This is a genomic window from Microbacterium sp., from assembly GCF_031179285.1.
GTDB lineage: Bacteria > Actinomycetota > Actinomycetes > Actinomycetales > Microbacteriaceae > Microbacterium.
Genome location: NZ_JAPSHY010000025.1, coordinates 1 through 44,762 on the forward strand (window position 1 = coordinate 1; position 44,762 = coordinate 44,762).

Here is a 44,762-nt window from a genome sequence, read left to right on the forward strand (position 1 = left end):
GCTAGTCTCGTTCTTCGGTCGGCAACGATCATCCAACACCTGCGCGGGTGGCGGAATGGTAGACGCGCTACGTTGAGGTCGTAGTGCCCGTAAGGGCGTGGGGGTTCAAGTCCCCCTCCGCGCACAGAGTGAAGAAGGCCCTCGAGAGGGGGCCTTCTTCATATCCACGGGTGATCGGAGCCGCGATGTCCGGAACGAGACGCACACTCCTCGGGCCGCTCGCGGCCTGCGCCCTGCTTCTGGTGGGATGTTCCGCCGCTCGGAACGATCGCGCCACGCCGGCGGCGCAGGATGTGATCGCATCCGGGCTTGCGGCCCCCTGGTCGATCGTCTTCGCGGGAGAAGTCCCGATCGTCAGCGAACGCGACACCGGCGACATCCGTGAGATCCTCGCCGACGGCACCTCTCGTGTGATCGGAACCGTGGACGGCGTCGTGGCTCGAGGTGAGGGAGGGCTCCTCGGGCTGGTGATGGACGACGAGGCGCACCTCTTCGCGTACTCAACCGCCGGCGACGGCAATCGCATTCAGCGATTCGAGCTGATCGGGGATGCCGGGGAGCTCGCTCTCGGACGCGCGCAGACCATCATCGACGGTCTCCCGGCCGCCGGTAACCACAACGGCGGTCGGATCGCCTTCGGGCCTGACGGCATGTTGTACGTGACGGTCGGGGATGCCGGCTCTCCGGAGTCAGCACAGGACATCGACTCGCTCGGCGGGAAGATCCTCCGGCTGACGCCGGACGGCGGCGTTCCGGCCGACAACCCGTTCGCGGGGTCTCCTGTGTACAGCCTCGGTCACCGCAACCCGCAGGGCATCGCCTGGTCGACAGACGGCACGATGTATGCCTCCGAGTTCGGGCAGAACACCTGGGACGAGCTCAACATCATCGTCGCGGGCGGCAACTACGGCTGGCCCGAGGCCGAGGGTATCGCCGACGCTTCGGGGTACCTCGACCCGGTGCAGCAGTGGGCGCCGTCGGACGCGAGCCCGAGCGGCATCGCCGTGCACGACGACGCGGTGTACATCGCGAATCTCCGCGGCGAACGCCTGCGGGTCGTTCCGATCTCCTCGCCGACGACCTCGACGGAACACCTCACCGCGGTGCACGGTCGAGTGCGTGATGTCGTGGTCGCGCCGGATGGCACGCTGTGGGTGCTGACGAACAACACCGACGGGCGCGGCGAGCCGGCCGAGGGCGACGACCGAATCATCCGGGTCGGCTGAAGGCGCGTCCGGATCAGACCGCGCCGACGCCGAACACCAGCCCGAGGACATACGTGATCGCCGCGGCACCGAGCCCGATGGTCAGTTGACGCAGTGCGCGTTTGAGCGGCGGGCCGCCTGACAGGATCCCGACCATCGCTCCAGTCGACAGTAGCGCCACCCCGACGAGCACCAGCGCGACGATCACGGCTGTCGCGCCGTCCAGTCCGAACAACCATGGCAGCACGGGAACGATCGCACCCGACGCGAACAGCAGGAAGCTCGAGATCGCAGCGGTCCAGTCACTGCCGACCACGTCGCGGTCGCTGACGGCGGCGTGTGTTCGCACGGGGCCAGTCACCGAACCGCGCACCCCGGCTTGAGCTGCGGTGACGATCCGTCGGGCGCGGGCGAGCGCTTCATCCTGACCCATCCCTCTGGCGCGGTAGACGAGTGCGAGCTCGTTCTCATCGATGTCGAGGTCCGCCGCCGCGTCCGCCGCGTCCTCGTTCGCCTCGGTCGCCGCGAGCAGCTCCCGTTGCGAACGCACCGACACGAACTCTCCCGCGCCCATCGACAAGGCGCCGGCGAGCAGTCCGGCGATGCCGCTGAACAGCACGAAGCCGGAGCTCACTCCGGTGGCGCCGATCCCGAGCACGAGGGCGAGGTTGCTCACCAGGCCGTCGTTCGCGCCGAAGACGGCCGCACGGAACGACCCGGAGAGCCGACGGCGACCACGGGCCGCGAGCCCTCGTACGACCTCGTGGTGGATCTTCTCGTCGGCCCGCATGGCCGGTGTCGCGAACTGCTCGGCGTCGTACGGAGAACGCGCCTCGGCGCTCTGCGCGAGGGCCAGCACGAAGATCGATCCGAACCGACCGGCCATCCACCCGAGAAGGCGGGAGCGGATGCCGGCGCGGGGCAGCCGCTTCGGTTCGCCGCCCAGCAGGTCGAGCCAGTGCTGCTCGTGACGTCGCTCGGCGTCGGCCAGGCTCAGCAGGATCTCGCGCTCCTCCCCCGTCCGTCTGGCGGCGAGCTTGTGGTACACCGATCCTTCGGCGCGCTCCTCCACGAGGTACCGTGCCCAGCGTCGACGATCAGCGGGTGTGGACTCTGCTTCGGCAGGCGCGGTCATGGGGATCCTCCAGATGTGACGGAGCCGGCGGTGCGGGCAACCGTTCCACGCTAGCCGCGCCCTCGTGAGTCAAAGGCACCGCGTCATGGATTGCCAGCATTTCGGGAATCCGAACCGGCGGTGATCCGGCGGGTCAGGTCAAAGCGGGTGGCACCCAGGGGCGAGACCCTCGCTACGACCGAACGCGCTTGCGCAGCACGTCGATGCGCGACTGGAGCTGCGTGACGGTGGCCTGCGCGACGGCGGGTCCGCCGCAGATGCGCCGGAGCTCGGCGTGCACAGCCCCGTGCGGCTCGCCCTTCTGCCGCGCATAGAGGCCCACCAAGCTGTTCAGCAGCTGACGCTGCTCTTTGAGCGTGCGGTGAAGGGGCGCGGGGAGCGTCGTCGTCTCGGTGGGGTCCGCCTTCGCCTCCCGCTCCTGTCGCAGGCGCGACTGGCGCGTCTGGCGCTGCATCAGCAGCTCATGCACGTGTTCCGGTTCGAGCAGACCGGGGAACCCGATGAACTCCTCCTCCTCGGGCGTTCCCGGCTCGGCCAGCTGACCGAACTCCTTGCCCTCGAACACCACGCGGTCGAAATGGGCAACCGAGGAGAGAGCCTGATAGCTGAACTCCTGCGTCAGCGCATCGGAGGCTTCGTCTTCACGGTTGGCGCTGTCGAGCAGGGAGTCATCGAGACCCTCGTCGTCCTGGGACTGCCGGTCGAGGGCGTGGTCTCGCTGCTTGTCCATCTCGTTCGCGAGTCCCATGAGCACCGGGACCTGAGGAAGGAAGACGCTGGCAGCCTCGCCACGACGACGGGCTCGCACGAACCGGCCGATCGCCTGCGCGAAGAACAGCGGCGTGGAGGAGGACGTGGCGTAGACGCCCACGGCGAGACGCGGAACGTCGACCCCCTCCGACACCATCCTCACCGCCACCATCCACCGATCCTGGCTGGCACTGAATTTCTCGATGCGCTCGGACGCGGTGGCATCGTCGGAGAGCACGACGGTGGGCTGCTGCCCCGTGAGGCGGTGGAGGATCTTCGCGTAGGCGCGAGCGACCGTCTGGTCCGTCGCCAGCACGAGCCCACCGGCATCCGGCACGTGGTGCCGGATCTCCGTGAGACGACGGTCGGCGGCCGAGAGCACCGCCGGCATCCATTCGCCTTCCGGGTCCAGTGCCGTGCGCCACGCCTGGGACGTGACGTCCTTCGTGTTGTCCTGTCCGAGGTGGGTCTCGAGTTCGTCACCCGATGTCGTGCGCCACCGCATCTTCCCGGCGTACATGTGGAAGAGGACGGGACGCACCACGCCGTCGGCGAGGGCCCGGCCGTAGCCGTAGTTGTAATCGGTGCGCGAGACGCGGGCGCCGGATTCGTCGGGGTGGTACTCGACGAAGGGAATCGGCGCTGTGTCGCTGCGGAACGGGGTGCCCGACAGCAGCAGCCGTCGCTTCGCCGGCCCGTACGCATCGCGGATCGCATCGCCCCAGCTGAGCGCATCGCCGCCGTGATGCACCTCATCGAGGATGACGAGGGTCTTCGCGTCCTCGGTCAGATGCCGATGCACCGACGACTTCGCGGCGACCTGCGCGTAGGTCACCACCGCTCCGTGATAGTGGCGAGCCGGCGCCCAGTGGCTGTTGCGGAAGCGCGGGTCGAGTCGGATATGGACACGTGCCGCAGCATCCGCCCACTGGGTCTTCAGGTGCTCGGTCGGCGCGACGACGATGACACGGTTGACCTCGCCCATGCGCATCAGCTCGACAGCGAGGGTCAGGGCGAAGGTCGTCTTGCCGGCGCCGGGTGTCGCCGCCACGAGGAAGTCGCGCTGATCCGCCTGGAAGTAGGCGTCCAGGGCCTCCCGCTGCCAGGCACGCAGCTTGTCGGCTGTCCCCCACGGGGCGCGCTGCGGGAAGGACGGAGAGAGCATCGACTCAACGATAATCGGTGTCGGCGACATCCGACGCGTGGCGTCGCTGCCCCGTGCACCAGCGAGTAGGCTCTGTCACTGCGCCGTGGCCACCGCCGCGCGCCGTTCGCGAAGGAGAGCTGGATGACCGAGCAGGATTCGACTCGGACCCCCCACGCAATCGACGCCACGACCCACCCCTGGCGTCGCTTCGTGGCGATCGGCGATTCGTTCACCGAAGGAATCGGCGACCCCGATCCGGCCGTGCCGGGCGGACACCGCGGGTGGGCTGATCGGGTGGCGGAGGTGCTCGCCCGGCAGGTCGACGACTTCGCCTATGCCAACCTCGCGGTACGAGGCAAGCTCATCGCACAGATCGTCGCCGACCAGATCGAACCGGCCATCGAGCTGCACCCCGACCTCATCTCGATCTGCGCCGGCGGCAACGACGTGATCCGCCCCGGAACCGACCCGGACGCGATCGCGCTGCAGCTGGAGGACGCCGTGTCACGTCTCGCTTCCACCGGCGCGGCCATCGTGCTGTTCACGGGAATCGACACCGGCTTCACCCCGGTGTTTCGTCCGTTCCGCGGCAAGGTCGCCATCTACAACGAGAACATCCGAGCGATCGCCGATCGACACGACTGCATCGTCGCCGACCAGTGGGCGCTGAAGGTCGTGCAGGACATGCGCTTCTTCGATGACGATCGGCTGCACTTCAACTCGCTCGGGCATCACGAGGTGGCTCGGATGGTGCTGCGTGCACTGAACGTGCCGAATGACCTCACTTCGATGTCACCCGAACCGCTTCCGGTGCGCACGTGGCGTGAGGCGCGCGCCGAGGATCTCGGGTGGGCGCGCGAGCATCTCGTGCCGTGGGTGCTTCGACGTCTGCGGCATCAGTCATCCGGCGACAACGTCGCCGCCAAGCGCCCCGCCCCCGCGCCGATCGTCTGGTCCGCCGACGCCGACTGACCTCGCCATGACCTGATCTCTCAGGTCTTCAGAGCCCACAGCGCGACAGCCGCGGCAGACGCGATATTGAGCGAGTCGACTCCGCCGACCATCGGGATGGTGACCACGGTGTCTGCCGCTTCCAACGCGTGTCGAGACAGACCGTCGCCCTCCGAACCGAGCACGAGCGCCACGCGCTCCGGCCGGCTGGCTGCGTAATCGGCGAGGTCCTTAGCGTCGTCTGCGAGTGCGAGTGCGGCGATGTCGAACCCGGACGACCGCAGGTCATCGATCGCGTCGCCCCACTCCCCGATCCGCGTCCAGGGCACCTGGAACACGGTGCCCATGCTGACTCGTACGCTTCGTCGATACAGCGGATCCGCGCACCCCGGCGACACCAGCACGGCGTCGGCGCCGAGACCTGCCGCCGCGCGGAACGCGGCGCCGACGTTGGTGTGGTCACCGACGTCCTCCAGGACGAGGATGAGCCGAGCCCCGCCGATGAGCTCGGCCACCGGCGGCAGCCGAGGCCGGTGCATCGACGCGAGAGCGCCGCGATGCACGGCGAAACCGGTGACGCGCTCGGCCACCTCGTCCGGGACGACGTACACCGGCACCGTGGCGCTGCCGAGGATCTCACGGATGCCGTCGACCCACCGACGCTGAACCATGACGGAGCGCGGCCGGTGACCGGCGGCGCAAGCGCGTTCGATCACCTTCGCGGATTCGGCGATGTAGAGCCCTCCCGCGGGTTCTGTGACACGGCGCAACGCGACATCGGTGAGCGAGCGGTAGTCGTCGAGCCGGGGATCGTCGGCCTCATCGACGTGCACGAGTTCCATGGCCTCCACTGTGCCATCCCGCGACATCCGCTTCGCACCGGGCCGGGTGGGTCGCGCGGCGTCCGCACCGCGCCGTGTGGCCGTCGAGGCGTCGTAGACTCGCTCGGGGAGGTCCCGTGACCACGATGACAGACGAAGAGCTTCACGCTCGCATCGTCGAATCCGCGAGCATTCTTCGCGGGCATCGGATCGCGTTGCTCACGGGAGCCGGTGTCTCCACCGACTCCGGGATTCCGGCGTACCGTGGCGAGGGCGTGCGCACCCGCAGCGACCCGATGACGATCCAGACCTACCTCGGCGATGAGGCGGCGCGGCGCCGGTACTGGGTGGGCGGACACCTCGGCTGGCGTGCATTCGCGAGCGCGTCACCCAACCGCGGGCATCTCTCACTCGCTGAGATGGAGGCCGCCGGTGTCGTCACCGGCGTGATCACGCAGAACGTCGACGGGCTCCACCTTCGTGCCGGAAGCTCGCACGTCATCGAGGTGCACGGCACGATGCGCCGCGTATTCTGCCTGCACTGCGGGCAGGTGTTCGACCGCCGGGATGTCGCGGTGCAGATCGAGGAGGCGAACCCCTGGATCGCTGTGCCGGAGAACGTCGCGCTCGCGCCGGACGGCGACGTCCTCCCCGAGAGCACCGAGGGTTTCATCATTCCGACCTGCACGGTGTGCGACGGCATGCTCAAACCGGACGTCGTCTTCTTCGGCGAATATGTGCCGCAGGACCGCTTCCGAGCCGCCGAATCGCTGCTTCGCGCCAGCAGCGCCTTGATCGTCGCCGGATCCTCTCTGGTGGTGAACTCCGGGGTGCGCATCGTCGAGCGCGCTCGCCGACGCGGCATCCCTCTCATCATCGTCAACCGCGAGCCGACTCGCGCGGATGCCTGGGCGGATGTCACGATCGCCGGCGGCACGAGCGACGTGCTCCCCGCCCTTCAGGAACTGCTGGCATGACACTTCTCACCCTCGTTCGTCACGGGCAGACCGACTGGAACCTCGCGCGCCGCATCCAGGGCACCACCGACATCCCCCTGAACGACACCGGCCGGGCCGATGCACGGCGCGCCGCCGAGGAGTTGTCCTGCACCACCCATCACGCGATCTACTCGAGCCCGCTGCTGCGCGCCCGGGAGACCGCCCAGATCATCGCGGACGAGCTCGGACTGGTGCCGTCGGCCGTCGTTCCCGACCTTCGAGAGCGCGAGTTCGGCGACGGCGAAGGCATGCTCGTCGCCGACTACATGGCGGCATACGGCGACTGGCATGCCGAGGTTCCCGGTGCCGAATCCCTCGACGAGGTCTGCGTGCGCGCGATGGCGGCGCTGCACGCGATCGCCCGCGATGTGCGTCGGCGCTCGGCGCCGGCCGCGGAGTCCGTGATCGTCGTGACCCACGGCGGGGTCATCCGCTCGCTCATCGATCACGCCTCCGGTGGGACGCTTCCTCTGGTCGGTACGCCTCTCGCCAACGGCTCCGTGCATCGGTTCGAGGCGTCGCCCGGAACCCTGCGCCTGCTCGAGGCCGCCGCTGTCCCTCTGCCCTGAGCTCAGCTCAGCTCAGCTCAGCAGCATCGCCCGCCCCGGCTGCTCGAGGATGTCGGCGACGTCCTTGAGGAAACGCGCACCCTCCGCACCGTCCACCAGCCGATGGTCGAACGACAGGCTCAGCGTCATCATCTGGCGAAGGGCGATCTCGCCGCGGTACTCCCACGGCTGACGGCGAACAGCACCGACAGCCAGGATGCCCGACTGACCCGGCGGAAGGATCGGCGTGCCGGCATCGACACCGAAGACGCCGATGTTCGAGATCGAGAACGTGCCGCCGGCGAGTTCGGCGGGCGACGTCTTCCCGGATCGAGCGGTCTCGGCGAGGTCGCGAAGCGCGTCGGCGAGCTGAGGCAGGGTGAGTCGCTGCGCATCGCGGATGTTCGGCACGATCAGCCCGCGATCCGTCGCCGCGGCGATGCCCAGATCGACGAATCGATGCTGCACGATTTCTCCCGCGGCCTCGTCCCATCGTGAGTTCAGTCCGGGGGTGCGCCCGAGGGCGAGGCACACCGCCTTCGCGACGACCGCAAGCGGTCCGATGCGATGCGCGCTGAGGGCGCGGTCCTCGCGCAGCGAGGCGAGCAGTTCCATCGTCGAGGTCACATCGACCGTGTGGAACACGGTGACGTGGGGCGCGGTGAAGGCGCTGTGCACCATGGCCGCCGCGGTGTGCTTGCGGACCCCGCGGATCGGGATACGGATTTCGCGCTTCTCCGGTGCGAGCGCCGCCGCCGTCAGCGGTGCGGCAGGTGAAGTGACCGCATCCCTGTGCTCGGCCTCGGCGGGTGCCCCGATCGAGCCGACCCTGGCCGCGTAGGCGTCGACATCGGCTCGGGTGATGACCCGGTCGCCGACCTCGGCCGCGACGAGCACCAGGTCGATTCCGAGTCGCTTGGCGTGGGCCCGCACCGGGGGCGTGGACCGCGGCCGCTCGAGCGCGGTCTTCACGGTTGGGGCGGGCGCGGCGTCGTGAGGTGCCGCTTCGAGCACAGCCGTGTCCGACGCGGCGGCGGCGACCGTAGTCGTCCGTCTCGCTCGTCTGGCAGGTCGCGAGGATGATGAGGGGGCGGCTCCGTATCCGACGAGGTTCGGCTGCGCCTTCTCCTCCCCCTGCGCTGACATCGCCGGAGGCGGCTCCTCGCCTGCCACATCGAAGTCGATCAGCGGCGCACCGACGGCGATCGTCTGGCCGGCCTCGGCGTGCAGCACCGAGACGGTTCCCTCGTACGGGGACGGCAGCTCCACGACCGCTTTCGCCGTCTCGACTTCCGCGAGGGTCTGGTTCAGAGCGACCGCGTCACCGGGGCCGACCAGCCACTGCACCACCTCGGCCTCGGTCAGCCCCTCGCCGAGGTCGGGCAACCGGAACTGCGCGTTCATGCTTCCGCTCCTGTCAGACTGTGCGGCCGATCGAGCACGCGGTCGACGGCATCGAGAAGGCGATCGAGATCCGGCAGGTGGAACTTCTCCAGCTTCGCGGGCGGATAGGGGATGTCGTGGCCGGTCACTCGGAGGGGCGCGGACTCGAGGTACTCGAAGCAGCGCTCCGTGATGCTCGCGATCACCTCGGCGGCGACTCCCGCCTCTCGAGAAGCCTCGTGCGCCACGACGACACGGCCCGTCTTTCGGACGGACGCTGCGACGGAGTCATAGTCGACCGGTGAGAGCGAGCGCAGATCGATCACCTCGATGGATGTGCCCTCATCCGATGCGGCCTCGGCCGCCTGTAGCGCTGTGGTCACCATGGCGCCGTATGTGATGAGCGTCGCATCCGTGCCCTCGCGCAGCACCCGCGCGAGGCCCATCGGGGGCGCGTCCGCGAGCGAAGCCTCCAGGTCCACCTCGCCCTTGTGGTGATACAGCCGCTTCGGTTCGAAGAAGATCACCGGATCATCCGAGGCGATGGCCTGGCGGAGCGTCCGGTACGCATCCTCCGGGTTCGAGACCGCGACGACCCGCAGTCCTGCGGTGTGAACGAAATACGCTTCCGGTGACTCGGAGTGATGCTCGGCGGCGCCGATCCCGCCGGCCCATGGAATCCGGATCGTGATCGGCATCTTCACGCGTCCCTGCGAACGGTAGTGGAGTTTGGCCACCTGGGCGACGATCTGATCGAAGGCCGGATAGACGAAGCCGTCGAACTGGATCTCGACCACCGGCCGGTATCCGCGGAACGCGAGCCCCACGGCGGTGCCGACGATGCCGGACTCGGCCAGCGGCGTGTCGATGACTCGGGAGGCCCCGAACTCGTCGAGCAGACCGTCGGTGATGCGGAACACTCCCCCGAGTTTGCCGATGTCCTCGCCGAGGAGCACGACGCGGTCGTCGTCGCGCATCGCCTGACGCAGGCCCGCGCCGAGAGCTTTGCCCAGGGTGAGCTCGGTCATCGTCACGCCTCCCCGTCGAAGGAGGAGATGTAGGCGGCGTACTCGCCGCGCTGACGTTCGAGACCGGTGTGCGGTTCCGCGTACACGCCGTCGAACACGGCGAGGGCGGGGCGGGTGACCATCCCGAGGCAGGCCGCGCGCATCTGCCCGGCGACCTCGTCGGCTGCCATCTGTGTCTCTGCGATCTGCTCGTCGCTGAGGTTCCCTGACGCGCGAAGGTGCGCCTCGAGACGGGCGATCGGATCACGCCCGCGCCAGGCTTCCAGCTCGGCGCTGTCTCGATACCGCGTCGGATCATCCGCCGTGGTGTGGGGACCCATACGATAGGTGACCGCCTCGATGTACGCCGGCCCCTTGCCCGCTCGGGCGTGGGCGAGCGCCCATCGCATCGCCGCCATGCACGCCAGTACGTCATTGCCGTCGACGCGGAGACTCGGGATGCCGAAGCCGGGAGCGCGTCCGGCGATGGGATAGTGCGATTGCACTGACACAGGCTCGGAGATCGCCCAGTGATTGTTCTGGCACACGAACACGACGGGTGCCTGATACGAGGAGGCGAAGATCATCGCCTCGTTCACATCTCCCTGGCTGGTGGCACCGTCACCGAAATAGGTCACCGCGACCTCGTCGGTGCCCTCGTGACGGATACCGAGGGCATAGCCCACCGCGTGCAGGGTCTGCGCGCCGATGATGATCTGAAGCGGAGCGACGCGCAGTGCCGCCGGGTCATGACCCGCGCCCTCTTCGCCGCGCCACATGCGCACGTAGTCCGCGGGAGCTGCGCCGCGCGCGTAGATCACACCGGTCTCGCGGTAGCTGGGGAACACATAGTCCTGCGGCGCGAGCGCGCGAGCGGTGCCGATCTGCGCCGCCTCCTGCCCCTGACACGGGGCCCAGAGACCGAGCTGGCCCTGGCGTTGCAGCGCCACGCCCTCCGAGTCGATGCGGCGCAGGATCACCATATCCCTGTGCAGTGCGCGCAGCTGATCGGCGTCCACGTCCTGGACGTGGGGGTCCAGCTGAGGGTTCGAGATGCGGGTACCGTCCGGCGACAGGATGCGCTCGGTGAGTTCGAGGTCTTGCTCGGTGTCGGCGATAGGCGTGATCTGCGGTGACATCATCGTCCTCCAAGTCTCAGCAGCCCTCGTGAGGCGCTGAACGCTGCCGCCGGCGTCGTCACCGGCTTGCTCCGAGGGTACGTCTGTTCATCACCTCGCTCAAGCAATCAAAGCAGCCTTGAGCATGTTGCTCAGTTTCGTCGCCGTACCGCCTGCTAGTGTTTGGCACTATGCCTGGACTTGACCGCATAGATCTCGAGCTCCTCGCCGCACTCGCCGACGACCCGCGCATCACCATCGTCGCCCTCGCCGAAAGCCTCGGCCTTTCGCGCAACACCATCCAGGCGCGGATGACGCGTCTGGAGCAGACGGGGGTTTTCCTGTCGTATGAGCGCTCGTTCTCCACCGACGTCATCGGCTTTCCCCTGCAGGCTTTCGTGAGCATCGGCGTACGCCAGACGGAGCTCCCGCGGATCATCAGCGAACTCGCCCGCATCCCGGAGATCGTTCAGGCGCACGGACTGAGCGGATCGGTCGATCTGCTCGCGAGGGTCGCCTGCCGCGACGCGCGTCACCTGTTCGACACGGACGCGCGCATCCTCTCGATCGAGGGTGTCGAGCGCACCGAGACGTCGCTCGCGATGGGCGAGGTGATCCCGTTCCGCGTCGCCGGGCTCATCGGTCTCGCTCGACGGGAACCCTGAGAAAGCGTCGGATCGCGCCGGCGGCTTCGGCCGGCGTCTCATAGTGGATCAGGTGCCCGACGCGGGCGATCTCGACCAGCGTGGCGTCATCGAAGAGTGTCACCAGTTCCCGCTGCGCTTCGATGGGTGTGATGTCGTCCCGGTCAGCGGCGACGAGCAGGGTGGGCGCCGTGATGGCGGGGGCGAACTCCCGCACGTCGTGCGAGACGCTCGCCACGAAGGCGTCGTGCAGAACGTCGCGATCGGAGAAGCGCGAGAAATAGGCGTCGTGCTGGCCATGGATGAAGCGACGCAGCGCAGGATCCCGCGTCTTCGCCATCGTGATGCTCATGATCCGCACGATGAGACGATTGCGAAGCAGAGCGGTACCTACGCGCTCCGGCAATCGGGCGCCGAGCGCGTAGTAGAGCACGGCGAGTCGGGTCATCACGCCCTTCGGGCCCGCAAGCGCCGGAGCGCCGATCGGATTCAGCAGGATCAGGTGGGAGGTGGCCAGCCCACCGGCAACGGCGGCGGAGGTCACGATCGATCCGAAAGAGTGCCCCAGGATCGTCGCACCCGGGGCGACAGCTGCTGCGAAGTCGGTGAGCCAGGCGGCATACTCGTCCAGATCGTGGCGACGGCCGGGGGTGGGCGCGGTTTCTCCGAAGCCCGGGAGGTCGGGAGCGATCACCCGCACCTCCGGAAGGAAGGCGAGAACCGGTTCGAGTCCGTGATGATCCCCGCGGAAGCCATGGACGGCGATGACCGTCGTCTCCGCCTCAGCGGGACCGTACACCCAGTAGGCGGTCGTTCCTCCGCGAACGGCCACCTCACGTCTCTGCACAGGAAGTCTGCTGAGACGCTCGTCGTAGGGCGAGGGGACGGTCATGCTCCGAGTCTACGGAGTGCTGCCGCAACGGAGCCCACGGTGTCGGCACCCGGTCCTACGGTGGCGTCATGCCCCTCGCTCCCACCCCGCCCACGTGGCTCACCCGCGTCGGCGTCTTCGATCTCGAAACCACCGGAGTCGACGTCACCGCCGACCGTATCGTGACCGCGCACGTCGGCGTCCTCGACGGAAGCGGGCGTGAGATCGCGGCGCGGTCGTGGCTCGCCGACCCCGGCATCCCGATACCTGACGCTGCCGCTTCGATCCATGGGGTGACGACCCAGCACGCTCGGAGCGATGGTCGGCCCGCCGCTGCCGTGGTGGCCGAGATCACGGCTGCGCTGCGCGCGCTGCTCGCTCTGGGGGTGCCCATCGTCGCGTACAACGCTTCCTACGACTTCTCCCTGCTGACGCACGAAGCCGTCCGCCACGGAGTCACTCCGCTGATCGATCCCTCCCCCGTGATCGACCCCTTTGTGATCGACAGGGCATTCGATCGCTATCGTCCGGGCAAACGGACGCTCGGGGTGGTGGCCGCTCACTACGCCGTGCCCCTCGACGATGCGCACGAGGCGTCGGCGGATGCTGTCGCCGCCGGCCGCGTCGCGCAGCAGCTCGCGCGGCATTTCGACATGCCGGGTTCTGCACGCGAACTCCACGCGCGGCAGATCGCGTGGGCGCGGTCACAGGCCGAGAGCCTCACCGAGTACTTCGTACGAATCGGAAGGATCGAACGGCAGGAGACCGTCGACGGCCGATGGCCCGTGCGGTTGCCCGCTCACGGCGCAAGGTCGCCCGGACAAGACGGATCTGCTGGTATCGAAAGCCGACGCCCTTGACACTGTGGATCGCGTTCGGGTAACAATCTCCTCGCTACGGTGGACGCTGCCCATATCAGTGTCAGGAACGTCGGATATTCTCCTCGAATGCCCGATCACGGGTGAGAGAGGAGCTCGAGAGTGCGTTTTCGGTCACGCGACCTCGCGCGCGTCGAGACGACCTGGCGGGAGTTCGTTCCTTCGGCCGTGCTCCACAGCGTCGACCCGCAACGGTTCCGGTTCGATTGGCACTCCGAGCAGATGGAGGCCGCAAGCCTGGTGCGCTACGAACTCGCCGCAGAGGTGCGTTCGACCGCCGAGCCGCACGATCAGCTGCTCGCCTGCCGCGTCGACGGCGCGGACGCGCGCGTCTGGACCGACAAGGGCGATGTCGATGCGCGGTTGCCGTGGCTTTCAGACGGAACGCGGGTGCACGCCCGTTGGGATCGAAGTGCCACAGTGCGTGCCCTGATCTTCGATCGGCGCGAAGCAGAGCGGATGGCACGCCAGATCACCGGCGACGACGGGCTGCTCCTGCGCGCGGCCGAGCCGAGCGACGCTCCGGCGATCGGTCAGCGCTGGGAGCGGATGTTCGATTACCTCGAGACCGCACTGGCGGACCTCGGGCCCGCCGATGCCATCCTGCGCGCCGAATTGGAGCGGCACGCGCTCGTCGTCACCCTCTCCGCGTTCGCTACCACGTTCCGCGACCGTGTCGGCTCGCCCGCCCGCAACGCCGCCGCTCCGGCAACGGTGCGACGGGCGCTTGTCTTCATCGAGGAGAACGCCCACCGCCCCATCACCGTCGACGATGTCGCTGCCGCCGTACACATCTCGACCCGCGGGCTGCAGTACGCGTTCCGCCGGTCGCTGGATCTCACTCCTGTGGAGTACCTCCGGGGAGCTCGGCTGGAAGGAGCCCATCGTGATCTCCGCGCCGGGGACCCGGCACCGATCGCGACGATCGCTCGACGATGGGGATTCGCCCATCCGTCCCGGTTCGCGGCAGCCTATCGAGCGGCATACGGCATCACCCCCGCGCAAGCATCAGGGCGACGAGGACGATGACACTACGCGCACAGAATAGTGGCGCTCACGGCGCGTCCCGTCCCTGACGTCGGGCGGCCACTTCCGCGGGCCGTAGATTCCAATCAGGCGCAGCGAATCGCGTGGTTCGGCCCCCTTCGCCACCGCTTTCAGCCTGAGGAGAACCGTGCAGAAATCTCGACATCAACCCGCGTTCGCATTCGCGCCCGACCGAAGGAGCAGCTGAACGGTGGGACGGCTGTACTACGGGGCCGACGAGGCACCCCCCATCCAGATCGATGATCGGGCACTCGCCCATCTCAAGATCGTGATCGCCACCAAGCTTCGCCGCAATGAGAGCTTCACGCTCTCGTGGCGGCATCCAGAAGGGGACGCTCCCGGACGCTCGACCATCTGGTTGCACCCTTCGATCCCCCTGCGATTCGTGTTCCAGGAGCCCGAGCCGCCCGAACTGAGCCGGCAGTGGATCGAAGACTTGGCCCATTCCGCGAACTCCAGCGGCGGGATCATGCTCGTCGAGGAGCATCTGGAGGCATCTGTCCCCGTGTGACAACGGACGCACAACAGAGCGAGCTGCGACCCGAGGGCGCAGCTCGCTCTGTGTATCAGATGACGAGTGTCAGATGACGTCGTCGTTCGTCGAGCTGACCGTCCGCCGCGACAACGGCTCTCCGGTGGCCGGGTCCACGCTCGTGCGCGTCACGGCCTCGGTGCGGCGGCGGCGGGCGAGCAGCACGATCCCGATGAGGAACACGACGACGCCTGCCCCCATGAGGATGTAACCCACCATGTCGAGGTTGACGAACTCGACTTCCACGTTGACGGCGAACACAAGGATCGCCCCGATCACGAAAAGTACGACTCCAGTGCCGATGCTCATGGTGTCCCTCCCGATTCGCGCAGCACGGGCGCTGCGATGCCTCAGATTCCCCTAGGTCGAACGAACCGGCAAGGGGGTTGACACGCTCCGCAGCCGCTCCCGCGGGCATCCGAGCGACGAAATGTGGGGCGGGCGGGACTTGAACCCGCGATCGTTGGGTTATGAGCCCACTGCCTTGACCAGCTTGGCCACCGCCCCGGAGCCTCCAGCCTAGCGGCGAGGAGCAGCGTTCGCCGAGATCAGATCGATGTGGCAGCGGCGTGGGCCTGCGCGTGCCGGAGGTAGATGCCGGCGTTGGCGAGGAGTCCTGCCCGCTCCTGCTCGGTGAGCGGCCTTCGCACCTTCGCCGGGACACCTGCGACGAGCGACCCATCAGGAACGATCGTCCCGCCGATCACCACTGCGCCGCCCGCCACGAGGCAACCCCCGCCGATGACCGCTCCGCTGAGGATCACCGCCCCCATCCCGATCAGAGAGCCGGCGCCGATCGTGCAGCCGTGGATCACGGCATTGTGACCGACGGAGACATCCTCACCGATGGCGACGGGGTGATCGGCGTCGACGTGAACCGAGACGTTGTCCTGCACGTTGCTGCGCTCGCCGATCCTGATCGACGCGGAATCACCCCGCAGCACGGCGTTATACCAGACGCTCGCTCCGTCGGCGAGATCGACGTCGCCGACGATCCTCGCTCCGTCCGCGACGAAGACCCCGTCGGCGATGTGCGGGACACGGCCTCGCAGGGCGATGACGGATGCTCCGGACGCGATGCTCATAACGCGAGACTACCGTCGCACTCCCGGAATTCCGCGTGATTCCGGGGCGGTTAGCCCAGGCTCAGCTTGCTTGCGGAATGCGGGAGGCTGAGTAGCGTTGTCTTCATCAGGTATGAAGAGGCCCGTCCGGAGGAGCACAAGATGAGCAAGGTCCAGATCGTTCCCACCACCGCCAGCGACCCCACCGTGGCAGCTGCCGCCGCCCAGTTCCTCTCGCCGGTCGTGCTGGGACTCGAGGCTCTCACCGTCAACGGGAAGCAGGCGCACTGGCACGTGCGCGGCGCGAACTTCGTCGGCGTCCACGAGTTGCTCGACACGATCGTCGCCCACGCCGGCGACTTCGCCGACACGGCTGCGGAGCGCATCGTCGCCCTCGGCCTTCCGATCGATGCGCGACTGAGCACCGTTGCCGAGAAGGCGGGCGCCACGGCCGTGCCTGCTGGATTCACGCAGTCCGACGAGCTCGTTCGTGCCGTCATCGCCGACATCGACGCCATCCTCGTCGACGTCAAGGCCGCCATCGACGGTCTGGACGAGGTCGACCTCACCAGCCAGGATGTCGCGATCGAGATCATGCGGGGCCTGGAGAAGGATCGCTGGTTCCTCGTGTCGCACATCGCCGCGTAACAGCTGCCGAACACGAATGGAGGGCACGGGGTTCATCCCCGTGCCCTCCATCGTTCCCAGGTCATCTGCAGTGCGTGATCCGTCCGCCGAGCACTGTCGCCAGGATCGGCATCTCCCGCAGCTGCGCCCCGCTCGAGGCTGCCGGAGACCGCCCGCACAGCACGAGGTCCGCCGGTTCGCCCGGTCGGATCGATGACCGAACGCTCGCGCGCAGGGCGTCGTCCACGCTCAGGCGCTCTTCCGGATGCCATGCCCCACGTCGGTCGTCCGTACGCGAGACCGCTGCGGCGATCGCGAGCCACGGATCGAGCGGCGCGACCGGCGCGTCGGAGCCGAAGCGAAGCTCAGCCCCGGCATCGCGTAGCGCGGCAAGCGGATAGCCGATCGCAGTCTGGTGAGCCCAGTAGCCGTCGACGAGATCTCGATCGTCCAGCGCATGCTGCGGCTGCACGCTCGCGACGACGCCGAGCCGGGCGAACCGCGCGAGATCCGCGTGCCGGACGAGCTGGGCATGCTCGATCGTGCCGGACGCGCCAGTGATCGTGAACGCATCGAGAGCTGCGGTCGTCGCCCTGTCACCGATGGCGTGAACGGCGGCGGCGAGTCCCGCACCGGTGGCTCGCGTGAGCAGTTCGATCAACCGCTCCGGCTCCACGGTGAGCACGCCGAAGTTCTCATCATCGCCCGGGTACGGGTGCGAACATGCCGCCGTCCTCGTGCCGAGCGAGCCGTCGCTGATCACCTTCAGAGAACCGACGCGCACCAGGCCGCGGCCGTCTGCCGGGGCATCATGCGTCTCCCACAGCTCGCCGGTGCGCAGCCCCTCGGTGATCGCTCGCTCGAGGTCGAACGGGTACACGGCGAATTCGACGCGGTGCTGGGCGAACCCCGCGGCGATACGGCGGGGCCATGCGTCGGCGTTCCAGGCCATGTCGAAGTCGACCAGTCCGGTGATCCCCCGCGCCGCTGCCCTCTCCCCCGCCAGCCTCACCGCCCGATCCGCGTGCTCGGGATCGACGGCATTGAGTCGGCGTGAGATCTCGAACGCCTCCTCCTCGCGGAGCATTCCGTCCGGGCTCGTGAAGCCTTCGCGCCGCAGCGCTGCCGAATTCAGCCATACGCTGTGCACGTCGGCGTTGATCAGATACGTGGGCTCCTCGCCGGTGCGGGCATCCAGCGCCTCCAGCGATGGCGCATCGGCCCACAGTGCGTCACGGAACCCGCTTCCGACGCGGCGCCCATCGGCCAGAGCCGCCACGGATTCCATCCGGAGCGCGGCCTCCGCTGCGGACGAGACATCGCCCAGCGGCTCTCGTTCCGCGGCCAGCGCCCACTGGACGGTGTGCACGTGATTGTCCCAGAGGCCGGGGATCACCCAGGCGCCGTCGGCCTCGAGCACCTCGCCTCGAGACGGCAGAGCGCCGCTGGGCGCGATGTCCGCGATGACCCCGTCGGCCATGTGGATGTCGACGGGTTCGTCAGACAGCAGGAACTCCCGCCCGGGACCCGCGACCCGCGCCGCTCGGATCATGCCGATCCGTGCGCCGAGGTGCGTCACCGCCCGGCCCCCGAGCGTGCGTCCTGAGCCCGTCGCATCTCGGCCGCCAAGGCAGCGTTCGCGTACGGGCCGTCCGACGACAGTTCTGTGATCACCGACTCGATGACATCAGCGGAACGGTTCTGACTGAGCTTGCGCTTGCCCGCGACCCGCGTGGGGGTCAGACGGAACCCGACGGTACCGGCGGCGAGGCGCGTGACGAAAGCCTCGTCGTTCGGCCGTTCCCACATGCCCCGCGGATCCGGCAACCGCCCTTCGAACCGAGCGACCATCCGATCGAGCACGTCCAGATTCTCCTCATCGCTGAGGATCTCCGGGATGCCGGCCAGATGCACGGCGGTGTAGTTCCACGTCGGCACGGCCGCGACGTCGCCGTACCATCCCGGCGAAATGTAGCCGTGCGGCCCTTGGAGCATCACGAGGAGCTCTCGCTCGCCGAGTCCGTGGACGAGGTCGTCGGGGCGCCCGACGTGAGCGACGATCGTCAGATCATCCCGTTCCTCATCCAGCAGCACAGCGTAATGCGAGGCGACAAGCCCTTCGGGTCCGTCGCTCACGATCGTCGCCCACGGGTTGGCATCGATCACTCGGCGCATCTCGGCGACATCAGCGAGGGCGAAGCTGGGATTCTGACGCATCCTCTCAGCCTACGGTGGACGCTACTTCTTCTGCAGGCAGGACCACAGCTTCACGCCATCGCCCTCTTCGCCTTCCAGCTGTTTGCACCCCTCGCCGGTGTTGTCTTGGTAGGCCGTGACACGATGACCCTCCCCGATGTCCTCCATGAAGAAGGTCTCCACGACCACGGTGTCAATCTCGGCTGCCGGGAGGACAAAGCCGATCTTCACGGTCTGCGACGCACCTGCGGGGGCCTCGAGGTTGAAAACGGGGAAGAGGTACCCCTTCTCCACGGCACCCCAACTCGGAATCTCTGTCAGGTCCGCTCTCAGCATGTTGACCGTGATCGGGGTCCTCGTGTCCGCGTTGTCATTGTGGTTGTGGATGGTCATAGTGACAACTGCGAGGTGACCCCCGGTCTCCTGGGCGTTGTCCCAGTAGACGTCATACTCAAGCTGCGATGGCTCCCCGCCATCCATGGTGGGCGGCGGGTCCAGCTGCACCGACTCGATGCTCACCTCCATCGTGTAACCCTCACCGATGGGGAACCCGTGGTCACCGGGCTCAGGCTCCGTCGTGCTCTCCGCGTCTGGAGCAGCAGTAGCGGTTGCGCCAGGACCGGCCTCGACCGAGGGATCGTTCGCCAGGCCGTCGGCGATGACCGCGAGAACGACCACCAACCCGGCCACCGCACTGATGGGCGGCAGAACCATCCCCGCGATGGCGGGCCACTTCGCGGTGTTCTTCTTGAACAGGCCGATGAGTGACACCACGAATGCGGCGAACAAGATAATGAGCGCGAATGCAAACGTGAGAGGGAAGAAGGCGAGGACAGTTCCCAACACCGCCAACCCGAGCCCGATGAACCCGAGGATAGGTCGGGTCCTGGTGGCAGGGGCGACCTCGGACGCGCTGGCACGCTGGTACCCGCTGGCGCCCTGGTACGCGCTGGCGCCCTGCAACGGCAGCGCAGAAGGCGGCGCAGATGGCCGCTGGGGTTCGGGTGCGTAGTGGTTACTCCACTGCTGCCCGTCCCACCAACGCTGACGACCTGAGCCGTCGTCGTACCATCCTGGTCCGCTCATGTGCGCATCTCCCCGACCAGAGCGGACAGGGTCGTCGTGCTGTTCATGCATCCCCCGAATACTCGAGTCGACAGATCCGAACGACCCGTCACCGTCTCGTGCGTTTGCCGACGACCGGAATGGCCTGGGTCTTCCAGTCCTCCCAGCCGGGCGTTCCCTGCATGAACGACTCGATCTCGTCACGGTTCGCGCGCAGCTTCGGGTCGTTGTCGAGGTATCTCTTCGTCTCACGTGCGACGAGCCCCGACAACACCAGCAGCCCGATCAGGTTCGGCAACGCCATCAGTCCGTTCATCGCGTCCGAGAAAGCCCACACCACCCCGAGCTGAACGGTGCACCCGACGAAGACAACGAGGGAGAAGAGGATCCGGAACGGCATGACGGCGCGCCGGCCGAGCAGTCGTTCGATGTTGCGCTCACCGTAGTACGACCAGCCCAGGATCGTCGACCCGGCGAACATCACGAGACCGATGGTGACGATGTAGTGGCCCCAGTCGCCGGGGAGGCCGTTCGAGAAGGCGGCCCCCGTCATGAGCGCCGGGCTCAGCTGCTCACCGGTCTCCGGGTCGACCTGAGACCACGTGCCCGTGGCGATGATCACAAGCCCCGTGCAGGTGACGACGATGATGGTGTCGATGAAGGTCTGCGTCATCGACACCAGACCCTGGCGCACCGGGTGGCTCGTCTTGGCCGCAGCGGCGGCGATCGCTGCCGACCCCATGCCGGACTCGTTCGAGAAAATGCCGCGGGCGACCCCGAACTGCACGGCGATGATGATCGCAGACCCCGCGAAGCCGCCGACGGCGCTCGTACCTGTGAACGCGTCGGTGAAGATCTGTGCGAACGCTGCCGGAATCTCTCCCACGTTCACGATCAGGATGTAGAGGGCGCCGAGCACGTAGAAGATGATCATGATGGGCACGAGACCGGCAGTCACCCGACCGATCGACTTGATTCCGCCCACCAGCACGACCAGTGCGAAGACAGTGAGCGCGATCCCGGTGACCCACGGCGGAACGCTGAAGCTCGACTCGAGGTTCGTCGCGATCGAGTTGCCCTGCGTCATGTTGCCGATGCCGAAGCAGGCGATCACCGCGAACACGGCGAACGACAGTCCGAGGATCTTGCCGAACGGCCCGGGGATGCCTCGTTCGAGGTAGTACTGCGGCCCTCCGGACTTCTCCCCCGCCGCGTCCGTGGTGCGGAACCACACGCCCAGGAACGCCTCGGAGTACTTCGATGCCATCCCCAGCAGGCCGGTCACCCACATCCAGAACAGCGCGCCCGGCCCACCGATGCCGATGGCCGTCGCCACGCCGACGATGTTGCCGGTTCCGACGGTGGCCGCCAGCGCCGTCGTCAGTGCCTGGAACTGCGAGATGTCGCCGTCGGAGCCGGGGTCCTTCCGAGTGATGATTCCGAGCCGGAGCGCCGACCCGAGGCGGGTGAACTGCAGGCCGCCGAGCCGGATGGTGAGATACAGTCCGGTTCCGAGCAGCAGTGGGATCAGGAAGAACGGGCCCCAGATGATCCCGCTGACGTTCTCGAGAAACGACTGCAATCCGGTGAGATCCATGGCGGCTCCTTCTGCGCGGCTGTGCGAATGGCGTTCTCACCATATTCACAGACAGCGGGTTTCGGTAGTCACGACTCCGCGTGTTCGCCGATGAATGCTCAGGCCTGGCAGCGCGGGCACCAGTAGAGCTTGCGCGCCCCGATCTCCTCCATCGCGATCGAGGTGCCGCAGATCCGGCACGGAAGGCCCGCCCGACGATAGACCCAGTGACGATCGTCGCGGCTCGCCATCGCAGCGCGATACTGCTCGGCGTCCAAATCGTCCATCGTCATCATCTGTCCGGTCTCGACGCCGATCGCGAGCAGCCGCACCCAGTCCCGCCAGAGCTCGCGCACGATCTCTTCGGGCACGTCGCGCCCGGGAGTGTGCGGGTTGAGGCGCTGCCGGAACAGCATCTCGGCCCGATACACGTTTCCGATGCCGCTCACCACGGACTGATCCATCAACAGCAGGGCGATGACCGTCGGCTTCTTCCGCACCGCCTGGACGAATCTCGCCTCGTTCGTCACCGGATCGCCCACCAGAGGGTCTGGTCCGAGCTTCGCGACACTGGCGAGCATCTCCTCCGGAGTCTGCAGTACGCACGCGGTCGGACCGCGCAGGTCGGCGACGGTGATGTCGGTCATCAGCCGCAGGCGCACCTGCCCGACCACTGGAGGCGGCCACTGCTCGCCGTCGTCCGTGAGACCCTGCGTCTGCTCGGACATCCTGACGTGCACGCGGGCGCGCCGCGGCGCGCCGATCGAGGAGAGCGAGTTCTCCCCCGCGTCGTCGAGGATCGGCGTATCGAGATCGGTGCCGCGCTGGTTGGTCTGACCCATGCGTCCGTTGGCGGAGGCGATGGTCGGGTCGAGGAGGATCTCACCGGCGAAGTCCCAGGCGCCGTAGAGACCGAGATGCACCCGCAGCCACACATCTCCCTCGACCTCGAGGAACATCTGCTTGCCGACGGCCTGGACGCTCACGGCTTCTCGGCCGTCGAGGACGGCCGCGCCTTCCGCGAACCGGCCCTGCGGGCTGGTCGCACGGAGCTGCTTTCCTATGAAGTTCCGGTCGAACTGCCGCGCGATCCGGTGGACCGAATGACCCTCGGGCATCGTCAGCCCCTCGGATCCGGCAGGAGCGAACCATCTGCCTCGAACTCCGCGATCTGACGGATGCGTCGCACATGCCGCTCCTCGCCGGAGAACGGTGTCTCGATGAAGCGGTCGATGAGCGACGTCACCTCGTCGAACGAGTGCTGCCGTGCACCGATCGCGATCACATTGGCGTCGTTGTGCTCGCGCGCGAGTTCCGCCGTCGACAGATTCCAGACGAGAGCGGCGCGGATGCCGTGCACCTTGTTCGCCGCGATCTGCTCACCGTTGCCAGAGCCCCCGAAGACGACGCCGAGCGCATCGACTCCCGCCTGCTGATCGGCGACGACGGCCTGGGCTGCGCGGATGCAGAACGCCGGGTAGTCGTCCACCGGGTCATACTCGATCGGGCCGTGATCGACGACCGCGTGGCCCGCCTCGCGCAGATGGTCCTGCAGCTTCGTGGAGAAATCGAGTCCTGCGTGATCGGTGGCGAGATGGATGCGCATGCGACCATCCTAGAAGCCGGTAGGGACTGCGGCGATGGTCAGGGCGCGACGCCTGCGGCCGCGGGCTTGAACCCGGCGCGGATGTTCTCGCAGCATCCGGGTCGGCACACATCGAAGCTCGGACCGACGCCGGTCGCTCGCTTGCGCTCCTCCGGCGCCCGCCCCTCGAGTCGCTCCTGGATGAGATCGACGATCCCGGCGATGAACGACGGCGACACCCCGGGGGTCGGGGTGCGCACGAAACTCAGGCCGGCGGTCTCGGCAGCCTCAGCCGCTTCGGTGTCGAGATCCCACAGCACTTCCATGTGGTCGCTCATGAACCCCACGGGCACCACGGCGACCGCTTTCCGCCCCCGCGACGGAAGGTCGGCGATCACATCGCACACGTCTGGTTCCAGCCACGGCTGCGACGGCGGACCGGAGCGGGACTGATACACCAGTTCCCAGGAGACGTCGGCCGCGGCCGGCACGAGCCGCGTCACCCGGTCCATGGCCCATGCGGCGACGGCCTCATGCTGCGCGGCATACGCCCCGCCGGGACCCCAGTCGACGTCGCGTGGTCCGGAGCGCTCGGCATCGTCCGTCGGGATGCTGTGGGTGGAGAACAGCACCTGGACCTCGCCCGCCGGGATGCCGTCCGCGAGGAAGCCCTCGATGGCTTCGCGCACACCGCTCTGGAATGCGTCGACGAATCCGGGATGGTCGTAGAACGGGCGGATCTTGTCGATGGTGATCGTGTCGCCATGACCGGTCTCCGTCAGCACGCGCGCGAAGTCCTCGCGGTACTGCCGGCAACTGGAGAACGAGCTGTAAGCGCTGGTCGCGAAGGCGAGCAGTGTGGTGTGTCCGTCTGCCGCGGCCGCCGCCACGGCGTCCTCGAGGTACGGTGCCCAGTTCCGGTTGCCCCAGTAGACGGGAAGATCGAGCCCGCGAGCGGTGAGCTCCTCCTCCAGGGCAGTCTTCAGCGCCCGGTTCTGGCCGTTGATCGGGCTCACGCCACCGAAGTGGCGGTAATGATGCGCGACCTCCTCGAGGCGCTCGTCCGGGATGCCGCGGCCGCGGGTCACATTGCGAAGGAACGGGATCACATCGTCCTGCCCCTCGGGTCCTCCGAATCCCGCCAGCAGCAGAGCATCGTAGGCGACGGGGGTGGTCACGTACGGCTCGCCTGTCGCGGCGGCGACGGAAGCGAAGGGAACGGCACTCGACTCGATCGAACTCACTCCCTCATCATTTCATCTCATCCAATGCATATCCCGTGATCACGCGTCGTGGCCCGCTCCTGGCGTAGGCTGTCAGGGTTGCCGTCGGCGCCAACTGCGCCGGATCGCGGTGACATCCCCTCACCCCTGGGAGTACAGCTTTGCCTGGAGAGAACCTCACCCGCATCGAAGCGCAGGAGCGCCGCGACGTCATCGACACGCAGTCGTACGAGGTCGCACTCGATCTGACGAAGGGCGCCGAGGTCTTCGGCTCGCGGAGCGTCGTGCGATTCACCGCCACGCCCGAGAGCTTCAGCTTCATCGATCTCATCGCCCGCGACGTGCGCGAGATCTCGCTCAACGGAGAGCAGCTCGATCCGCAGGAGGTCTTCGCCGACTCCCGCATCGCGCTGAGCGGCCTGCAGGCCGAGAACGTGCTCGTCGTCGACGCGGATTGCGAATACACCAACACCGGTGAAGGCCTGCACCGCTTCGTCGACCCCGTCGACGACGAGGTCTACCTCTACTCGCAGTTCGAGGTTCCGGACTCCCGCCGCGTCTTCGCCGTCTTCGAGCAGCCCGATCTCAAAGCGACGTTCCAATTCACGGTCACCGCTCCCGCCGCGTGGAAAGTCATCTCCAACTCGCCGACGCCCGAACCGATCGTCCATGACGACAACGCGACGGCGACGTGGGGGTTCGAGCCGACTCCTCGGATCTCGTCCTACATCACCGCGCTGATCGCCGGGCCCTACGAAGCGACGTTCTCCGAACTCACCAGTGCCTCCGGTCGGGTCATCCCGCTGGGCGTGTACGGCCGCAAGAGCCTCTGGCAGCACCTCGACGCGGACTACATCTTCGACAAGACCCGCCAGGGGTTCGAGTACTTCGAATCCAGGTTCGGCGTCCCTTACCCGTTCGCGAAGTACGACCAGCTCTTCGTGCCGGAGTTCAACGCCGGTGCCATGGAGAACGCGGGGGCGGTGACGTTCACCGAGTCGTACGTGTTCCGCAGCAAGGTCACCGATGCCGTGAAGGAGCGCCGCGTCGTCACGATCCTGCACGAGCTCGCCCACATGTGGTTCGGCGACCTCGTCACCATGAAGTGGTGGAACGACCTCTGGCTCAACGAGTCGTTCGCCGAGTGGGCCTCGACGATCGCCACGGCTGAAGCCACGGAATGGACCGAGGCGTGGACCACCTTCAACGCCATGGAGAAGACCTGGGCGTACCGCCAGGACCAGCTCCCCTCGACCCACCCCATCGTCGCCGAGATCAACGATCTCGAAGACGTGCAGGTGAACTTCGACGGCATCACCTATGCCAAGGGCGGCTCCGTGCTCAAGCAGCTCGCCGCATGGGTGGGCATCGAGGCGTTCTTCGCCGGAGTGTCTCAGTACTTCCAGAAGCACTCGTGGGGAAACACCGAGCTCAGCGACTTGCTCGTGGAGCTGGAAGCCACCAGCGGCCGTGACCTCGGCTCGTGGTCGAAGAAGTGGCTGGAGACCGCGGGGGTCAACACCCTCGAACCGCTCATCACCGAGGATGCCGACGGATCGATCACCCGGTTCGCGGTGACGCAGACCGCGCCGGCCGACTATCCCACCATCCGCCCGCACCGCCTCGGGATCGGCTTCTACACGCTGCAGGACGGCGCGCTCACCCGCACGCACTTCGTCGAGGTCGATGTCGACGGCGACCGCACCGAGGTCCCTGAGCTGCAGGGGCTGAAGCGCCCCGATCTCGTTCTGCTCAACGACAACGACCTGGCGTACGCGAAGATCCGGCTGGATGAGAAGTCGCTCGCCACCGCGATCGCGCATCTCGCCGACATCTCTGACCCGCTGGCGCGATCACTCGTCTGGGGCGCCGCATGGGACCAGACCCGCGACGCAGAGAGCGCAGCATCGGACTACATCGACCTCGTACTCGGCAACATCGGCCGCGAGAGCGAATCGACCACCGTCCGCACGACGCTCGCGCAACTGCTGACGGCGACGCAGCTCTACGTCGCTCCGGCCGACCGGGACGCCGCGCGCCAGAAGGTCGCCGACGGACTCTGGTCGCTCGCAGAGAACGCGAAGGCCGGCAGCGACAGTCAGCTGCAGTTCGTCACCGCCTTCGCGAACGCTCTCGTCACTCCCGAGCACGCCGGCATCATCGGTCGCCTGCGCGCCGGCGAGGAGACTCTCCCCGGTCTTGAGATCGACGCCGACCTCAGCTGGCAGCTGCTCGTCGGCCTTGCCACGATCGGAGCCACGGACGCCGCATCGATCGATGCGGCTCTGGCGGCCGACAACACCGCCAAGGGCGGCGAGTTCGCGGCGCAGGCGCGCGCAGCGCTCCCGGATGCCGCTTCCAAGCGCGCCGCCTGGGAATCGCTGATCGAGCGCGATGACGCACCGAACACAATCGTCCGCTCTGCGGCGCTCGGGTTCGTCCATCCCGCTGGCGTGGACGTGCTCGGGGAGTTCGTGCCCGCCTACTTCGACATGTTGCTTCCCATCTGGGAGGCCCGCACGTACCAGATCGCGCAGTATCTGATCACCGGTCTGTACCCGAAGGCGCTGGCGAACATCGAACTGCGCGACGCGACGCGCGCCTGGCTCTCGGCGAATCAGGATGCCGCTCCGGCGCTGCGTCGTCTGGTGCTCGAGAACCTCGCCGACGTCGAACGGGCTCTCGCCGCACAGGCACGCGACTCCGAGCGCTGACGCGAGTCCCTGTCGATCGGGCCTCTGCCGCGCTGCATCCAGCCCACGCAGAGGCCCGATCGGTAGGATCGGACTCGATGATTCTCCCCTTCGAAACCACCGATCCGCCTCTGCCCCCCACGGATCCCCAGTGGTGGACGGATCTGCTTGCGTTGCTAGTGGTCATCGGCGGCAAGGCTCTCGCCGTGGTGGCGATCCTGGCCAGCTGCGTCGTCATCGCGTTGCTGCTTCGCCTGGTCATCAGGCGAGTCGTGCACCGCATCGTCGACACGGCGAAGAACAAGGCCGCGGTCGACGACACGCAGGCGCTGGAGCGCTCCCCTCTGGCCGAGATGCGACTCGTGCAACGCACCCGCACCCTCGGCTCGATCCTGCAGAACATCGTCAACGTGATGCTCGTCGTCATCGCCCTGGTTCTCGTGGTCAATCAGCTCTCTCCCACGCTCCTGGGCTCGCTGACGCTTCTCACCGCCGCCGTGGGCGCCGGGCTCGGTTTCGGCGCGCAGAACATCGTCAAAGACGTCCTCAACGGCATCTTCATCGTCGCCGAGGACCAGATCGGAATCGGCGACGTCGTCGACCTCGGCCTCGCCACGGGCGTCGTCGAGTACGTCAGCGTCCGGATCACGCAGGTCCGCGACGTCAACGGCACCCTCTGGTACGTCCGCAACGGCGAAGTGACCCGTATCGGCAACATGTCTCAGGGCTGGGCACGGGCCATCATCGACCTCGGGGTGCCCGTCGACGCCGACCTCGACGTCGTCGAGGCGACGATGCTCGAGACGGCGCAGGGGCTGGCCAAAGACCCGAAGTGGCGGACCCGCATCGTCGAGAAGCCCGAAGTGTGGGGCCTGGAATCGATCGGCGGCGAGGCGCTTGTCGTCCGTGTCGTCATCAAGGCGCGCGCCAACGCGAAGGACGACGTCGCGCAGGAGCTGCGCAAGCGGCTGCGCACTGCACTCCTCGAGAAGGAGATCTCGGTCCCGAGCATGGCCGCCGTGATGCCGACGGGACAGGACGGCGCCCGCCGTGTCCGCGGTGCCAATCCACCCCGCACCCGCCCCAATGCCGTCACCGGCGTCCCGGCTGTTCCCGAGCGCGGCATCTGGCGCCGCAAGAAGCACACCGACGACGGGAGCACCGCGAAGTGACGTTCTACGACGAGGTCGGCGGCCATGACACGTTCGCGAGGATCGCGGCGGTCTTCTACCGCGAGGTGGCGGATGACCCGGTGCTCAAACCGATGTACCCCGAGGAGGATCTGGGGCCGGCCGAAGAGCGGCTCACCCTCTTCCTCGGGCAGTATTGGGGCGGCCCGACGACCTACGGCGAGCGGCGCGGTCACCCGCGGTTGCGGATGCGTCACATGCCCTTCCACATCGACCCCGATGCGCGAGATCGTTGGCTGAAGCACATGCGCACCGCCGTCGATGAGGCGAAGTTGTCGCCGCTCCACGAATCCACGCTGTGGGACTACCTCGAGCGGGCGGCGTATGCCATGGTGAACACATTCGAGCCGTCCGGCATCGGTCCCGCATCCGACGGCCGTGCAACACTCGAGGCGACAGCACGTCAGGATTCAACGGAGAACACATGACTCAGCGCCCCGCTCCCCTGTCCGCAGACGTCCTCGTCATCGGCTGGGGTCTGGCGGGGCTCGTCGCCGCCGGTGAAGCTCTCGACGCCGGCCGGAAGGTCATCCTCGTCGACCAGGAGCCGAGAGCGAACCTGGGAGGCCAGGCATGGTGGTCCTTCGGGGGACTCTTCTTCATCGACTCCCCCGAACAGCGCCGCCTCGGCATCCGCGACTCGCTCGAACTCGCCACCCAGGACTGGTTCGGCAACGCCGGATTCGACCGCGTCGAAGACGAGTGGCCGCGTCGCTGGGCCGAGGCGTACCTGCAGTTCGCGGCCGGCGAGAAGCGTGCCTGGCTGCGGGAGCGCGGGGTCGGGTTCTTCCCCGTGGTGGGATGGGCCGAGCGCGGCGGATACGGTGCGATCGGCCCGGGCAACTCGGTGCCGCGCTTCCACATCACCTGGGGCACCGGGCCCGGCATCGTCGCCCCGTTCGCCGAGCGCGTCGGACAGGCCGAAGCGCAGGGGCGGCTGGTGGTGCTCCCCCGTCACCGTGTGTCCGAGCTCGTCGTCGCCGACGGCGCGGTCGCGGGGGCGCGCGGTGACATCCTCGAACCGTCGAGCAGCGCGCGGGGCATTCCGTCCTCACGCACACCCGTCGGCGACTTCGAGATCATCGCCGGAGCGACGGTCGTCTCGTCCGGCGGGATCGGCGGCAATCACGATCTCGTGCGCGCCTCGTGGCCGAAGCGCCTCGGGAGTCCCCCCGCCCACATGCTGTCCGGTGTTCCCGCCTATGTCGACGGTTCGATGCAGCTCGTCAGCGAGGCGGCCGGCGCCCGTCTCATCAATGGCGACCGGATGTGGCACTACGTCGAGGGGATCACAAACTGGGACCCGGTGTGGCCGGCCCACGGCATTCGGATCCTTCCCGGCCCTTCGTCGCTCTGGCTCGATGCCACGGGTGCCCGCCTGCCCGTCCCGCTGTTCCCCGGATTCGACACCCTCGGAACACTCACGCATCTGCGCACCACCGGTCACGACCACTCGTGGTTCGTGACCTCGCGGAAGATCATCGAGAAGGAGTTCGCGCTGTCGGGCAGCGAACAGAATCCCGATCTGACCGGAAGAGACGTGCGACTCTTGCTGAAGTCACGCCTCGCGAAGGGCCCGACCGGTCCGGTCCAGTCGTTCCTCGACGAAGGCGAGGACTTCATCGTCGAGGACGATCTGGATTCCCTGCTCGAGCAGATGCGCCGTCACCCCGGCGGTGAGGCGCTCGACATCGATCGGGTTCGCCGCGAGGTGATCGCGCGCGACCGGGAGATCGACAACGACTTCACCAAGGACGCCCAGATCGGCATGCTGCGCTCCATGCGCTCCTATCGCGGTGACAAGCTCATCCGTACGGCTGCTCCCCACCGCCTGCGTGATCCTGCGGCCGGGCCTCTCGTGGCGGTGAAGCTTCACGTGCTGACGAGGAAATCACTCGGCGGCATCGAGACCGACCTCGACGGGCGTGCGCTCGGCAGCGACGGCGCACCGATCCCCGGTCTCTATGCTGCCGGCGAGGCCAGCGGGTTCGGCGGCGGCGGCGTACACGGCTACCGCGCACTGGAAGGGACGTTCCTCGGCGGGTGCCTTTTCTCGGGACGGCAGGCCGGGCGAGCAGCAGCCGCTCGGTGACGGCCTGTCTAGGAGCCGCTATGCAGCGGGACCCGTGCCTCGCACGGCGGTCAGCCCTGTCGCGACGGGCCCCCGGACCAGCACGTGGCCGCGGCGGAAGGCGAGACGGGTCCACCTGCTCGTGCGGGTGACACGCACGTCCTCCTCACCGGAGATGAAGCCGAAGGCGTCCGCAGCGAACGCCACGCCTCTCGGAAGCCCGGCGAGAGCTTCGTCGGGTTCTCCCCAGATCGCTGCCCGCAGCGCCCGGACGGCCTCCTCACCGGCTCCCGGCGTGGCCCCGCGGGCGACGGCGGCGATGCCCCACTGTGCACGCTGCGCGATGACGGCTGCGGGGAGGGTCGTCGTCTCCTCCCAGCCGGCACGCGGCGGCGCGATACCCGCCCATGCGGGAGACAATCCCGTCGGAGGAAGCTCGAGCATGCGGGCGTCATCGGTCTCACCGAGAGACTGCACGACGATGTCGCATTCGAGTTCGGGATCAGCGTGCACGATGCGCATCGCGAGGATCGTCGGTGTCTGGTCGAACAATCCATGCGGTGAGAGAGCTGCCGCGCTGAGCGCCAGAACGCCGTTCGCAGCCTGGAGTCTGACGCCTTCGTCCGAGATGCGATTGGCGCGGCCGACGAAGGTCAGCACGTCTCGGGATGTCTCGGCATCGGCGAGAACGAGAGGAAGCGGCACGCCATCTAAACTACCAACCGAGGCGGCACGGGCGGTCGCGGAGAGGAAGTCATGACCGAGGACACCCACGCCAGGAGAACCGTCGATCGCCTCTTGGATGTGCTCGACCTCGACTTCACGCGAGCGCGCACCACGGAGGACATCTTCACCGGCTCCTCGCACCCGATGCCGACGGGGAGGATCTACGGCGGCCAGGTGCTCGCGCAGTCCCTTATCGCCGCTGAGCGCACCCTCCCCGAGGACAGGGTCGTTCACTCGATGCACGGGTACTTCCTCCGCCCGGGTGATTCCTCGCAGGGCATCACGATCGCGGTGGACCGCATCCATGACGGACGATCGTTCTCCACGCGGCGCTCGCAGGCATATCAGAACGGGGTGCCGATCTTCTCGATGATCGCCTCGTTCCAGGACGACGGCCCGGGCGTCGAGCACGCCGTGCCCATGCCCGCCGACGTGCCGCCCCCCGACGCCCTGGCCCCGGACGAGGATCGCGTCACAGGCCTTCCCGAGGGCACGATGCGGATGCTCAGCGAGCGCGCGGCGGACATCCGGCACGTCGGGTCGCCGCTGTATCTCCCCAACGACGACGACCGCGTGCCGCACCAGGGCGTGTGGATGCGGATGCGGGCGCCCCTGCCCGATGACCCGCGGCTGCACCGGGCAGCGCTCGCCTACCTCAGCGACATGACCATCCAGGAATCGATCCTCCGCGCGCACGGCGTCTACTGGGCGTTACCGGGGCTGAAGGTCGCGAGCCTCGACCATGCCATGTGGTGGCACCGTCCGGCTCGGGTGGACGAGTGGCTTCTCTACGTCCAGGAGTCCCCGAACGCCAAGGGCGGGCGAGGACTGGCCACCGGGCGGATCTACAGCCAGGACGGCACGTTCGTCGCAAGCGTCGCGCAAGAGATCATGGTGCGGGTGCCGGACGCGCCCTGACTCGATACGGTCAGCGGTGGGCGTACTCGATCGGCGCCCCGACGTGGGGCTCCCAGGCCTCCCGCATCTCCGCCGTGAGACGGGTCGGGCGTCCGGATCCCGCGTCGACGAGGACGATGATCGCCGTCGACCGTGCGTACAGCGTGCGCGGTTCAGCGCCCGGATGGTTGTACACCTCATAGCAGACCTCGATGCTCGAGCCGCCGAGCTTGCCGAACCACATCTGCACTTCGAGCGGATGCCGCTGATAGGGCACCGGCGCGAGGTACTCGATCTCCTGCCGGGCTATGAGAGTGAGGATCCCCTCGTCGATCCCGGAGTCGAGCACCGCGGTGGACGGCGCCTCCTCACCCGGGCCTGCGCGCCAGAAGGCGCGCACACGCGCCTCCTCGAGCAGCTTCAGCATCGAGGTGTTGTTGACGTGGTTGAAGGCGTCGAGATCGCCCCAGCGCAGGTGGATGGGGATGTGAAGCCTCACGCCACTCGCGCGGACCTGATCTTCGCCGGCGTCAGTCACGCGTCAGCTTGCGGTGCGTCGAGCGGTGAGGCTTGGCAGCATCCGCCCCGAGTCGCTGGATCTTGTTCTCCTCGTATGCATCGAAGTTCCCCTCGAACCAGTACCACTGGTCGGGGTTCTCATCGGTGCCCTCGTACGCGAGGATGTGCGTCGCGATGCGGTCGAGGAACCACCGGTCGTGTGTGATGACCACCGCACAACCGGGGAACTCCAGAAGCGCGTTCTCGAGCGAGCTCAGCGTCTCGACGTCGAGGTCGTTCGTCGGCTCGTCGAGCAGAAGCAGGTTCCCGCCCTCCTTGAGCGTCAGGGCGAGGTTCAGACGGTTCCGCTCACCGCCGGAGAGCACACCGGCCTTCTTCTGCTGGTCCGGTCCCTTGAAGCCGAATTTCGACACATAAGCGCGCGACGGGATCTCGGTCTTGCCGACCGTGATGTAGTCGAGTCCGTCGGACACGACCTCCCACAGCGTCTTGTTCGGGTCGATGTTCGAGCGCGACTGGTCGACGTAGCTGATCTTGACGGTCTCACCGATCTTCAGATCTCCGCCGTCGAGCGGCTCGAGTCCGACGATCGTCTTGAACAGGGTGGTCTTTCCCACGCCGTTGGGGCCGATCACGCCGACGATGCCGTTCGGCGGAAGGCTGAAGCTGAGGCCGTCGATGAGCGACCGGCCGTCGAACCCCTTCTTCAGGTTCTTCGCCTCGATCACGACACTGCCCAGACGCGGGCCCGCCGGGATCTGGATCTCTTCGAAGTCGAGCTTCCGCGTCCGCTCCGCCTCGGTCGCCATCTCCTCGTAGCGTGCGAGTCGCGCCTTGGACTTCGTCTGACGTCCCTTGGCACTGGATCGCACCCACTCCAGCTCCTCCTTGAGGCGCTTGGCGAGCTTCGCGTCCTTCTTGCCCTGGATCTCCAGGCGCTCGCCCTTCTTCTCCAGGTAGGTCGAATAGTTGCCCTCGTAGCCGATGAGGCGCCCGCGGTCGACCTCGGCGATCCACTCGGCCACGTGGTCGAGGAAGTACCGGTCGTGGGTGATCGCGATCACCGCGCCCTTGTACGCCTGCAGGTGCTGCTCGAGCCACAGCACGCTCTCCGCGTCGAGGTGGTTCGTCGGCTCATCCAAAAGAAGCAGGTCGGGCTTCTGCAGCAGCAGCTTGGCGAGGGCCACGCGGCGCTTCTCGCCACCGGAGAGCGGCGCGATCGCGGCGTCGCCCGGAGGAGTGCGAAGCGCGTCCATGGCCTGGTCGAGCTGGGAGTCGAGGTCCCAGCCGTCGGCGGCGTCGATCTCCTCCTGAAGAGTGCCCATCTCGGCGAGCAGTGAATCGAAATCGGCGTCGGGATCCGCCATCAGCGCCGAGATCTCGTTGAACCGATCGAGCTTCGCCTTGATCGCGATGCCCTCCTGGATGTTCTCGAGCACCGTCTTTGACTCGTCGAGCTCCGGCTCCTGCATCAGGATGCCGACGCTGAATCCCGGCGACAGCTTCGCCTCGCCGTTGGACGGCGTGTCGAGACCCGCCATGATCTTCAGGATGGTCGACTTACCGGCACCGTTCGGACCCACCATGCCGATCTTCGCGCCGGGGAGGAACGCCATCGTCACATCGTCGAGAATGAGCTTCTCGCCCACCGCCTTGCGGGCACGAACCATGGAGTAGATGTACTCAGCCAACGGAAACCGCTCCTTCTATCTGCGTCGAAGATCGACACTCCAGCCTACCGGCCTTCGCGGTGCCTGCCGTCGGTCAGTGCGCGCCAGACGCTGGGTCTTCGTGTCACAGCAGCTCGGCCCTCAGCGCGTACCGCGACGGGTCACCAGTCGATCGGTCTCGTCGCCCCGATCAGGCAGCGCCCCTCGGCGAGCTGATCCATGACCGCGGTGACCGGTTCACCGGTCGAGGGGCCGACCTGGCCGACCAGGCACTTGTCCTCGCCCCACCGCACCGAGAACTGCAGGCTCTCCACCGGATTGCCCACAGTGGTCTGGTCCTGGGTGACCTGCATCATCGAGCGGTCGAAGCCCGCAGCCACGAGCGCATCGATGTAGGCCCGGCCCGAGCCGCGCTGCTCCGACGCCCACACCTGAGCGGTGACAGCGGTGAAGACCGGGAGATTCTCTTCGGCGGTGCCGTCAGGCTTGATCGTCGCCGGCTCCGGAGCGGGCGACGCCGTCGGCACCCCCGTGGCCTCCGAAGGCGGAGCGGAGGGAGCTGGTCCCGGTGAGCAGGACGCGAGCAGGAGGGCGAGCGTCGCCGCGAGCGCGACCGACCCGACTGAGCGCGCGGCGGAGGTGGGCGGTCGTCGAAGCACGATCCGAGTCTACGGGTCGACCTCGACGACCGACCGAGCCGGGCTCGACGTCGTCCACGCGCTCGCCGGGAGCTGCGGCTGAGCATGCCGGGCACAACGCAGGCCGTCAATACGGAGTGGTCTCCGCATCGGCGAGCCCGAGCGCGGCTCCCTCGCCGGCGTTCTCGTCAGCAGTCGCCCACACCGCCGCGGTGAGCGCCATCGCCTCGTCGGCGTCGACCTCGGCGCCCGCGTCGTCATTCCTGTCATCGACGGGCGCCTGCGGCCGGTCCTCCGACGTGGCGCGGGCAGCGCGCGCGTAGGCGCTCGTTCCCCAACGCAGATCGTGGCCGATGACGTCGGCATCGAGATCGATGCTCGTGCCGTGCTTTCCGTTGCTCTCCCAGTTGCGGATCTTGAGTCGACCGGTGATGATCACGCTGTCGCCCGAGCGCAGCGACGCCTTCGCGTGCTCGGCGAGGCGCCGGTACGCGGCGACGGAGTACCAGTTCGTGCCCGATTCGACCCACCGTTGCGTCGCCGAGTCGAACCGCCGCTGCGGACTGGCAAGGCGGAAGTTGGTCACGGCGACGCCGCCGGCGGTCGTTCCCAGCACGGGGTCGGTGGCGACATTGCCGACGATCGTCAGGGTGTTGAACATGCTCTTCTCCTCTTGAGTGCCGGAACCGACGTCCGGATCGCTCCAGCGTGGAGCACCCCCGAGCGGGCGCAGCCTTCGCAGGCCACGATCCGTGGACAGCAGAGGGAAGTCGCTGTCAGTGCAGGAGCTGTCGCCACCGGGTGCGATCCGTCAGAGGACCGAATGTCGGTGGTCGCTCATATGTTCGAATGCGAAAGGAGTTCCGATGTCCGAAAGCCTGACGACGTCCCTGCCAGACGTCCCCTATGCCACGCCGCGCCTCGATTCTTCTCGCGAGGTGCTCGTCCGAGCGGCCGACCACCTCTGGCGCGTTCAAGACAGGGCCGGCCGCGTTCTCGGCCACCTCCGTATCGTGGCCGACCCGCTCGGTCTTCGCTACCGGGCCGAACGGCTGCACCTGGCCACGGGCACCTTCCGCATCGTCGGCGAGTTCTGGCGACCCGACGACGCCGTCGCGACACTGCGATACGCGTGAGCGATGCCCAGTTCCGGGGAGCGTCTGAAAGCGATGCAGGCCTGGCACCGGCATCAGAACTTCTCGCGCATGATCGACTACCTGCTGACCCATCCCTGCACCGACTGCGGCGAGGGCGACCCGGTGGTCCTCGACTTCGATCATCTACCGGGGCGGCCGAAGAAGTTCGAGATCGCTCGAGCGATCAATGCGTCCACCCGATCGTAGGCGACGATCTCGGCCGAGATCGAGAAGTGTGAAGTCGTCTGCGCCAACTGTCACCGGCGACGGACCGCGCGTCGGGCCGGACATCGGAAGTATCTCGTGTCGGCCGGAGCACCTGTGCCATCTCCGGAGCGGCTGGAAAGTCAGCGAGTGCAGGTGCCGCATGGTGGCGGCACGAAGGGCCGGCGCGGCTGCCGTTGCGAAGCCTGTCGTCAGCAGCGGAACGCGTACGCTCGGCGACTTCGCGCCTCAGCTCGACAGCGCCGCGATGCAGGCGTCGCCGGGTCTGACACCAAGGGCACTGAAAATGTCGCTAATCTGGACGTCGACCCCCAGTAGCTCAGCGGAAGAGCATCGATCTTCTAAGTCGCCGGTCGCACGTTCGAATCGTGCCTGGGGGACCGAGCCGATGTCAGCGCCGTCGATAGGATGACGTCATGGTATCTGCGTCCGAGAACGATCGACTCGTCTGGATCGACTGCGAGATGACGGGGCTCGATCTTCAGGTCGATGAGCTCGTCGAGATCGCCGTCGTCATCACCGATTTCGAGCTCCAGCCCATCGACCCGGGTTTCCAGATCGTCATCAGGCCCAGCGACTCGGCACTGGCCAACATGAACGAGTTCGTCACGAAGATGCATGAGGCTTCCGGGCTGATCGACGAGATCCCGCAGGGCGTCTCCGTCGCCGAAGCCGAGGAGCAGACACTCGCCTACATCAGGCGATTCGTTCCGCTGGAGCGGAAAGCGCCACTCGCCGGGAACACGATCGGGACCGACCGAATGTTCCTCGCGAAATACATGCCTCAGATCGATCAGTGGCTGCACTATCGCAACGTCGATGTCTCCAGCATCAAGGAGCTCGCACGGCGCTGGTACCCTCGTGTCTTCTTCCAGGCACCGCTGAAAGACGGCGGCCACCGCGCGCTCGCCGACATCCTCGAGTCGATCCGCGAACTGCGCTATTACCGTGAAGCGGTCTTCGTCACCGAGCCGGGACCCTCCAGCGACGAAGCCCGCGAACTCGCCGCCCGCACCGTGTCGGAGTTCACACCGAACATGTAATAGACTCGTGTGGTCGCTCGCCCCGGTGAGCACATGGTGGGTATAGCTCAGCTGGTAGAGCGCTGGCTTGTGGTGCCGGATGTCGCGGGTTCGAGTCCCGTTACTCACCCCAGCAGGAAGAGGTTCGAACCATCCGGTTCGGACCTCTTCTGCGTGACGGGCGGTCACCGCCGCGACCTAGACTGTCGAGGTGTCGTTGACGGTGTGGCTCTCCCTCCTCACCGCCTGTGTCGTCATCAGCTTCACTCCCGGTGCCGGCGCGATCAACACGATGTCGAACGCGCTGAGCCAGGGGTGGCGGCGATCGATCTGGGGGGTGATCGGACAGCAGCTCGCGCTGATCGTGCATGTCGCGATCGTCGCTGCGGGAGTCGGCCTGGTCGTCTCCCGCTCCGAGTTCCTCTTCAACGCGATCCGGTACGCGGGCGCCGCGTACCTGGTGTATCTCGGCATCCGGCTCATCGTCGCACGTCCGGCGCTCCCGGCCGAGGACCCGACCGCGCCGATCACATTTGAGAGTCGATGGTCGATGATGCGGCGGGGATTCTGGGTGAACCTGCTCAACCCCAAAGCGATCGTGTTCTTCCTCGCGTTCATCCCGCAGTTCATCCGTCTCGACGAGCAACCGCTCCCCCAGTACCTCGCGCTCGTCGGCACGGTGATCGTCGTCGACGTCTTCGTCATGTGGGGGTTCTTCGCAGCGGCAGCGCGCCCCTTCCGTCGCCTCACCCGCTCCGAACGCGGTCAGCGAACGCTGAATTCCGTGTTCGGCGCCCTGTTCATCGGTGTGGCAGCGTTGCTGATGTTCGTGCACTGATCGGCGAGCCGCCGACGGCGGCAATAGGCTGGACCGTGATGGAGATGGATGCGACGACCTTCGAAGAACTCGTCATCGACGAGCTCGATCGTCTGCCCGACGAGATGGTGGACGGCCTGGACAACGTCGTCTTCGTCGTCGAGGACCGCCCTGAAGACGGCGGACTCGACCTGCTCGGTCTCTACGACGGACTGGCGCTCACCGAACGCACCCAGTACGGCATGGGCGAGCTCCCCGACCGCATCATCGTGTACCGCGAGCCTCATCTGGCGCAGTGCGAGGGCGAAGAAGAGCTGCGCGACGAGGTGCACACGACGCTCGTGCACGAGATCGCGCACTTCTACGGGATCGATGACGAGCAGCTGCACGAGCTGGGGTGGGCATGAGCGCACCACCTGCCACGCCCGACCTCGATGAGGCGACAGAGCTTTCTGCCGCTCCGATCGAACCATGGCAGGTGGTCGTCTGGAACGATCCCGTCAACCTCATGAGCTACGTCGTGCGCGTCTTCCGGACATACTTCGGATACTCCCATGAGCATGCGACCGCACTGATGCTCGCCGTGCACCACGAAGGCCACGCGATCGTCGCCACAGGTCCGCGGGAGACCATGGAGGTGCACGCTCAGGCCATGCACGACTTCGGGTTGTGGGCCACTGTCCGCAGGGCGCCGCAATGACTGAGCTCAGCGTCCGGTTCCGACTCGCCCGCATCGAGGGTATCCACCTCGGGCGCCTCGTCGATGAGTTCGAGGAGCTCATCGGAAGCACCCATGACAGCACCGACCCCGCCATCCTGCGGCTCACCCCCTCCCCGTACCCCGACGATGAACAGGCCTCTGCCGCCTTCGCGGAGAGCACGAGGAACGACCTCTTGGATCGGAGGTCGACGGATGCGGCGGTGGTTCGCTCCGCGCTCGCCCGGTTCGACGCTGATCCCGAGTCTCTGACCGAGGCGGAAGCAATGCGATCGTCCGAGGTCGTTATAGACGCCGACGACATCGACTCGTGGCTTCGCACCCTCACTGCGCTCCGGCTCGTGCTCGCGTCGCGACTCGGAATCGCGGAGGAGGATCGGCACGACACGGACGATCCCCGCTTCGCCATGTACGACTGGCTCGGCTATCGCCTCGAAGTCCTCGTCCAGGCCGCAGAGGGACAGGACTGAATCAGGGGATCTCGACGATCCGCGTCGCGAGAGAACGTGGGTCGTCGCGTTCGATATGACGCTGCTCTTGCGCCGCCCACCGATCCCAGTGCGGTCGATAGGTCTCACCGTCACGCTGAAGCGCGCGGGACCTGCGGGCCGGTTCCGCCGCCTCCACCCAGACGCGGACGTCCGCCAGCGGCGCCGTCGTCGGAGTGAGGACGCCGCAGCCTTCGAGGATGACGCCGAGCGCCGGATCGACGGCGTGGCTCTCTGCATCGGTCTCGTGTTCCCAGTCCCACTGCCGCCACGTTCCGATGAGGCCCCGGCCGTGCGGCCGGAGGATGCCGTCGGTCGCGCGGTCGACGCCGGCATCGAGCCCGTCCCACCCCGGGTACAGCGAATCCAGCGCGATCAGTTGCACGCGACCCGCGAGGGGCCAGTGCTCGACGAGCAAGCGCGCCAGGGATGTCTTTCCTGCGCCGCTTCTCCCGTCGATCACGACGACCGGGTTCGCCGCGGCGATCGATCTCACATCATCGACGATCCGCGCCGCCGCGGCCCGCAGTGCCGCGGCGACCGGGTCATCACTTCTTGAGTGCACGGATGATGCGCGTCAGTGCGCGCCCGGTGACGCACACGAGGGGGATCGCGACGGCGAGAAGGCTGACGATGTTCGGCTCGAAGCGAAGGCCCTCCTCGCGTCGGACATACACGCCGAGCGGGATGGACATGCCGCCCCCGCCGCCGCCGTCACGCTCCTGGTCGGAGCCCCCGCCGTAGCCTGCCCAGGTGAGCGACACGGGCGTGATGCTCACTCCGTCGACGTCCTGCGGTTCGCCGTAGGCGCTCTTCACGCCGAAGGCAGAGGCCTGTTTCCCGAGTTCCAACGCGATGTTCGGCATGTTTCCACGCTAGCCCACGCACGGGAGTCGCCATCGATCAATCGATTCCGTGAGCTTTCGGGTGCAGGGCAGAGCCGCGTCCGTCGCCGCGACCGAGGTGTCGCGCCCTGGTGATCGTGGCGCTGCCGAATCGGGCCACCGCATCGTCCACGGCTCCCTCGACGCGCCGCCAGTCCTCGTCGTCATCCCACAAGCCGATGCCGCCGGCGCCGGCCGGGCGGAGGTTCTCGGCTCGGACGCCCACCAGTCGGATCGGATCGCGCCGCTCGATCTGGTCGAACAGCCCCTGCGCTGCCTCGCCGATGCGCTGGCCCACCGCTGTGGGCTCGGGCAGCGTCTGTGAACGGCTGAGCGTGCGGAAGTCGTCGAACCGGATCTTGATCGAGATCGTGCCCGTCTCCCACTGCGCCCGCCGCAGGCGTGCGGCCACGCGGTCGGCGAGCCTCAGCAGTTCGGCTCGGAGGAACTCGCGGTCCACGATGTCGTGGTCGAAGGTCTCCTCGTGCCCGACGCTCTTCTCCACGCGCTCTGTTTCGACGTGCCGCGGGTCTTCCCCGCGCGCCAGCTGCGCCAAGCGCGCACCCAGTGCGGGACCGACGGCCCTGTCGAGCATCTCCGCCGAGGACTCGCGGATGTCGCGAATGGTGCGGATGCCACGGCTCTCGAGCGCTTCGGCGGCCTTGGGGCCGACACCCCACATCGCCCGCACGGGGCGCGGAGCCAGGAAATCCAGCGTGTCGGATGCCGCCACCACGAGCATGCCGTCGGGCTTAGCGATCGTCGACGCCATCTTGGCGACATGCTTGGTGGCCGCGACCCCGACACTGCACGACATGCCGACCTCGGCCTGCACCCGTTCCCTGATGATCTGCGCGATCCGCGCGGGACTCCCCCACAGCCGACGGACGCCCTGCACGTCCAGGAAAGCCTCATCCACAGACAGGGGCTCGACCAGCGGTGTGATCGACTCGAAGATCGCCATCACCTGACGCGACACCTCCTGGTACCGGTGGAAGTGAGGCGGGACGATGCGCGCCGTCGGGCACAGCCGCAGCGCCTGCGAGACGGGCATGGCAGCCCTGACTCCGTAGCGGCGGGCTTCGTACGACGCACTGGAGACCACCGACCGCCCATCGGGGGCGCCGATGATCAGCGGCAGCCCTCGAAGCGTGGGGTCATCGAGCACCTCCACTGCGGCATAGAAGGCATCCATGTCGACGTGGAGGATGCGGGTGCCGGTGTCGTCCGCGCCCTCGGGCGAGACGACCCGGCCCCTGCCATCACCGTGACCCATGCACCCATTGTCGCCCGGATCGCCGGCTCGTCGGTGCTCCCTCAGCGGTGACCATCGGCGAGGCGTCGCGGGTCGGTTACGCCTCGGGCTCGCTCGCGCGCGCCAGGACGAGCTCACGGACGCGCGCCGCATCGGCCTGCCCCTTCATCGCCTTCATAACCGCCCCGATGACCGCGCCCGCGGCCTGCACCTTGCCGTCGCGGATCTTCGCCATGACGTCGGGCTGGTTCGCGAGGGCCTCGTCGATGGCGGCGATCAGTGCACCGTCGTCGGAGACTACGGCGAGTCCGCGTGCGTCGACGACCTCCTGGGGGGTCCCCTCGCCGGCGATGACACCCTCGAGCACCTGACGGGCGAGCTTGTCCGTCAGCGTGCCGGCATCGATGAGCAGCTGCAGAGCCGCCACATTCGCCGGGGCGATCAGCCCGGCGGCATCCCTGTCCTGCGTATTCGCCAGCCGGGAGATCTCGCCGGTCCACCACTTGCGCGCAGCGGCCGGTGCCGCACCCGCGGCGATGGTCGCCTCGACCTCGTCGAGCAGACCGCCGTTGCGCACATCCTGGAACTCGAGGTCCGTGAAGCCCCACTCGGCCATGAGCCGGCGCCGTCGCGCCACCGGCTGCTCGGGAAGAGCGGCGCGCAGCTCTTCGATCAGCTCAGCAGCAGGCTGAACCGGCAGCAGATCCGGCTCCGGGAAGTAGCGGTAGTCATCGGCATCCGACTTCGGCCGTCCGGGCGACGTGGTGCCGGTGTCCTCGTGCCAGTGCCTGGTCTCCTGCGTGATCGATCCGCCGTCGGCGAGGATCTGCGCCTGCCGCTGGATCTCGTAGCGGACCGCGCGTTCGACGGAACGCATGGAGTTGACGTTTTTCGTCTCCGTCCGCGTGCCGAGCTTCGTCTCGCCCCGCGGTCGTAGCGACACATTGGCGTCGCAGCGCAGGTTTCCCCGCTCGAGGCGCGCCTCCGAGATGCCGAGGCTGCGAACGATGTCCCGGATGGTGGCGACGTATGCCTTCGCGACCTCCGGTGCGCGGTGCTCGGTGCCGAAGATCGTCTTCGTCACGATCTCGACGAGGGGAACGCCGGCGCGGTTGTAGTCGACCAGTGAGTACTCGGCGCCCTGGATGCGCCCGGTCGAGCCGCCCATGTGGGTGAGCTTTCCGGCGTCTTCCTCCATGTGCGCGCGCTCGATCGGAATCTGCACCACCGTGCCGTCCTCGAGCTCGACCTCCACCGAACCCTCGTACGCGATCGGCTCGTCGTACTGAGAGATCTGATAGTTCTTGCCGAGATCGGGGTAGAAGTAGTTCTTCCTGGCGAAGCGGCTCGACTCGGCGATCGAGCATCCCAGCGCGAGACCCAGACTGATCGACGACCGGATCGCGGTCTCGTTCACCACGGGAAGGGAGCCCGGGAGCCCCAGATCGACGGGCGCGATCAGCGTGTTCGGCTCGGCGGCGTGATACAGCTCATTGGCCGGATTGGGCGCGTCGGAGAACATCTTCGTGTTGGTGTTGAGCTCGACGTGCACCTCGAACCCGAGCACCGGCTCGTACAGCTCGAGCGCCTTGTCGAAGTCCATGAGCTTGGCGGCAGCGGCCATCAGCGGGTTCCTCCCATCGATCCCTGAGCTTGTCCGAGAGCGGGCGCACGATCGAGGAGCGGGCCACCCCAGGAATCGAGCAGGACCGCCTCGAGTGCCGCACCCACGCGGTACAGGCGCGCGTCTTCCCGGGCCGGAGCGATGAACTGGATGCCGACGGGCAGTCCGTCCTCCTCCGCCAGGCCCGAAGGGATCGAGATCCCCGGTACGCCGGCGAGGTTCACCGGAATCGTCGTGATGTCGTTCAGATACATCTGCAGCGGGTCGTCGACCTTCTCGCCGATCTTGAACGCCGTGGTCGGCGCCGATGGCGTCGCGATGACGTCCACCTCGGCGAAGGCGTTCGCGAAGTCCTGCTGGATCAGCGTCCTGACCTTCTGGGCACTGCCGTAGTACGCGTCGTAGTACCCCGCTGACAGCGCGTAGGTGCCGAGGATGATGCGTCGCTTGACCTCGTCGCCGAATCCGGCGTCGCGGGTCGCGGACATCACGTCCTCGACCGTCGGGGTGCCGGCAGGCGTGACCCGGAGGCCGAAACGCACCGAGTCGAACTTCGCGAGGTTGCTGGAGGCCTCGGCGGGAAGGATGAGATAGTACGCGGCCACACCGTACTCGAAGTGCGGGGCGCCGATCTCGACGATCTCCGCCCCCTGAGCCTCCATGAGTGCGAGCGCCGTACGGAAGGAGTCCGCGACGCCCGGCTGAAAACCGCTGTCGGGGAGTTCGCGGATCACGCCGACCTTGAGCCCCTTGAGGACATCGCCACGCGCACCCTCGCGAGCGGCGTCGGCGAACGAGGGCCACCTGTCCTGCAGCGACGTGGAGTCCTTCGGATCGTGCCCACCGATGACGTCGTGCAGGAGACCGGAGTCGAGGACAGTGCGCGTCACCGGGCCCACCTGGTCAAGGCTCGAAGCCAGCGCGATGGCGCCGTAGCGGCTGACGCCGCCGTAGGTCGGCTTCATCCCGACGGTGCCGGTCACGTGCGCCGGCTGACGAATCGATCCCCCGGTGTCGGAGCCCAGCGCCAGGGGCGCCTCGAAAGCTGCGACGGCCGCCGCCGACCCACCGCCGGACCCACCGGGGATCCGGTCGAGGGCCCATGGATTGCGAGTCGGGCCATAGGCCGAGTGCTCGGTGGAGGACCCCATGGCGAACTCGTCCATGTTCGTCTTGCCGAGCGGGATCAAGCCCGCTGCGCGCGAGCGGGCGACGACCGTGGCGTCGTAGGGCGACCGGTAGCCCTCGAGGATGCGCGAGCCGCTGGTCGTCGGCTGATCGGTCGTGACGAGGACATCCTTGATGGCCAGAGGTACGCCGGCGATCGGGCCGAGCTCGTCACCGGCGGCGCGCTGTGCATCGACGGCCGTCGCGGCATCCAGAGCGCGTTCGTTCACGTGCAGGAAAGCGTGGATCTCGCCGTCGACGGCCGCGATGCGGTCGAGGTGGGCCTTCGTCGCCTCGACGCTGGAGATCTCGCGCGCAGCGAGCTTCGCCGCCAGCTCTGCTGCCGTCAGGCGGACGATGTCGCTCACTGCTCTTCTCCCAGGATCGCGGTCACACGGAAACGGCCGTCCGCGGCATCCGGCGCATTCTGCAGCACCTGCTCGTGAGTGAGCGCCTGCCCGACCACATCGGGACGGAAGACGTTGCTCAGCGGGATCGGGTGGCTCGTGGCGGCCACATCGGCTGTCGCGACCTCCGACACCTTCGCGATGTTGTCGACGATGGCGTCGAGCTGGCTCGTGAGCCGCGTCACCTCGTCGTCGTTCAGCTGGATGCGCGCGAGCACGCCGAGATGACGTACAAGATCAGGGG

48 protein-coding genes, 4 tRNA genes and 1 pseudogene are annotated in these 44,762 nt (G+C 67.5%); 24 read left to right on the forward strand and 29 right to left on the reverse strand.

The annotated features are described in order from the left end of the window. Positions 1–41: 41 nt before the first annotated feature. Positions 42–124, forward strand: a tRNA-Leu gene (locus RIN18_RS13715). A 61-nt stretch (positions 125–185) separates the two neighbouring features. After that, complete coding sequence (locus RIN18_RS13720; protein WP_309104542.1) at positions 186–1,226, forward strand: PQQ-dependent sugar dehydrogenase; 1,041 nt, start codon at positions 186–188, stop codon at positions 1,224–1,226. Positions 1,227–1,239: 13 nt separating this feature from the next. Here the strand turns inward: RIN18_RS13720 and RIN18_RS13725 are convergent, their stop codons facing one another. Next, positions 1,240–2,340, reverse strand: a complete 1,101-nt coding sequence (locus tag RIN18_RS13725; protein ID WP_309104543.1) for a VIT1/CCC1 family protein — start codon at positions 2,338–2,340, stop codon at positions 1,240–1,242. A gap of 172 nt (positions 2,341–2,512) precedes the next feature. Further along, positions 2,513–4,255, reverse strand: a complete 1,743-nt coding sequence (locus RIN18_RS13730) for a DEAD/DEAH box helicase (RefSeq protein WP_309104544.1) — start codon at positions 4,253–4,255, stop codon at positions 2,513–2,515. Between the two features lie 123 nt (positions 4,256–4,378). Here RIN18_RS13730 and RIN18_RS13735 point away from each other — a divergent pair, with 123 nt between their 5' ends. Then, a complete protein-coding gene (locus RIN18_RS13735) occupies positions 4,379–5,209 on the forward strand; it encodes an SGNH/GDSL hydrolase family protein (RefSeq protein WP_309104545.1) in 831 nt (276 codons plus the stop codon). A gap of 20 nt (positions 5,210–5,229) precedes the next feature. On the opposite strand, the gene RIN18_RS13740 is transcribed toward RIN18_RS13735, so the two are convergent. After that, positions 5,230–6,030 (reverse strand): RNA methyltransferase, encoded by an 801-nt coding sequence (locus tag RIN18_RS13740; RefSeq protein ID WP_309104546.1) that lies wholly within the window; start codon positions 6,028–6,030, stop codon positions 5,230–5,232. Between the two features lie 125 nt (positions 6,031–6,155). On the opposite strand from RIN18_RS13740, the gene RIN18_RS13745 reads away from it, so the two are divergent. Beyond that, positions 6,156–6,986, forward strand: coding sequence for a Sir2 family NAD-dependent protein deacetylase (locus RIN18_RS13745; RefSeq protein WP_309104588.1), 831 nt, complete (start codon positions 6,156–6,158; stop codon positions 6,984–6,986). After that, positions 6,983–7,576 (forward strand): histidine phosphatase family protein, encoded by a 594-nt coding sequence (locus tag RIN18_RS13750; protein ID WP_309104547.1) that lies wholly within the window; start codon positions 6,983–6,985, stop codon positions 7,574–7,576. The genes RIN18_RS13745 and RIN18_RS13750 overlap by 4 nt, the downstream gene beginning before the upstream one ends. A 12-nt stretch (positions 7,577–7,588) precedes the next feature. Here RIN18_RS13750 and RIN18_RS13755 read toward each other — a convergent pair whose 3' ends face one another. Genes RIN18_RS13755 through pdhA form a run of 3 tightly spaced genes read right to left on the reverse strand, consistent with a single transcriptional unit; the run spans position 7,589 to position 11,084 of the window. Beyond that, on the reverse strand, positions 7,589–8,959 hold the full coding sequence (locus tag RIN18_RS13755; protein ID WP_309104548.1) for a dihydrolipoamide acetyltransferase family protein: 1,371 nt from the start codon (positions 8,957–8,959) through the stop codon (positions 7,589–7,591). Next, positions 8,956–9,966 (reverse strand): alpha-ketoacid dehydrogenase subunit beta, encoded by a 1,011-nt coding sequence (locus tag RIN18_RS13760; protein ID WP_309104549.1) that lies wholly within the window; start codon positions 9,964–9,966, stop codon positions 8,956–8,958. Before RIN18_RS13760 ends, RIN18_RS13755 begins: the two co-directional genes overlap by 4 nt. A 2-nt stretch (positions 9,967–9,968) precedes the next feature. After that, positions 9,969–11,084: a pyruvate dehydrogenase (acetyl-transferring) E1 component subunit alpha gene (gene pdhA, locus RIN18_RS13765; protein ID WP_309104550.1), complete on the reverse strand. Its 1,116-nt coding sequence runs from the start codon at positions 11,082–11,084 to the stop codon at positions 9,969–9,971. A 170-nt stretch (positions 11,085–11,254) separates the two neighbouring features. On the opposite strand from pdhA, the gene RIN18_RS13770 reads away from it, so the two are divergent. Next, positions 11,255–11,728, forward strand: a complete 474-nt coding sequence (locus tag RIN18_RS13770; RefSeq protein WP_309104551.1) for an Lrp/AsnC family transcriptional regulator — start codon at positions 11,255–11,257, stop codon at positions 11,726–11,728. On the opposite strand, the gene RIN18_RS13775 is transcribed toward RIN18_RS13770, so the two are convergent. Then, positions 11,700–12,599, reverse strand: a complete 900-nt coding sequence (locus tag RIN18_RS13775; protein WP_309104552.1) for an alpha/beta hydrolase — start codon at positions 12,597–12,599, stop codon at positions 11,700–11,702. The genes RIN18_RS13770 and RIN18_RS13775 overlap by 29 nt on opposite strands. A 68-nt stretch (positions 12,600–12,667) precedes the next feature. On the opposite strand from RIN18_RS13775, the gene RIN18_RS13780 reads away from it, so the two are divergent. The 3 genes from RIN18_RS13780 (at position 12,668) to RIN18_RS13790 (ending at position 15,014) form a co-directional block, all read left to right on the forward strand. Further along, on the forward strand, positions 12,668–13,438 hold the full coding sequence (locus RIN18_RS13780; RefSeq protein WP_309104553.1) for an exonuclease domain-containing protein: 771 nt from the start codon (positions 12,668–12,670) through the stop codon (positions 13,436–13,438). A 120-nt stretch (positions 13,439–13,558) separates the two neighbouring features. Next, the gene (locus tag RIN18_RS13785) at positions 13,559–14,485 is read left to right on the forward strand and encodes an AraC family transcriptional regulator (protein WP_309104554.1); all 927 of its coding nucleotides are present in this window, start codon (positions 13,559–13,561) and stop codon (positions 14,483–14,485) included. 208 nt (positions 14,486–14,693) lie between these two features. After that, entirely contained in the window at positions 14,694–15,014 is a 321-nt protein-coding gene (locus tag RIN18_RS13790; RefSeq protein WP_309104555.1) for a hypothetical protein, read from the forward strand. A 69-nt stretch (positions 15,015–15,083) separates the two neighbouring features. On the opposite strand, the gene RIN18_RS13795 is transcribed toward RIN18_RS13790, so the two are convergent. From RIN18_RS13795 to RIN18_RS13805, 3 genes are all read right to left on the reverse strand, one after another. Beyond that, positions 15,084–15,344, reverse strand: a complete 261-nt coding sequence (locus tag RIN18_RS13795) for a DUF6458 family protein (RefSeq protein WP_309104556.1) — start codon at positions 15,342–15,344, stop codon at positions 15,084–15,086. Positions 15,345–15,468: 124 nt separating this feature from the next. Beyond that, positions 15,469–15,542 (reverse strand) — tRNA-Ile (locus tag RIN18_RS13800). 41 nt (positions 15,543–15,583) lie between these two features. Continuing rightward, positions 15,584–16,120: a gamma carbonic anhydrase family protein gene (locus RIN18_RS13805; RefSeq protein ID WP_309104557.1), complete on the reverse strand. Its 537-nt coding sequence runs from the start codon at positions 16,118–16,120 to the stop codon at positions 15,584–15,586. A 141-nt stretch (positions 16,121–16,261) separates the two neighbouring features. On the opposite strand from RIN18_RS13805, the gene RIN18_RS13810 reads away from it, so the two are divergent. After that, complete coding sequence (locus RIN18_RS13810; protein WP_309104558.1) at positions 16,262–16,747, forward strand: DNA starvation/stationary phase protection protein; 486 nt, start codon at positions 16,262–16,264, stop codon at positions 16,745–16,747. 61 nt (positions 16,748–16,808) lie between these two features. Here the strand turns inward: RIN18_RS13810 and RIN18_RS13815 are convergent, their stop codons facing one another. The 8 genes and pseudogenes from RIN18_RS13815 to RIN18_RS13845 all read right to left on the reverse strand — a co-directional run bounded on the left by RIN18_RS13815 (position 16,809) and on the right by RIN18_RS13845 (position 24,392). Next, positions 16,809–18,278 (reverse strand): amidohydrolase family protein, encoded by a 1,470-nt coding sequence (locus tag RIN18_RS13815; RefSeq protein WP_309104559.1) that lies wholly within the window; start codon positions 18,276–18,278, stop codon positions 16,809–16,811. A 23-nt stretch (positions 18,279–18,301) separates the two neighbouring features. Further along, positions 18,302–18,943, reverse strand: coding sequence for an FMN-binding negative transcriptional regulator (locus RIN18_RS13820; RefSeq protein ID WP_309104560.1), 642 nt, complete (start codon positions 18,941–18,943; stop codon positions 18,302–18,304). A 21-nt stretch (positions 18,944–18,964) separates the two neighbouring features. Further along, a complete protein-coding gene (locus RIN18_RS13825; RefSeq protein ID WP_309104561.1) occupies positions 18,965–19,765 on the reverse strand; it encodes a hypothetical protein in 801 nt (266 codons plus the stop codon). Positions 19,766–19,918: 153 nt separating this feature from the next. Continuing rightward, positions 19,919–20,059: pseudogene (locus tag RIN18_RS17650) on the reverse strand (DUF2510 domain-containing protein); the annotation flags it as partial. A gap of 37 nt (positions 20,060–20,096) precedes the next feature. Further along, the gene (locus RIN18_RS13830; RefSeq protein ID WP_309104562.1) at positions 20,097–21,584 is read right to left on the reverse strand and encodes a sodium:alanine symporter family protein; all 1,488 of its coding nucleotides are present in this window, start codon (positions 21,582–21,584) and stop codon (positions 20,097–20,099) included. A gap of 98 nt (positions 21,585–21,682) precedes the next feature. Continuing rightward, positions 21,683–22,681, reverse strand: a complete 999-nt coding sequence (locus tag RIN18_RS13835; RefSeq protein ID WP_309104563.1) for a DNA-formamidopyrimidine glycosylase family protein — start codon at positions 22,679–22,681, stop codon at positions 21,683–21,685. Positions 22,682–22,683: 2 nt separating this feature from the next. Next, the gene (locus RIN18_RS13840; RefSeq protein WP_309104564.1) at positions 22,684–23,169 is read right to left on the reverse strand and encodes a ribose-5-phosphate isomerase; all 486 of its coding nucleotides are present in this window, start codon (positions 23,167–23,169) and stop codon (positions 22,684–22,686) included. A gap of 38 nt (positions 23,170–23,207) precedes the next feature. After that, positions 23,208–24,392 carry a ferrochelatase gene (locus RIN18_RS13845; protein WP_309104565.1) on the reverse strand — a complete coding sequence of 395 codons (1,185 nt, stop codon included), beginning with the start codon at positions 24,390–24,392 and terminating at the stop codon, positions 23,208–23,210. A 140-nt stretch (positions 24,393–24,532) separates the two neighbouring features. Between RIN18_RS13845 and pepN the strand changes: the two genes are divergently transcribed. From pepN to RIN18_RS13865, 4 genes are all read left to right on the forward strand, one after another. After that, complete coding sequence (gene pepN, locus RIN18_RS13850) at positions 24,533–27,085, forward strand: aminopeptidase N (protein WP_309104566.1); 2,553 nt, start codon at positions 24,533–24,535, stop codon at positions 27,083–27,085. Between the two features lie 77 nt (positions 27,086–27,162). Then, positions 27,163–28,236, forward strand: coding sequence for a mechanosensitive ion channel domain-containing protein (locus RIN18_RS13855; protein WP_309104567.1), 1,074 nt, complete (start codon positions 27,163–27,165; stop codon positions 28,234–28,236). Further along, the gene (locus RIN18_RS13860) at positions 28,233–28,682 is read left to right on the forward strand and encodes a globin (protein ID WP_309104568.1); all 450 of its coding nucleotides are present in this window, start codon (positions 28,233–28,235) and stop codon (positions 28,680–28,682) included. The genes RIN18_RS13855 and RIN18_RS13860 overlap by 4 nt, the downstream gene beginning before the upstream one ends. Beyond that, positions 28,679–30,346: an FAD-binding dehydrogenase gene (locus tag RIN18_RS13865; protein WP_309104569.1), complete on the forward strand. Its 1,668-nt coding sequence runs from the start codon at positions 28,679–28,681 to the stop codon at positions 30,344–30,346. Before RIN18_RS13860 ends, RIN18_RS13865 begins: the two co-directional genes overlap by 4 nt. Positions 30,347–30,364: 18 nt before the next feature. On the opposite strand, the gene RIN18_RS13870 is transcribed toward RIN18_RS13865, so the two are convergent. After that, complete coding sequence (locus RIN18_RS13870) at positions 30,365–31,030, reverse strand: hypothetical protein (RefSeq protein WP_309104570.1); 666 nt, start codon at positions 31,028–31,030, stop codon at positions 30,365–30,367. A gap of 51 nt (positions 31,031–31,081) precedes the next feature. On the opposite strand from RIN18_RS13870, the gene RIN18_RS13875 reads away from it, so the two are divergent. Beyond that, the gene (locus tag RIN18_RS13875; RefSeq protein ID WP_309104571.1) at positions 31,082–31,969 is read left to right on the forward strand and encodes an acyl-CoA thioesterase II; all 888 of its coding nucleotides are present in this window, start codon (positions 31,082–31,084) and stop codon (positions 31,967–31,969) included. Positions 31,970–31,979: 10 nt separating this feature from the next. Here the strand turns inward: RIN18_RS13875 and RIN18_RS13880 are convergent, their stop codons facing one another. The 4 genes from RIN18_RS13880 to RIN18_RS13895 form a co-directional block, all read right to left on the reverse strand. Beyond that, positions 31,980–32,486: a thioesterase family protein gene (locus RIN18_RS13880; protein WP_309104572.1), complete on the reverse strand. Its 507-nt coding sequence runs from the start codon at positions 32,484–32,486 to the stop codon at positions 31,980–31,982. Beyond that, complete coding sequence (ettA, locus tag RIN18_RS13885) at positions 32,479–34,158, reverse strand: energy-dependent translational throttle protein EttA (RefSeq protein WP_309104573.1); 1,680 nt, start codon at positions 34,156–34,158, stop codon at positions 32,479–32,481. Before ettA ends, RIN18_RS13880 begins: the two co-directional genes overlap by 8 nt. 140 nt (positions 34,159–34,298) lie before the next feature. Further along, positions 34,299–34,796 carry a DUF6993 domain-containing protein gene (locus RIN18_RS13890; RefSeq protein ID WP_309104574.1) on the reverse strand — a complete coding sequence of 166 codons (498 nt, stop codon included), beginning with the start codon at positions 34,794–34,796 and terminating at the stop codon, positions 34,299–34,301. 106 nt (positions 34,797–34,902) lie between these two features. Further along, a complete protein-coding gene (locus RIN18_RS13895) occupies positions 34,903–35,436 on the reverse strand; it encodes a single-stranded DNA-binding protein (RefSeq protein ID WP_309104575.1) in 534 nt (177 codons plus the stop codon). Positions 35,437–35,641: 205 nt separating this feature from the next. Here RIN18_RS13895 and RIN18_RS13900 point away from each other — a divergent pair, with 205 nt between their 5' ends. The 9 genes from RIN18_RS13900 (at position 35,642) to RIN18_RS13940 (ending at position 39,163) form a co-directional block, all read left to right on the forward strand. Further along, the gene (locus RIN18_RS13900; RefSeq protein WP_309104576.1) at positions 35,642–35,911 is read left to right on the forward strand and encodes a hypothetical protein; all 270 of its coding nucleotides are present in this window, start codon (positions 35,642–35,644) and stop codon (positions 35,909–35,911) included. 3 nt (positions 35,912–35,914) lie between these two features. Further along, on the forward strand, positions 35,915–36,118 hold the full coding sequence (locus RIN18_RS13905) for a hypothetical protein (RefSeq protein ID WP_309104577.1): 204 nt from the start codon (positions 35,915–35,917) through the stop codon (positions 36,116–36,118). Positions 36,119–36,444: 326 nt separating this feature from the next. After that, positions 36,445–36,516, forward strand: a tRNA-Arg gene (locus RIN18_RS13910). 36 nt (positions 36,517–36,552) lie between these two features. Further along, positions 36,553–37,179 carry an oligoribonuclease gene (gene orn, locus RIN18_RS13915; RefSeq protein ID WP_309104578.1) on the forward strand — a complete coding sequence of 209 codons (627 nt, stop codon included), beginning with the start codon at positions 36,553–36,555 and terminating at the stop codon, positions 37,177–37,179. Between the two features lie 36 nt (positions 37,180–37,215). After that, positions 37,216–37,291, forward strand: a tRNA-His gene (locus tag RIN18_RS13920). A gap of 78 nt (positions 37,292–37,369) precedes the next feature. Beyond that, complete coding sequence (locus tag RIN18_RS13925) at positions 37,370–37,996, forward strand: LysE family transporter (protein WP_309104579.1); 627 nt, start codon at positions 37,370–37,372, stop codon at positions 37,994–37,996. Positions 37,997–38,034: 38 nt separating this feature from the next. Further along, complete coding sequence (locus RIN18_RS13930) at positions 38,035–38,382, forward strand: metallopeptidase family protein (protein ID WP_309104589.1); 348 nt, start codon at positions 38,035–38,037, stop codon at positions 38,380–38,382. Next, positions 38,379–38,675: an ATP-dependent Clp protease adapter ClpS gene (gene clpS, locus RIN18_RS13935; protein WP_309104580.1), complete on the forward strand. Its 297-nt coding sequence runs from the start codon at positions 38,379–38,381 to the stop codon at positions 38,673–38,675. The genes RIN18_RS13930 and clpS overlap by 4 nt, the downstream gene beginning before the upstream one ends. Beyond that, positions 38,672–39,163 carry a DUF2017 family protein gene (locus RIN18_RS13940; RefSeq protein ID WP_309104581.1) on the forward strand — a complete coding sequence of 164 codons (492 nt, stop codon included), beginning with the start codon at positions 38,672–38,674 and terminating at the stop codon, positions 39,161–39,163. The genes clpS and RIN18_RS13940 overlap by 4 nt, the downstream gene beginning before the upstream one ends. 1 nt (position 39,164) lies before the next feature. On the opposite strand, the gene RIN18_RS13945 is transcribed toward RIN18_RS13940, so the two are convergent. The 6 genes from RIN18_RS13945 to gatC form a co-directional block, all read right to left on the reverse strand. Continuing rightward, positions 39,165–39,746, reverse strand: a complete 582-nt coding sequence (locus RIN18_RS13945; protein WP_309104582.1) for a hypothetical protein — start codon at positions 39,744–39,746, stop codon at positions 39,165–39,167. Continuing rightward, a complete protein-coding gene (locus RIN18_RS13950) occupies positions 39,730–40,047 on the reverse strand; it encodes a hypothetical protein (protein WP_309104583.1) in 318 nt (105 codons plus the stop codon). The genes RIN18_RS13945 and RIN18_RS13950 overlap by 17 nt, the downstream gene beginning before the upstream one ends. 37 nt (positions 40,048–40,084) lie before the next feature. Then, positions 40,085–41,341: a DNA polymerase IV gene (dinB, locus tag RIN18_RS13955; protein ID WP_309104584.1), complete on the reverse strand. Its 1,257-nt coding sequence runs from the start codon at positions 41,339–41,341 to the stop codon at positions 40,085–40,087. Between the two features lie 76 nt (positions 41,342–41,417). Further along, on the reverse strand, positions 41,418–42,944 hold the full coding sequence (gene gatB / locus RIN18_RS13960) for an Asp-tRNA(Asn)/Glu-tRNA(Gln) amidotransferase subunit GatB (RefSeq protein ID WP_309104585.1): 1,527 nt from the start codon (positions 42,942–42,944) through the stop codon (positions 41,418–41,420). Further along, positions 42,944–44,479: an Asp-tRNA(Asn)/Glu-tRNA(Gln) amidotransferase subunit GatA gene (gatA, locus tag RIN18_RS13965; RefSeq protein WP_309104586.1), complete on the reverse strand. Its 1,536-nt coding sequence runs from the start codon at positions 44,477–44,479 to the stop codon at positions 42,944–42,946. Before gatA ends, gatB begins: the two co-directional genes overlap by 1 nt. Further along, positions 44,476–44,762, reverse strand: a 287-nt coding sequence (gatC, locus tag RIN18_RS13970; RefSeq protein WP_309104587.1) for an Asp-tRNA(Asn)/Glu-tRNA(Gln) amidotransferase subunit GatC, incomplete at its 5' end; no start/stop codon positions are given. The genes gatA and gatC, both read right to left, overlap by 4 nt.

Bases quoted from the DNA above. Each gene is read 5' to 3' on its own strand.
- RIN18_RS13720 (WP_309104542.1), top strand. From the start codon at position 186: ATGTCCGGAACGAGACGCACACTCCTCGGGCCGCTCGCGGCCTGCGCC.
- RIN18_RS13725 (WP_309104543.1), bottom strand. From the start codon at position 2,340: ATGACCGCGCCTGCCGAAGCAGAGTCCACACCCGCTGATCGTCGACGC.
- RIN18_RS13730 (WP_309104544.1), bottom strand. From the start codon at position 4,255: ATGCTCTCTCCGTCCTTCCCGCAGCGCGCCCCGTGGGGGACAGCCGAC.
- RIN18_RS13735 (WP_309104545.1), top strand. From the start codon at position 4,379: ATGACCGAGCAGGATTCGACTCGGACCCCCCACGCAATCGACGCCACG.
- RIN18_RS13740 (WP_309104546.1), bottom strand. From the start codon at position 6,030: ATGGAACTCGTGCACGTCGATGAGGCCGACGATCCCCGGCTCGACGAC.
- RIN18_RS13745 (WP_309104588.1), top strand. From the start codon at position 6,156: ATGACAGACGAAGAGCTTCACGCTCGCATCGTCGAATCCGCGAGCATT.
- RIN18_RS13750 (WP_309104547.1), top strand. From the start codon at position 6,983: ATGACACTTCTCACCCTCGTTCGTCACGGGCAGACCGACTGGAACCTC.
- RIN18_RS13755 (WP_309104548.1), bottom strand. From the start codon at position 8,959: ATGAACGCGCAGTTCCGGTTGCCCGACCTCGGCGAGGGGCTGACCGAG.
- RIN18_RS13760 (WP_309104549.1), bottom strand. From the start codon at position 9,966: ATGACCGAGCTCACCCTGGGCAAAGCTCTCGGCGCGGGCCTGCGTCAG.
- pdhA (WP_309104550.1), bottom strand. From the start codon at position 11,084: ATGTCACCGCAGATCACGCCTATCGCCGACACCGAGCAAGACCTCGAA.
- RIN18_RS13770 (WP_309104551.1), top strand. From the start codon at position 11,255: ATGCCTGGACTTGACCGCATAGATCTCGAGCTCCTCGCCGCACTCGCC.
- RIN18_RS13775 (WP_309104552.1), bottom strand. From the start codon at position 12,599: ATGACCGTCCCCTCGCCCTACGACGAGCGTCTCAGCAGACTTCCTGTG.
- RIN18_RS13780 (WP_309104553.1), top strand. From the start codon at position 12,668: ATGCCCCTCGCTCCCACCCCGCCCACGTGGCTCACCCGCGTCGGCGTC.
- RIN18_RS13795 (WP_309104556.1), bottom strand. From the start codon at position 15,344: ATGAGCATCGGCACTGGAGTCGTACTTTTCGTGATCGGGGCGATCCTT.
- RIN18_RS13805 (WP_309104557.1), bottom strand. From the start codon at position 16,120: ATGAGCATCGCGTCCGGAGCATCCGTCATCGCCCTGCGAGGCCGTGTC.
- RIN18_RS13810 (WP_309104558.1), top strand. From the start codon at position 16,262: ATGAGCAAGGTCCAGATCGTTCCCACCACCGCCAGCGACCCCACCGTG.
- RIN18_RS13815 (WP_309104559.1), bottom strand. From the start codon at position 18,278: ATGATCCGAGCGGCGCGGGTCGCGGGTCCCGGGCGGGAGTTCCTGCTG.
- RIN18_RS13820 (WP_309104560.1), bottom strand. From the start codon at position 18,943: ATGCGTCAGAATCCCAGCTTCGCCCTCGCTGATGTCGCCGAGATGCGC.
- RIN18_RS13830 (WP_309104562.1), bottom strand. From the start codon at position 21,584: ATGGATCTCACCGGATTGCAGTCGTTTCTCGAGAACGTCAGCGGGATC.
- RIN18_RS13835 (WP_309104563.1), bottom strand. From the start codon at position 22,681: ATGCCCGAGGGTCATTCGGTCCACCGGATCGCGCGGCAGTTCGACCGG.
- RIN18_RS13840 (WP_309104564.1), bottom strand. From the start codon at position 23,169: ATGCGCATCCATCTCGCCACCGATCACGCAGGACTCGATTTCTCCACG.
- RIN18_RS13855 (WP_309104567.1), top strand. From the start codon at position 27,163: ATGATTCTCCCCTTCGAAACCACCGATCCGCCTCTGCCCCCCACGGAT.
- RIN18_RS13865 (WP_309104569.1), top strand. From the start codon at position 28,679: ATGACTCAGCGCCCCGCTCCCCTGTCCGCAGACGTCCTCGTCATCGGC.
- RIN18_RS13875 (WP_309104571.1), top strand. From the start codon at position 31,082: ATGACCGAGGACACCCACGCCAGGAGAACCGTCGATCGCCTCTTGGAT.
- RIN18_RS13895 (WP_309104575.1), bottom strand. From the start codon at position 35,436: ATGTTCAACACCCTGACGATCGTCGGCAATGTCGCCACCGACCCCGTG.
- RIN18_RS13900 (WP_309104576.1), top strand. From the start codon at position 35,642: ATGTCCGAAAGCCTGACGACGTCCCTGCCAGACGTCCCCTATGCCACG.
- RIN18_RS13905 (WP_309104577.1), top strand. From the start codon at position 35,915: ATGCCCAGTTCCGGGGAGCGTCTGAAAGCGATGCAGGCCTGGCACCGG.
- orn (WP_309104578.1), top strand. From the start codon at position 36,553: ATGGTATCTGCGTCCGAGAACGATCGACTCGTCTGGATCGACTGCGAG.
- RIN18_RS13930 (WP_309104589.1), top strand. From the start codon at position 38,035: ATGGAGATGGATGCGACGACCTTCGAAGAACTCGTCATCGACGAGCTC.
- clpS (WP_309104580.1), top strand. From the start codon at position 38,379: ATGAGCGCACCACCTGCCACGCCCGACCTCGATGAGGCGACAGAGCTT.
- RIN18_RS13940 (WP_309104581.1), top strand. From the start codon at position 38,672: ATGACTGAGCTCAGCGTCCGGTTCCGACTCGCCCGCATCGAGGGTATC.
- RIN18_RS13950 (WP_309104583.1), bottom strand. From the start codon at position 40,047: ATGCCGAACATCGCGTTGGAACTCGGGAAACAGGCCTCTGCCTTCGGC.
- dinB (WP_309104584.1), bottom strand. From the start codon at position 41,341: ATGGGTCACGGTGATGGCAGGGGCCGGGTCGTCTCGCCCGAGGGCGCG.
- gatB (WP_309104585.1), bottom strand. From the start codon at position 42,944: ATGGCCGCTGCCGCCAAGCTCATGGACTTCGACAAGGCGCTCGAGCTG.